Raw genomic sequence first — 45297 nt, 5'->3', positions numbered from 1 at the left:
CCCCGGAGGGACGTCTGCATGGGGACCGACACGAGCCCGATCCCATGGCCCAGGACAGGGAGATCAGCTGTCCGTCAGCAGGGAGATACGTGTCCGCCTACAGGGAGATTGGCATGTCCGCTAGCAACCGCATCGGAGCGACTCAACGCGCCTTTGAAGTACATGTGACCACTCCCTGAAGAAGGACCCTAAATGAGGCGTCCAACTTCCGGGGACCAGTCCACTTTTGCGCCAATACTTCCCGAAAGGCGCCGACCTCTCAGCGTTCACTGCCGCAGAGCTCGACGCGGTCGCCGAGGAGCTCAACGACCGTCCCCGCAAACGCCTAGAGTTCCAGAAACCGATCGAAGTGATCGGCGACCTGCTGTTGCAATGACCACCAGAATCCGCCGTTCCTCGTCCGCACCAGCCGTGTCTGAGGCATCAGTTCACCCGCGGCCCGGCGGTGCGACGCCGCAGCGCGAGCGGCAGAGTCAGCAGTGAGATCGCTCCCGTCATCAGCAGCGCGGTGCTGAACGAGGTGCCCGCGGCGACCATGCCCACCAGGACCGACCCGAGGCCGGTCCCGATGTCGAAGCCGATGTTCCACACCGCACTGGCAGTACCGTAGTGCGGTCGGCTGACGGCGTGGAAGGTCACGACCAGGGTGAGGTTCTGCAGACCGCCGTAGCTGATGCCCACCATCGCTGCTCCGATCAGCAACATCGGGGCCTCGGTGGCCTGGGGATCGCGGACCGCCCAGGCGATGGTCGTCATGCCGGCCGTGGTCAGCAGCACCAGCGGCGCGATGAACCGGCGTGGACCGTACCTGTCGGACAGTGCGCCGATCCGCCACCGGGTGAGTGCGGCGGCGAGGTTCATCAGCAGCAGCGCCAGGGCGGTCAGCGCGGCACTGCTGCTCATCTGGGCCATGAAGGTGATCAGCGCGCCGCCGGCCAGGGTGACTCCGGTCAGCAGCGCCATCGGAGGGAGGAGGCGCAGGTAGGGCGCACGCTCATCCTCCTCGTCCCCCTCCGGGACGCCGTCCAGCATCCGGGCCAGACCGATCGCGGGCACGACGGCGACAACGGGCAGGGCTGCCAGGGTGAACACGACCCAGAATCCGAGCTGTTCGGCGATCCAGGGTCCCGCCGACAGGAACAGGATCTGCGGTCCCGCGATCGCCAGGCCGTAGGCACCGATCGCCTTCCCGCGACGCTTTGGCTCCACCAGCTCGGCCACCAGGGCACTGCCGGTCACGGTCAGCACGCCGAAACCGAGCCCGCGCACCGCGGAGAGCGCCAGGGTCGGCCCCAGGGCGTCGCTGAGGCCGTGGGCCAGGGCGGGCAGTCCCAGCAGGAGCATGCCCGCCACGAGGACCGGCGCCCAGCCGAAGCGGCGCAGGGCCCTGGGGACGAACAGCTGGGTGAGTACGGTGAAGAGCATGAGCACGCCGTTGACCAGCCCCGCGCCGGCGGTGTCGGCGCCGCCGTGCACCGCCCACAGTGGCGCGACGGCCAGCAGCGCGGCATACCCCGAGAAGCCCAGGGCGGTCATCGTCAGCATCAGCGGCATCCCGGGCGCCCGCCAGACCGAGTTGTTCACCATCGATCGTGGCCCGTGACGACGGCCCCGCCCTCGTGGCGCGCCTCAGCGGGGGCTGGGCTCCCGGTGCGGCGATGCGGCTCTGCGGGTGACTGCTGGTCGCGGACAATGATGATCGACATGATGACGCCAGCCTATGTCCGGCATCCTTCGATCCCTCGACCTGGGGGATCGCGACAGGGCCGGTCGCCAGCACGGGTGCCGGGCCGGCCCGGTTCTCGCTGACCGTCTTCGAACCGGGCTTGGGCCCGGGACACCACCAGGAGGTTTCCCGTGACTGAACCGAACACGCTGGTGCGGTTGCTCGAGGAGGCCTGGGTCGAGGCCGAGGTGTTCGCGCTGCACCCGGACTACCGGGCCGTGCTGCTGGCCGTCGACGGGCTCGTGCCGGGCCCCAGTGATGCGGCCGGTGAGGCGCTGCGAGGGAGGCCGAGGCCGCCACCGCCCGCGCCCTGACCGGCTACCACGGGGCGCCGCGGCTGGTGCGCGCCACCGGCCAAGAGCCCTTCGACACGGTGGCCGGCGGTGTACCGGTGATCGAGCACCCCGAACCGGGCGAGGTGGTGTGGTGCGACGAGGCCGGGGTGACCTGCCGGCGCTGGAACTGGCGCCAGGGACGGCGCCCCCAGTTGCGTGAGGACACCACCACGGCCCTGTTCATCGTCGACGCCCTGGCGCCCATGACGGACGAGGCCCGGTACGCCGCCGCCGAGGACCTCGCCACCCGCCTGGCCGACCTCGGCCCCGATGTGCGGAGCGCTCGCCGCCTGCTCACTGCCGGCGACCGGCACACCCCAGGAGACCCGTCATGACCATTCGATTCCCTTCCCCCACGGCGGTGCCGCCGCGATCCGCCATCCGTGCCACCGAAGGAGACAGCACCATGTTCACCGGCCTGAGCGCCTTCCCCCTCACACCCCTGGCCAACGATGCGGTGGACGAGTCCGCGTTCGCGGGCCTGATCCGACGGCTGGCGGCGGCGCAGGTGGACTCCATCACCGCCCTGGGCTCCACCGGTTCCTACGCCTACCTCAGCACCGAGGAACGACGCCGTGTCGCCCACCTGGCCGTCGAGCACGCCGGGGACGTCCCGGTGTTCGTCGGCATCGGGGCCCTGCGCACCTCCCAGGTCCTCACCCATCTCGAGCACGCCCAGCAGGCCGGAGCCGCCGCGGTGCTGCTGGCCCCGATGAGCTATCAGCCGCTGACCGACGACGACGTGGTCGGGCTCTTCGACACCGTCACCGCGCACTCCTCGGTGCCGGTGATCGTCTACGACAACCCGGGCACCACCCACGTCACCTTCAGCACCGAGCTCTACGGCCGCATCGGGCAGCTGACCGGTATCGCCTCCCTCAAGATCCCCGGCGTGCCCGCCGACCCCCAGCAGGCCCGGGCGCGGGTGCGCGAGATCCGCGCGGTGGTCCCGGCCCACGTGAGCATCGGCATCTCCGGGGACGCCACGGCCGCCGCCGGACTGAGCGCCGGCTGCGACGCCTGGTACTCGGTCCTCGCCGGCACCCTGCCGGACCCGGCCCTGCGCATCGCCCGGGCCGCCCTGGCCGGACGGGCCGAGGAGGCCGTGGCCGCCTCCGACCGGCTGGCACCGCTGTGGGAGCTGTTCGGCGAGTTCGGGAGCCTGCGGGTCGTGGCCGCGGTCGCCGAGCAGCTGGACCTGGTCCCCAGGGCCTGTCTTCCGCTGCCCCTGCAGGGCCTCGACGAGGGGCAGCGCGAGCGGGTGGCCCGGGTGGTCGGCGACCTCGGACTCGACGATCAACCCTGACAACCGGCTTCTCCCAGGGCGAGATCGTCGGGATGCAGCACTGGCACGATACGTCTTCGCCGCGACCCTGGTGCGCAGCGCCGACGGGGGAGCGGTGGTCGCCATCGTGCTCCTGGCCCGGGGCGGCGGACCCCCTCATGCGCGCCCTCGCCGTCCTCGCTGCCACAGCCAGCATCGTCGATCGATCCCGCCCGCGCTGAACCAGGCCACAGCCCACGCCGCCCCCCGCTTCCCATAGGGCCCGCTACCGGTCACTGCCCACGAGAACGACGTCACCGTTGAGGTTTCGTTCCGGTATGGGCCCAGGCGTTGGCGTGGCTATGTCTTGGCCGGGGGTGCTTGATCGGCAGTAGCGGCTGGGTCGGGGCGGCCGAGGGTTTCGACCGCGGTCATGAAGGCCTCCCACTGGTCGTTCAGTTCGTGGAGCTGTTCGAGTCCTGCGGTGGTCAGTGCGTAGACCTTCCGCGCGGGGCCCGGTCCGCTCTGCTCCCACCGTGCGGTGATCGCACCATCGTCTTCGAGCCGTCCGAGGGCGGGATAGAGCTGAGCTCCCTTGATGGGTTGAAGTCCTGCCGAGACGAGCGCCTGGGAGATCCCGTACCCGTGCCGCGGTGCCACCGCGAGCACACGGAGGAGGAGCATCGGCAGGGATGCGCGCTGCCACGCGGGGAGGGTCATTGCCTCGCCCTCCAGGGTCGGTCGCCCCAAGCGGTGCCCAGCACCACGGCCGCGGACAGCACGAACGCCAGCGCGACCGGGATCGTCAGCGCCCCCCAGCTGTGGGCGGTGACGATGAGGGCGGCGATGACCAGGGGTGTGAGCGTGCCGGCGAGTGTGAGGACCCACCAGCGCCGTGTCCGAGCGATCCGATGGGTCGCGGCCAGATCGCGCGCCAGCACCAGCGGGTGCCCGAACTCGGCGTAGGCCGAGGTGCCGGACAGCTCCAGGGCCTGCTCGATCTCGGTGACGTGGTCCCGAACGGATCTGGAGGGCACCAGGCGGGTGCGCAGCCCGCTGGTGAAGCGACGCAGCCACTGCTCGTCGTTCCATTCCTGGCGAAGCACCTGTTGCGGCATCCGCTGGGAGACCGCCAGCAGGACCACCCCGGGGGTGAGCATCGCCGAGGCCAGCAGTACCACGGGGACATCGCGTGCCGCGTAGTGCCCGGATCCCAGGTTTGCCGCGAAGGCGATTCCCGCGACGACGACCGCGCCGAGGACGACAGAGACGCTGATCGTCACCCCCGCTCGGCCGGCAACGAATAGAGCTCGAAGCACCACCCACCCGAGGAAGGCCAGGAGCACACTGGCGGCGACGAGCACATGGGTGATGTCGACGTCGATGGACCACCCGTGGCGCAGGACCATGAGCAGCGCCGCGACAGCGCTGATGCCCGTCAGCCTGCCGCCGATCTCCTGCAGTACCGGCCGCAGCCCTGCGCCGAGGGAAGTTCGTACCTCTTCCTCGACTGTCGCAAGTTCAGCGGCATCTTCCGTGGCCAGTGCCGTGGGATCACCGAAGAGCTCGGCAGCAGAGACCTGGGCCACCCGGACCGCGTCGAGCAGCTCGTGCTCACGTTCCTGGAGCGAGGACTCCGGGACGTGCTTGCCCGTCATCACCGTTCGGTAGCGCGAAGCCCATCCCCGGTCCTGCGCCGACCACTGATCCGCATCCATGCTGGCCACCTTGTATCTAGGTCAAAAACGTATCTACATACAAGCACGAGGCGGCGGTGTTGGCAACGTCCTGCCGGTCGGGTGTGGCGGATGGGTCTGTGGCAGGGCGTGCGCCCGATCTCCACCGACTCCCAGTTCCGCAGCGCCCTACAGTTGATCTAGAGGCGGGGAGCCGGCCACCCAGGTCGCCCGCCATCTGGACATCTCTGGAGCGGCCTTGTACCCCCGGATACTGGGATCGGCCATCTGGATGCCGCTGCGGACGCACGGCACTCCTGCGGGACCATGCCGTCCTGAGGGCCACGCACCGATTCCATCGAATACTCCACCCTCGGTGGAGCAGAGGAGGGACAACTCTTGGTGAAGGCTCCGGTTCGCGAGAAGCGGAAGCGCATCCTGGCGACGATCGCCTGGGCGTCTTTCCCGGTCTCCACCGCGCTGACGCTGATGCTCCTCGATTGGCAGGGCACGGGAGTGGCCAAGCCGCTGTGGACGTTCGCGCTGCCCCCGGTCAGTGGACTGGTGGGTGGCATTGCCGGATTCCGCGCGCAGAAGGAGATTCTGGGGGCTGTGGCTGTCGCCTTCGGTCTGCTCTGCGTTCCGGTGGCGATCTTCGTCGTCGGACTGGTCTACGGGCCCTGACCATGAGCACGATGGCGATCCGCAGCTCGGGTTCCCGACGGGTGCTGCACGGCAGTCGCCGTTGAGGGTCCGTCCTTCGGAACATGAAGACGCGTCGGCAGGACCGGATTGCCGCGGCTCGGTACGATGCACCACATGTCCATCAAGTTCGAGAACGTCGGTATCGCCGTCCGTGACCTCGACGCGGCGATCGCCTTCTTCACCGACCTCGGACTGACCGTCCTGGGCCGGGACACGGTCAGCGGGGAGTGGGCGGACACCGCCGTCGGCCTCGACGGCAACCACGTCAACATCGCCATGCTCCAGACCCCGGACGGCAACGGTCGCCTCGAGCTCTTCGAGTACATCCACCCGGAGGCGATCGAGACACAGCCCACCCGACCCCACGAGATCGGGATGCACCGCGTCGCCTTCTCCGTCGACGACATCGACGACGCCCTCGAGATCGCCGCGAGGCACGGCTGTCACCCCCTGCGCGGGGTAGGGACCTACGGGGACGCCTACAAGCTCGCCTATGTCCGCGGCCCCAGCGGCATCATCGTGATGCTCGCCGAGGAACTGCACAGCCACTGACGACGGGTCGATTCGGACGTCGCCAGAGGTTCTCGCCCTGCAGTTCCCAGCCGGCTTCCTCGAGGGGGCCGATCGAGGGGTCCTCGATGCCGGGCACCTGCGCGAACCGTCCTGACATGCGCCTATTCTCCGGGTGCGGCCGGGCCCGGTCGCCCGGCCCGATGTGCTCGTGCGTCCGGGTCGTCCAGGGGCTGCGCACCGCCGGCCGTGCCGTGCATCCGGATCAGCCCGGTGGCGCCGTCGATGGTGACCACCTGGCCCTCGGTCAGCAGGGTGGTGGCGTCGGGCACGCAGATGACGGCCGGGATGCCGTACTCGCGGGCCACGGTCGGGCCGTGGGCGATCGTGGAGCCGGTCTCCGTGATGAGTCCGCCGAGGGTCAGGAACAGCGGGGTCCAGCCCGGGTCCGTGGTCGGGGCGACGAGGATGTCACCGGGCTGCAGCCTCGCCTCCGACGGGTGGTGGACGATCCGCACCGGCCCGGTCACGATCCCGGTGGCCGCCGGCTGGCCGATCAGCACGTCCGGCCCGTGCTCGGGCGCGGTGTCGTCGGGCAGGGCCTGGGGGTTCGTGCCGTCGGACAGCAACAGGCCCGGGACCTGCCGCCGTCGGGCCTCGCGGTGGTGCTCCCGGCGCCGACCGGCCACCACCGCGCGGAGGTCCGTGCCGTGCGAGGCGTCGAGGGCCTCGTCCAGGGTCAGGAACATGATGTCGTCCGGCTGCTCCAGCAGGCTGCGCCCCGTGAGCTCGGCCCCCGCGGCGAGCAGCTGCCGGCGCACCTCGGCCAGCGGGGTCAGCCAGAGGAACTTCGGCAGCTCGCGCAGGCCGGCCAGCTCCCGACTGCGGCGCAGCATGGACCCGGCGAGGCGGGCCCGCAGCGGCCGGGTGCGCCTGGCGCGTGCGACGAGGTCAGCCAGGGCGGCCTCGGCCTCGACGGCGGCGCGGGCGAACCGGGCCGGCGGGGCCTGGTCCGGGTCGGTCACCTGCAGGTACCCGGCCAGGGCGGCGAACACGGGAGTGGGGTCGTCGGCCCACCGGGGGGAGCCGACGTCGATCTCGGCGCTGCCGCGGATCCCGTACTCCGCCAGGAAGGCCGTCAGGCCGAACTCGGGCAACTCGCCGCGCGAGAAGCGCGCGGCGAGCTCGTCCGGGGCGGCGCCGACCAGCAGATCGCGGTGCGGGCGGGCGGCCTCGGCCACGGACCAGAGCTTCAGGTCCATCTGGGTGGTGACGTTGTGGGGCATCCCGCGCAGGGTCGCGTTCAGCTCGCCGGGCTGCAGGATGCCGCCCAGCACCCAGCCCGCCACCCCCTGGGCGATGAGCGCCGCCCACAGGGGCGGCAGGGAGCGCATCATCGGTCCGGTCATCGTCGCGTCCTGCAGACCGGCGGCGGAACGGACCCTTTCCGCCGTGTCCGCCGGTTCGGTCCGGGGCTGCCGGCGGACCTGCTCGAGTTCGTGGAATGCGCGCTCGCGGGCGGCGGCGGGCCGGGCCAGGGCCCGCAGCGCGCCGAGCAGCGAGGCGGGCACGGTGGCCAGGAGCAGCCGCGCGGTCGCACCGGCGGAGAACACGCGCTGGCCGGGACGGGCGGAACGGGGCGCGTAGCGGGGGTCGTCCAGGACGCGCCGCACGCCCCGCGCCACGGCCGGACCGTAGACCTGCACCATCTCGGGGACGCGGGAGTGCAGGCGCGGGCTGCGGACGAGGCCGGTGAGGTCCATGAACAGCCGGCCGCCGATCTCGACGAGGAACGGATCCACCACGGCGTCGTCGACGCCGATGATCTGCAGCCAGCGGCGGGTCGTCTCCCGCAGCACGGACACGCCCATGGGGGTGACCGGGCGCCGCAGGCCCTGCATGTGGCCGACCTCCATGTAGACCCGCGGGTCGCCCTGCACCGGGTCGGTCCCGGCCGGGAGCGGGAAGAGCGTGGTGATGGGCCGGGACTGCAGCAGCCAGAGCGTGCCCTCGGCGTCGTAGGCGAACTCGATGTCCTGCGGGCTGCCGAGGGCGCGCTGGACCCGCTGCCCGGTCGCCTGGAGCTCGCGGAGCTGGTCGGGGGAGAGGCAGCCGTGCTCCTGTGTCCCGGGGAGCGGACCCTGGCCGGGCAGGACGTAGTGGTCGGTGTCCATGGTGCCGTCCACGACTCCGGTGCCCAGCCCCGGGACCGCGTCGATGACGGTCTCCGTGCGGGTGCCGGTCAGCGGGTTGGCCGTGAACATCACCCCGGCGGCCGCCGGGGTGATCATGCGCTGCACGACGACGGCCATCGCGAGGTCGCCGGTCTCCAGCCCCTGACCGGCCCGGTAGGCGACGGCGCGCTCGCTGTGCACGGAGTCCCAGCAGTGCCGGACGGCCTCGAGCAGTGCGTCCCCGCCCTCGACGTCGAGGACGGTGTCCTGCTGGCCCGCGAAGCTGGCGTCCGGCAGGTCCTCGGCCGTGGCGCTGGAGCGGACGGCGACGGGACCACCGCCGAGGTGCTCGTAGGCCGTCAGCACCGCCCGCTCGGGGACGGCGCCCGAGCGGTAGGCCTCGGTGGTCAGGCAGAACCCGTCCGGCACGCGCTCGCCCGCGGACAGGAGGGCTCCGAGACCGACGGCCTTGCCCCCGACGAGCGCGGTGGTCGCCGAGGTGATGTGGGCCAAGTCGATCACGTCCATGGGATGCCTCTCTGGTGCCCCGGGGCCGGCGGGAGGTGCCGAACGGGCAGCGCCATGGGGCGTCCGGTGGCCCGTTCACAGCCGATGATCCGGTCCGCCGATCGGCAGGTCAACCTCCCCGTGCCGTGAGGCACGAGCGTGACGGCGCGGCGGTGCCGGTGGTCGACACGGACCGGTTCCGCCGGCGTGGCCGGTCTGTCCGCGGGGGGCGTTCCGGTCGGCCGCGCGGGGAGCCCGCTCAGATCCAGGAGGCGAGCACGGGGACGGTGGTCATCAGTCCCAGTGCCACGAAGACCGCCCCGGAGGTGAGCTCGATCCTGCGGGCCACGGTGGGACGGTTGAGCCAGGTGCCGGCGGTGTGGGCGGCCAGGGCCACGAGGAGCAGGTAGACCCCGATGGTGGCCGCCACCGTCCCGCCCATCACCACCACGACGAACAGCGCCCCGGCCCCGGGCGGGGTGAACTGGGGCAGCAGGGCCAGGAAGAACAGCCCGGTCTTCGGGTTGGTGAGGCAGCACACCAGCCCTGCGGCGAACGCCGATCGCGCCCTCGGCTCGGAGGGCTCCCGGCGGTCCGGGGCGGCGGTGACGGTCGACCCCGCGGTCCGTGCCCGGCCCACGGTCATCGGCACGGCGGCGGCCGGGGCGGGAGCGTGGGCGGTGATCGCCCGGTAGCCCAGGTAGAACAGGTAGGCGCCCCCGAGGATCCGCAGAGCCTGGAAGGCGGCCGGGGAGCTGTCCAGGAAGGCGGCCACGCCCACCGCGACCAGCCCCGCCCAGGCGAAGACCCCCACCGCGGACCCGGCGGCGGCCAGCATCCCGGCCCGGCGCTGCCGCAGGGCGTAGCCCAAGGTCAGGACGGTGTCGGGTCCCGGGGTGAGGGCCAGGACCACGGCCACGCCCAGCAGGGCCAGATAGCTCGAGGTGTCCACGGCAGCTCCTTGTCGGTCAGTGGTCCGCAGACCTCTACCGTGCCACCGCGTCACCCTTCAGCACCAGCAATGATTTCCGTCGTATTGGCAGGTGAAAGCGTACGATCGGGACATGCTCGATCCGCACCGGCTCACCATCCTGCGCGCGGTCATCGCCGCCGGCTCGATCCACGCCGCCGCCCGGAACCTCCACCTGGCCCCGGCCACCGTCAGCCAGCACCTCCGCGCCCTGGCCCGGCAGACCGGGCTGGTGCTGTTCGAGAAGAGCGGCCGGGGCATCGAGGCGACCCCGGCCGCCCGGCACCTGTGCGAGGCCAGCGCGGACACCCTCAGCAGCCTGGAACGCCTCGAGCGCACCGTGGAGGATCTGCGGCAGGGCCGGGCCGAGCAGATCGCCGTCGCCTGCTTCGCGTCCCTGGCCGAGGCCTGGATGCCCGGGGTGGTGCTCGCCCTGCGCGCTCGGTCCCCGGACGTGGTGGTGGAAATCAGCATCAACGAGCTGCACTCCACCGGAGGCCGCCGGGCCCCCGACGTCGACGTGCGCAACGAGTCCCTCGACGGGCCCCTCGTCCACCTGGAGGGATACCAGCGCCATGCCCTGCACGAGGAGGACTTCTGCGTGGTGCTGCCGGTCGACCACCCGCTGGCCGCACGCCCCGCGGTGACGATGGCCCAGCTGCGCGACGAGCCCTGGATCGACCACGACATCCACGACGGCCCCACCGGGCGCATCATCACCCGCGCCTGTCACGCCGCCGGCTACACCCCGCACTACGTCGCCCGTCTCGTCGACCACCATGCGGCCACCAGCCTCGCCGCGGCCGGGCTGGGCATCACGGTGCTGCCCCGGATCGCGCTCGCCGGGCTGCCGGCGGCTCTCACCTCGAGGCCGCTGGTCGACCCGGCCGTGCACCGGCGCATCGTCGCCCACACCCGCACCCACCCCACCCGGGCGCGGCTGATCCACACGGCCCTGACGGCGCTGCGCGAAGCCGCTCGACGGAGCCGCCCGGCACCACCGGACGAGCACTGACTCCGCGACCGCTCGGACGGACTCCGTGCTCGCATCGCGCCCCCGACGCCGGACGCGGACGGCAGGACGCCCGCTCAGGGCTGTGCTCCGGTGCGCGTGTGGCGCAGCACCGGGCGCCTGGCCCGGGGGAGTCCTTCGACGACGAGCTCGTAGGCGTTCAGCACCAGCTCCTCGACGAGGTCCGGGGTGATCCCCGGGCCGGCGGCGAGGGAGATCCAGTGCTGCTTGTTCATGTGGTAGCCGGGGGTGATCGTGGGGAACTCCTGGCGCAGCGCCATCGCGTGCGGGGGCTCGCACTTGAGCGTCACGATCGGCTTCCCGGGTGCTTCCGTGGTCATCAGGAAAATCTTGCCCACGACCTTGAACACCTCGTGGTCCGGGCCGAAGGGGCAGGTGTGCGTCACGGCCGGCAGTCCGGCGGCCGCCTCCATGGCGATCTGCTGAAGTCTCGTCCCGTCCACGCCGCTGCTATCCGCGGGACCGGGGGTGGCGGACCTCGTAGCCGACCTGGACCATGCCGTTGTCGAAGCGACGCTCCCGGAGGAGGCGCAGCTCCAGGGACAGTCCGTCGGGGAAGACCGGGGTGCCGCCGCCCACCGTGACCGGGCACAGCAGCAGCTCGACCACGTCGACCAGCCCCAGCCGCAGGGCACTGCCGGCCAGGGTCGGGCCCTCGATCGTGAGGTCGCCGGACGCCTCGGACCTCGCGCGCTCGAGAGCCGCGGCGGTGAACTCCCGCTCGAGCCGGGTGCGTTCGGTCCAGGTCCGGCCGAGGGAGGAGGAGAAGACGATCTTCTCGGCGCGCTTCCAGGTCTCCGCGAAGCGCGCCGACTCCGGGGACCATGTCGCCGCGGACGGGTCGGTCTCCCAGACGGCCATGGTCTCGTACATGCGCCTCCCGTAGAGGTAGGTGCTGACCGGTGCCAGGTCCGTGGTCAGGGCGGCGACGACGGCCTCGTCGGGCACGGCCCAGGAGAAGCTGCCCTGCTCGTCCGAGTTGTAGCCGTCCAGCGAGGAGGCGACGGAGTAGATCACTTTCCCCATGCCCCCACTCAACCCGCCGGAGCCGCCCGGGCACAAGAGGGGCAGCGGATCCGAGGTCCGTCGTGCGTCCAGCGGCGGGTCGTCAGCAGTGCCCGTCCCGGTCCTCGCCGCGTCGGGTCGCCTCCGCTTGCGCGGCAGCACGCACGTGCGGGTCGGTGGCGTTCTCGGCCGCGTGGCGACGGTCGGCGGCGCTCAGGTGGTCGCTGCCGAGCGCGGCAGCCGCCACGTCGACGTCGCTGTGGTGCAGGGCGATGTCGAGCAGCTCCGCCGTGTCCGTCAGCTCCTCGACCCCGTCGGTGGTCCAGGCCTGGACCCGGCGTCGGTGGTCGGCCTCCTTCTGCGCCAGCTGCCGCATCAGCTCGCCCGTGTTGATCACAGAGGTGATGGGCTGGGAGTCGTCGTGCTTCGTCACCGTGTCCTCCTGGGGGTCCGTCCGTGGTCCTTCCATTCATAGCCCACGACGCCGTCCCATGTGCTGAATCGGCCGTCACCGGAGGCGGAAAGGAGCCCCGCGGGCCCGGGGCCGCCGCGTCGCGGAGCCCCGGGCTGCGGTTCCTGCGAGACCAGCCGCTCCCGCGTGTCGTGCTCCGGCCCGGCGATCTCCCGCCGCCGCTTCACGGTCGCCCACTGATCGCCGGACCCCGAACAGGGTCCCTCCGCCCGCACCGGGTGGCGGGGCCCCCGAAGTGGAAGAACGGTGCGGGAGTCAGCGGACTTCGCGGAGGGAGCCGTCGGTGACGTCGTAGACGAAGCCCCGCACGCTGTCCCGGTGCGGGATGAAGGGGTTCTCGGTGATCCGCGCCATGGACCGGCGGACGTCGTCGTCGGGATCGGTGAAGGACTCCGGTGACCACGGCGGGCGCATCCCGGTGTCGGCCTCGATCTGTGCCGTGAAGGCGTCGTCGGTGAAGGTGAGCATGCCGCAGTCGGTGTGGTGGATGAGGATGATCTCCCGGGTGCCCAGCAGGCGCTGGCTGATGACCAGGGACCGGATCTCGTCGTCGGTGATCACCCCGCCGGCGTTGCGGATGACGTGGGCGTCGCCCTCGCTCAGGCCCAGCAGTCCGTAGGGGTTGAGCCGGGCGTCCATGCAGGCCACGACCGCCACCGGCAGGGCCGGGGGCATGGGCAGATCCCCCTTGGTGAAGGCGGCGGCGTAGGCTTCGGCGTGGTGCAGGAGGTCGTCGGTGGCGCTCATGGCGGGTCCTTTCCTCGGCGGGTGCGGCGGACCGCGTCCCGGGGGCCGGCTTCGGTCCCCGGTGTCCCCGGGCGCTGCGGTCCGACCCATCCGGAGCCGCCCGGTCCGCTCCTCACCCTAGGACCGGGCGTCGCCCGTGCACACCCCTCCCGTGGTCATCGTTCGCGACGCGGAGGCCGGTTCCGGGGCCCGGCGCTGCGACCGGCTCCTCACTCCGGACCGCCCCGCAGCACGTCCACGTGCACGTGGTCGAGGTGGCGCAGGATCTCGTTGCCGGGCTCGGGCGCGTCGTAGTCCCGCCACCGCCCCCGCGAGCTGTGCGCGCTCCAGAAGCGGTCGTCGAAGATGACGTACTGGACGTCCAGGTCCTCGGCGTGCGCGACCAGCCAGTGGGCCAGCAGCCACCCCTCGCGCCGGTTCTCCTCGGTCACGGGGCGGAAGAAGACGTCGACGGCGCGGCCGTCGTAGTGCGTCGACTCCTCGCCGTGGCCCTGGCCGACGCCGCCGGGGGCGAACCCGCCCAGACTCTGCTCTCCGAACACCTCGGTCATCGCTGCGCGCACCCGCTCGGCGCGCGGGGTCAGGCCGGTTGCGGTCAGCTGCTGCTGCGGCAGGTCGTCGGCCGCTGAGCCCCGGCAGCTCAGGCTCGCGCCGGCGTCCTCGGGTGGTCCGTCGGCCAGGCGCCGCAGCACCGCCGGGTCGAGGCCGGAGGTGTCCGGGGCCTCCACCCCGCGGGCGGCGAGCGCCACCGCGGTCGTGGCCCGCTTTGCCTCCTCGCGGTCGAGCCAGACCGCTCCGTCCGCGGTCTCGACGACGCACTCGGCACCCCAGGTCAGCCCGCCGTCTCCGGTGCGCAGGCCGCTGATCAGGCCGGGCCCGAGGAACACCAGTGCTCCCGCCAGCATCCCGAGCACGAGAAGCAGTGTGAGGAGCGAGCGCAGGGGGCGGCTCCGGTCCCGGTGCGCCGTGCCGGCGGTTCTGGCGGCGATGATGCACCTGCTTCCGCTCGGGGTGTGGGGATGCCTGCTCCAGCACAGCAGGCGGACCTGGCGAGAACCTGCACGAGACGTGCAGGAAACCGGCTCGTGATCCCTTGACAGCCCGGTGTGATCCGTATCATGCTGGACCCCATGAACCTGTCAGACAGCCGGACAGCCGGACAGCCGGTGGAGCGCTTCAGTGCGGCGGAGGCCGTCTTCAAGGACCTGCTCGCGCAGATCCGGGAGGGGCGCCTCGCCGTGGGGGAGAAGTTGCCCTCGGAGGCTGCGCTGGCCCAGGGGTACGGCGTGAGCCGGTCCGTGATCCGCGAGGCGCTGCGCTCCTGCGCGGCGCTGGGCCTGACCGTCAGCCGCACCGGCAAGGGGACGTTCGTCGTCTCCCAGCGGGTGGCCGAGGACCTGGCCCTGGGCGCGTACTCGGCCCGGGACCTGCACGAGGCCCGGCCGCACATCGAGGTCCCCGCGGCCGGTCTCGCCGCGCGCCGCCGCACCGAGGAGGACGTGCGCTTCCTGCAGGACGTCGTGGCGGCGATGGCGGCCGAGGACGACCCCCAGGCCTGGGTCGAGCTGGACACCAGCTTCCACGCCGCCGTCGCCCGGATCAGCCACAACCGGGTGTTCGAGAAGGTCATCGCCGACATCCGCGAGGCGCTCTTCCACCAGTCCGAGACCCTCAACGTGGTGGCGGCCCGCCAGAAGCGCTCGGACGAGGAGCACCTGCGCATCTTCCACGCGATCCGCGACGGCGCGGCCGACGAGGCGGAAGCGGCCATGCAGGACCACCTCGCGGCCGTGCGCGGCGCCCTCGGCGCCATCACCGGCGAGTAGCCCGCCGGCCGTCCCGGCCGCTGTTCCGGCCTCCCCGGCCTCCGCCCGGGCAGCCGCGGTCCTCGCCCTGCTCGGCCGTCCTCCTGCCCTCGACCCTGCCCTCCGTTCCGCGCGGGGCGCCCTCCGGCGCCTCCCTCCGGCGCGCGCCCTCGCCCGCACCGATCACCTCCAGCAAGGACCCAGCATGACCACCGCAGCCCTCGGGGCACCCCTGTCCACCGCCCGCCCGCAGCACGTGCCCGTCGCCGAACAGGTCCGCGACGGCGTCGTCGAGAGCGTCCACCACGGCTCGCTCGTGGCCACGGATGCCGCCGGGCGGATCCTGCTCGAGGCCGGAGACCCCCTGGCCCTCTTCTACCCCCACTCCTCCCTCAAGCCGCTGCAGGCGGTGGCCATGCTCCGCGCCGGCCTCGAGCTGCCCGGGCCCCTGCTGGCACTGGCCGCGGCCAGCCACTCCGGGGCGCCCCGGCACCGGGACGGCGCGCGCCGCATCCTCGCCGGCCACGGCGCGGACGAGACCGCCCTGGAGAACGTGCCCGACCTGCCGTACGGGCCCGCCGAACGGGCCGCCGCCCTGCGCGCCGGCGAAGGGCCCACCCGCTTGGCCCAGAACTGCTCCGGCAAGCACGCCGCCATGGTCGCCACCTGCCGGGTCAACGGCTGGCCCGTGGCCGGCTACACCGACCCCGGCCACCCGCTGCAGCTGCTGATCGGCGAGGTCGTGGCGGAGCTGACCGGCGAACCGCTGGGGCCCGGCAGCACCGACGGCTGCGGCACCCCCCTTCACGCCGTCACCCTCCGGGGTATGGCCACCGCCTTCGCCCGGCTGGCCTCCGCCGCCCCGGGCACGCCCGAGGCCTGGGTCGCGTCCGCCATGACCGGGCACCCCGAGCAGGTGGCCGGCGAGGGCCGTGACGTCACGGAGATCATGCGCAGGGTCCCCGGTCTGCTCGCCAAGGACGGCTTCGAGGGCCTTCAGCTCGTGGGCCTGCCGGACGGGCGCGGTCTGGCCGTGAAGATCGCCGACGGCGCCGACCGCGCCCGGATGCCGGCGACCGTGCAGGCCCTGCAGCGGCTCGGGGTGGACCCCGCGGCGCTCGCCGGCCTGGGCCGGGTCCCCGTGCTCGGCGGGGGCCGCACCGTGGGGTCGCTGCACGCCGTCGCCCTCGCCGCCGCCCCCTGAGCCACTGCTCGCTGTCCCTCCCGCTCCATGAGAGACCGCCCTCGTCCCGCTGACCCACCGTCCCGCTGACCCACCGTCCCGCTGACCCACCGTCCCGCTGCCGTCCACCACCTCGTGATACCCGAGAGAACCGAGAGAACCATGACCGCTCCCGCCTTCCGCACCGAGCACGACCTGCTCGGCGACCGCCAGGTCCCCGCCGACGCCTACTGGGGCGTGCAGACCCTGCGCGCCGTGGAGAACTTCCCCATCACCGGCCTGCCCCTGGGCGGCCACGCCCACCTGGTGCGGGGACTGGCGGCCGTCAAGCTCGCCGCCGCCCGCGCCAACCACGAGCTCGGGCTGCTCGACACCGCCCGGGCCGACGCCGTCGTGGGGGCCTGCCAGGAGATCCTGGACGGGCGCCTCCACGAGCAGTTCCGCGTGGACGTGATCCAGGGCGGCGCCGGCACCTCCTCCAACATGAACGCCAACGAGGTGATCGCCAACCGGGCCCTGGAGCTGCTGGGCGCCGGGAAGGGGGAGTACACCCGGCTGCACCCCAACGACCACGTCAACCTGTCGCAGTCCACCAACGACGCCTACCCCACGGCCGTGAAGATCGCCACGATCACCGGCGTGCAGGAGCTGCTGGCGGCCCTGGAGGTGCTGGAGGACGCCTTCGCGGCGAAGTCCCGCGAGTTCCGCACCGTCGTGAAGATGGGCCGCACCCAGCTGCAGGACGCCGTGCCCATGACCCTGGGCCAGGAGTTCGGCACCTACGCCGTGATGATCCGGGAGGACCGCCAGCGCCTCGCCGAGGCGAGCCTGCTGGTCCACGAGATCAACCTCGGGGCGACGGCGATCGGCACCGGGCTCAACGCCCCGGACGGCTACGCCGCCGCGGCCTGCCGCCACCTGGCCGCCGTGACCGGCCTGCCGCTGGTCACCGCCGTCGACCTCGTGGAGGCCACCCAGGACGTCGGGTCCTTCGTGCACCTGTCCGGGGTGCTCAAGCGGGTGGCCGTGAAGCTGTCCAAGATCTGCAACGACCTGCGGCTGCTCTCCTCCGGGCCCCGGGCGGGGCTGGGCGAGATCACCCTGCCCGCCGTGCAGTCCGGCTCCTCGATCATGCCGGGCAAGATCAACCCGGTGATCCCCGAGGTCGTCAGCCAGGTCGCCTACGAGGTCATCGGCAACGACGTCACGATCACCATGGCCGCCGAGAGCGGACAGCTGCAGCTCAACGCCTTCGAGCCGATCATCGTCCACAGCCTGCACAAGAGCGTCGCCCACCTCCGGGCGGCCTGCACCACGCTCACGGAGCGCTGCGTGCGCGGCATCACCGCCAACGAGGAGCACCTGCGCGCGTCGGTGGAGCACTCCATCGGCCTGGTGACCGCGCTGAACCCTCACCTGGGCTATGCCACGGCCACCGCGATCGCCCAGGAGGCCCTGGTCACGGGCGCCGGCGTCGCGGAGCTGGTGCGCGAGCGCGGTCTGCTGACCGCCGAGGAGCTGGGCCGCATCCTGCGCCCGGAGCGCCTCGCCAACCTCACCGTCTGACCCGTCCACGAGCTCTTCCGCCACCACCCAGGAGACCGAGCCATGCCCCCTGTGTCCGTCCACCACCCGGACCGGCGCCACGCCACCCCGGCCCAGCCACCGACCGCCGCCCTCGACGTGCTCCACGCGGAGGACGAGGGCTACCACAAGGGGCTCAAGCCCCGGCAGATCCAGATGATCGCGATCGGCGGCGCCATCGGCACCGGCCTGTTCATGGGCGCCGGCGGGCGGCTGGCCAGCGCCGGGCCCGCCCTTGTGCTCGTCTACGCGGTCTGCGGCTTCTTCGCGTTCCTCATCCTGCGGGCCCTGGGCGAGCTCGTCGTTCGCCGCCCGTCCTCGGGCTCCTTCGTCTCCTACGCCCGGGAGTTCTACGGCGAGAAGGCGGCGTTCTTCACCGGCTGGCTGTACTGGCTCAACTGGGCCATGACCGCGATCGTGGACATCACCGCCGTGGCGCTGTACATGAAGTTCTTCGCCCGGTACTGGGCTCCCATCGGGGACGTCCCCCAGTGGCAGTACGCCCTGGCCGCCCTGCTGCTCGTCCTTGGGCTGAACCTCGTCTCGGTCAAGGTCTTCGGCGAGCTCGAGTTCTGGTTCGCCCTCATCAAGGTGGCCGCGCTCTCCGCCTTCCTGGTTGTCGGGATCTGGCTGGTGCTCTTCGGCACCCCGGCCGACGGCCAGGAGGTGGGCCTGTCCCTCATCGGCCAGAACGGCGGGCTCCTGCCCAACGGTCTGCTGCCGGCGGTCGTCGTGATCCAGGGCGTGGTCTTCGCCTACGCGTCCATCGAGCTGATCGGCACCGCGGCCGGTGAGACGGAGCACCCCGAGAAGGTCATGCCGCGCGCCGTGAACACGGTGATCGTGCGCATCGCGGTCTTCTACGTCGGGTCGCTGACCCTGCTGTCCCTGCTCCTGCCCTACACCGCCTACAAGGCGGGGGAGAGCCCGTTCGTGACGTTCTTCGGCTCCATCGGCGTGGCCGGCATGGACACCGTGATGAACCTCGTGGTGCTCACCGCGGCCCTGTCCTCGCTCAACGCCGGGCTCTACTCCACGGGCCGGATCCTGCGCTCGATGTCCCTGGCCGGATCGGCCCCCCGCTTCGCGGGCCGGATGAACCGGGCCGGCGTCCCGTACGGCGGCATCGTGCTGACGGCGGCGGTGGCCGTGCTGGGCGTGGTGCTCAACGCCCTGGTGCCGGCCCAGGCCTTCGAGATCGTGCTGAACCTCGCCTCGGTCGGCATCATCAGCGCCTGGGCGATGATCATGCTCTGCCACCTCCGGCTCGTCTCCTGGTCCCGGCAGGGCAGGGCGGAGCGCCCCGGCTTCCGGCTCCCCGGCGCGCCCTTCACCGGCTGGCTGACCCTGGCGTTCCTCGTGAGCGTCGTCGTGCTGATGGCCTTCGACTCCCCGATCGGGACCTGGGCCGTCGCCTCCCTGCTGCTGCTCGTGCCGCTGCTGGTCCTCGGCTGGTACCGGTGCCGGGACCGGGTGCACGCGATCGCCGCGGCCCACGCCGCCGTCGCCCGGACCGCCCCGGCGGCCTCCGAGGAGACGGGGCCGCCCGTCCGGTAGGGCCCCGCCCCGGGGGCGCGGCATCCGCGCACCCGGCTCACGGACGTCCGGACCCCCGGCTCGCCTCCGCCCGGCCGGCGGCGATCTGGGCGGCCCAGCGCACCCGGAAGGGCCGCCGATCCGGGTCCGTCGTCCGCGGCGGCTCGACGGCCGGCTCCGCGGCCCCGGTGTCCGTCCCGGCGGTCTGCTGCCGGGGCCGAGGGGAGGCGTGGCGTCGGGCGGCCGCCACCGCCTCTGCCCGGCGCTGCTCGGCCTCCGCCGCGGCGCGCTGGTCCGGCGAGCGCATCGGGGTGCCGTCCTGGTGGGTCCAGGTGCGCAGGCGGGCGGCGAACCAGGCCCCGGGGTTCTCGATCCCGGTGACCGAGTCGTGGGTGTAGCGCACGCTCTGCGGGGTCCAGTCCAGGGCGTGCAGGACGTCTGCGACGGTCCACCCGGCCTCGAAGTGCGGCCCGGCCACGGCCACGACGTAGGCGGTGGTGATCCGGCGCAGCACCAGCGCGTGGTGCTGGAGCTCCAGTCCGGCCCGACGGAGCACCTGTTGCCGGTCCCGCCGGGTCGGCGCCGTCGTCGTCGGCCGCACTGCCGCGTGGGCCGGCCACAGCGGAACTGTCCGCCGGCCCAGGGCGGCCTTCACCTCCCGCCGCTGCGCGTCGGCTCCGGCAGCGGGCCGGGGCGCCGCGGGAGCCCTCGAGGCAGGCGCCGCGCGCGCGTGCGGGGGAGGGCCCGACCTCTCCGGGGGAACCGGGTCGACGTCGCGATCCACTGGCGTTGCCTCCTCTGCCGGCTCGTCGGTGGTGTTCTCCGGACCCGGGGCCGGCCCGTGGGCAGGAGCCCGGGGCCCTTCAGCCCGCACCGGACTGGACGACCAGCAGCATCGTGCCCTCGGGATCACGGACGTAGGCGACGGTCTCGCCCCACGGCATGGCCTCCGCATCGACAGGCACGGCCGCACCGGCCCGGCGGGCGGCGGCGAGGACGGCCGGAAGGTCCTCGACGTAGACGCACAGGTCCACCGCGTGGCCGGTCGCGGGCAGCGGGGTGTCGCCGTACAGCGCCGCCGTGGTGCCGACGCCCAGGCCCAGCTGACCGTCTCCCACGCGCAGGACGAGGAAGGCCGGCTCTCCCGTCCCGGGGAACCGGTACGTCTGCACGGCGTGGAACACCTCTTCGTAGAAGGCCCCGGTGCCGACCAGATCCGCACAGTTGACGATGGGGAACAGCTCGTGCCCGGTCATGGTCCGACAGTACGGGATGTGCTCTACTCGGTCGCATGAGCGGTGACTCCCTGCCCGAGGTCCCCACGGCCGACGACTTCCGCGCACTGGCGCGCAGCTCGCCGTGGCGGTTCACCACCGTGCACTTCACCCACCGGCGGCAGCGGGACGCCGGGAGCACTCCGGACGGCGAACCGGTCGAGGCCTGGCTCGACCGGCGCCTCGGCCGTGTGGTCGTCCGCTCGCCCGGGGGCGTCGAGGTCGCCGAAGGGCCGCCCTACGGTGCGGCGGTGAGCCTGATGACCTGCGACGACGACGACGCGGGCGCCGTTCCGTCACCGCCGTCGCCGGAGCCGGAGGTGGTGCTGCGCCCCGATGGTCTGGTCGCCCGGCGTCCGGAGGACTGGCACTTCGACCACGGTGATCCGATGTGGCAGGACTACCGGTGGACGGCCATGCTCGACCCGGCCGAGCTGAGCCGGGGAGTGAACGTCAGCGAGGTCGTCACCACGACGCTGCGGGGCCGCCTCACCTGGTCGGCCGCCTGCCGGCCGCTGCTCGGTGCCGGCGAGGACCGGGAGAACGGCTACACCCCGCGGTGCAGGTGCTGCCCGCTGCTGGACAGCCCCGCCGCCCGGATCCACGAGTACGGCCGCGAGGACCCGACCCTCACCAGCGGCGACCTCGCCACGGTCTACTGCGTGCACCTCGACGTGCAGACGGGCATCGTCGTGGACATCACCCCGCTGGACGGCCTCGACGGTACAAGCCTCAGCAACGAGCTCCATGCCGTCGACGCACCGCTGGACCCACCACCGCAGGGACCGGATCAGCCGGGCCGCCCTGCTTGAGGCGGCCGCCGTCGAGGACCTCGTGGACCGGGCCTGACCTGAGGACACGGCGCGGCCGAGGTCCTCGAGCCGCCGGTCACCGCCGCGAGGCGCGCCGGCCCACGAGCCAGCCGGCGCAGAAGGCCCACAGGACGAGCCCGGCCACCACACCGGCCCACCCCGCCGTGGCCTCCGGGGTCATCAGGGTCATGGCCGGGAACGCCGCGTCGCCCGGCGGGGCGTCCGCGAACCACCCGAACGACGCCTCCGCCGGGTGGAGCAGCACCAGCAGCGCCCCGCCGAGCACCAGGAGACCGCCGAGACACGCCAGGACCACCCACCAGGGCGGCATCCGGCGAGGCGGAACGGACGGAGGGACGGCGGGGCCGGCGGCGTTCATGGTCAGACCCTACGGGCAGATCCCCGCACCTCGCGCAGCACGCGGCGGCGACACCGCGTCCGCCGTCGTCGTCGCCCGTCCCCCCTGCGGCCCGGAGGGACGCGCGGACCGCCCGCCCCCGGGGCACCCGGGTGCCCGCCGCCGCGCAGACCATAGGATGGAACGCATGTCCAGACCCCACGTGCGCCTGCTCGGCCAAGGCATCCGGTACCTGACCACCCTGCGCGGCGGAGGCTCCGCCTTCCCCGGCCTCGTCATGGAACGGCTGCACCCCGGGTTCGTGGCCGAGGAACTCGCGAAGCTGCCGCACGGCGTGGTGCTCATCAGCGGCACCAACGGCAAGACGACCACCACCAAGATGGCCGTCCAGCTGCTGCGCTCGCAGGGCTACAAGGTCTTCACCAACCGCACCGGCTCCAACTTCGTGCGCGGCGTGGCCGCCGCCCTGCTCGGGGAGATGAGCCTCACCGGCCGGCTCGACGCGGACGTCGCCGTGCTCGAGCTCGACGAGGCGCACGCCGTGCACTTCGTCAAGCAGGTCAAGCCCCGCCACGCGCTGCTGCTCAACGTCATGCGCGACCAGCTCGACCGCTTCGGCGAGATCGACACCACCCGGCGGATGCTCGCCCAGATCGCGGCGGCCACCACGGGCACCGTGGTCCTCAACCGGGAGGACCCCCGGATCGTCTCCCTCGCGGAGCACGTCCCCGAGGGCACGCAGACCCGCTGGTTCGGACTGTCCGCCCCGCTGCGGCCCATGTTCCCCTCCGACGACGACATGCGCTCGGCCGGCGGACCCGACGCCGAGGCCGACCACGAGGCGGAGCTGGCGCCCCGGCCGGCCGCCGACGTGGAGCTGACGTCCTTCGAGGCGAACCGGGTCCGGCTCACGGTGGGCGGGGAGGCCGTCGAGACCACCGTGGAGCTCTACGGGGTCTACAACATGTACAACGCGGCGGCCGCGCTCGCGCTGGCGCTCGCCGTGGCCGGCCCCGACGCGGACCGCGCCGCGCTGGTGGACGAGCTCTCCCGCGTCACCCCCGCCTTCGGCCGCGGGGAGACCATCACCGTGGACGGCCGGCCGCTGCAGCTGCTGCTCGTGAAGAACCCCGCCGGGTTCCGCCTCTCGCTGGCCTCGGCGCGGCCGGGCGACTACGCCACGATGATCGCCATCAACGACGAGTACGCCGACGGCCGCGACGTCTCCTGGCTGTGGGACGTGGACTTCCACTCCCTGCGCTCCGGCGGCGTGGACACGGTGTCCGGCACCCGGGCGTGGGACATGGCCCTGCGCCTGGACTACGACGAGGTCGCGGTGCGCGAGGTGGTCCCGGGCCTCGGCGACGCCCTGCGGCGCTTCGTCGCGGGGGCCGGGGACCGGCCGATGCGCGTCTTCTGCACCTACACGTCCATGCTCGAGCTGCGCCGGGAGCTGTCCCGCGTGGCCGAGGTCGCCGAGATCTGAGCGGAGCCCCCGTGACCGACCGCACCGTCCACCTCGTCCAGCTCTACCCCCGGGACATGAACATCTACGGGGACTGGGGCAACACCCTCACCCTCAAGCGCCGGCTGGAGAAGTACGGCTACGCCGTGCGGCTGAGCGACCACAACCCCGGGGACCCGTTCCCGCCCGACGCCGACCTGCTGGTGGGCGGCGGCGGCCAGGACTCGGGGCAGTTCCGGGTCCAGGAGGACCTGCAGCGGATCGCCCCCGAGCTGCGGGCCATGGCCGCCGACGGCGTGCCGATGCTCGCGATCTGCGGTCTCTACCAGCTCTTCGGCCACGAGTTCCGCACCGGCGCCGGCGAAACCCTGCCCGGCATCGGCATCCTCGACCTGACCACGGTGGGCGGGCCCACGCGCCTGATCGGCAACATCGTGCTGGAGTCCCCGGAGTTCGGGACCGTCGTCGGCTACGAGAACCACTCCGGGGTCACCCGGCTCGGCCCGGACCAGCCGCCGCTGGGACGGGTGGTGAAGGGCGCGGGCAACAACGGCGAGGACGGCACCGAGGGCGCCCGCGTGCACCACGTGGTGGGCTCCTACCTGCACGGTTCGATGCTGCCCAAGAACCCCGCCGTGGCCGACCACCTCATCCGCGCCGCGGTGGAGCGCCGGCTCGGCGTCTTCGACGCCGCACCGCTGGACGACACCCTGGCCGAGCGGGCCCGGGAGGTCGCGCAGGCCCGGCCCCGCTAGGGCCCCGGCCGGGGCGACGCGCACCCGGTAGAATGGACCGGGACTTCTCCGGCCCGTCCCGGCCACCGCCGGGGCGGGCCGTGCCGGGACGACGCACGACGCGTCCCGGCCGACCGCGAACGACTTCCCGAGGAGGGACGCATGTCAGGACACTCCAAGTGGGCCACGACCAAGCACAAGAAGGCCGCGATCGACGCCAAGCGGGCCAAGGCCTTCGCCAAGTACATCAAGGGCATCGAGGTGGCCGCGCGCATGGGCGGGCCCGACACCGCGGGCAACCCGGCGCTGGACCTTGCCGTGTCCAAGGCCAAGAAGAACTCGGTGCCGGTCGCGAACATCGACCGCGCCGTCAAGCGCGGCGCCGGCCTGACCGGTGAGGTCGTCGACTACACCGAGATCCTCTACGAGGCCCGCGGCCCGCAGGGCACGGCGCTGTACATCGAGTGCCTCACCGACAACAAGAACCGCGCCGCCTCCGAGGTGCGCGTGGCCGTGACCCGCAACGGCGGCACCATGGCCGACTCCGGCTCCGTGGCGTTCCTCTTCGAGCGCAAGGGAGTCGTGGAGGTCACCCGCACCGACGGGCTGACCGAGGACGACGTCCTCATGGCCGTCCTGGACGCCGGCGCCGACGAGGTCGTGGAGCAGGAGGACGTCTTCGAGGTCGTCTCCGAGGCCACCGACCTGCCCGCGATCCGCGCGGCCCTCGACGAGGCCGGGCTCGAGTACAACAACGACGACCCGCAGTTCCGCCCGAGCATGCTCGTGGAGCTCGACGCCGAGGGCGCCCGGAAGTTCCTGCGCCTCGTCGACGCCGTCGAGGAGCTCGACGACGTGCAGAACGTCTACGCCAACGCGGACATCCCCGCCGAGGTCCTGGCCCAGCTCGACTCCGAGGACTGACCACGGCCACGCAGCGGATCCTCGGGGTCGACCCGGGACTGACGCGGTGCGGGTTCGGCCTGATCGACATGGCCGGCAACCGCACCGCGTCCTTCGTGGACGTCGGGGTGGCCGGCACGGACGCCGCCGACCCGCTCGACGTGCGCGTGCTGCGGATCTGGGAGGCCACCGAGCGGTGGATCGAGCGCTACCGTCCCGACGCCCTCGCCCTGGAGCGGGTGTTCGCCCAGACCAACGTGAACACCGTCATCGGCACGGCCCACGCCTCCGGCGCCGTGATCGCCTCGGCCGCCCGCCACGGCGTTCCGGTGGCCTGGCACACCCCGTCCGAGGTCAAGGCCGCGGTGACGGGGGAGGGACGGGCCGACAAGGCATCCGTGGCCCGCATGGTGGTGCGCATCCTCCGGCTCGACGAGGCGCCCCGGCCCGCCGACGCGGCCGACGCCCTGGCCATCGCCATCTGCCACGGCTGGCGCGGCGGCGGCACGGGCGTGGACGCCACGGCCCGGACCGAGACGCACCAGGGCGCCCGCCCCCTGGCCGCCGCCCGCTCCGGCATGACCCCCGCCCAGCGGGCCTGGGCCGAGGCGGAGCACCGCGCCAAGCGGGGCGGGCGCCGCTGAGCCGGCGCCCACTGCTAGAGTGGTCGTCATTCGTAGATCTGTTCGATCGACCGTGCACGGCCCCCGCCGGGCACGGGAAGGAGTTGCGCGGTGATCGCGTCCATCACGGGACAGGTCGAGCACGTCGGCCTCACCACCGCCGTCGTGGCGGTGGGCGGGTTCGGCGTCCAGGTCCAGGCGACGCCGGAGACCCTGTCCGGCCTGCGGATCGGCGGGGAGGTCCGGCTCGACACGGCGTACGTGGCGCGCAAGGACGAGTCCCCGCTGCTTTTCGGCTTCCGCAGCCCCGCCGAGCGCGAGGTCTTCGAGATCATGCTCGGCGTCAGCGGCGTGGGCCCCCGCACCGCACTCGCGGTGCTCTCCGTGCTCGGCCCGGACGCCGTCCACCGCGCCATCGCGCAGGGGGACGCCAAGGCGTTCACCACCGTCCCCGGCATCGGCCCCAAGGGCGCCCGCCGGATCGTGCTGGAGCTGGCCGACAAGCTCATCGTCCCGGACCGTCCCGCCCAGCCGGCCGCGGCCGCCCCGATGGAGCCGTGGCGGGAGCAGGTGCTCGAGGCCCTCGTGGGCCTGGGCTGGAACGAGAAGGACGCCGCCCGGGGCATCGCCGACGCCCTCTCCGGCAGGGAGGAGCTCGCCGCCTCCGGTGACGTGCCCGCGATCCTGCGCACCGTGCTCGGGTGGCTCGGCGCGGCCAAGGCCGGGCCCCGGGTCCCGGCGGAGCGAGGAGCCTGAGCGTGGCCCGCGACGACGGCGCCGCCGTGAACTCCCGGGACCGGCTGGTCTCGGGGGAGGACGAGCCCGACGAGAAGCAGCTCGAGTCGGCGCTGCGGCCCGCGAACCTCGACGAGTTCGTGGGGCAGAAGCGGGTGCGCCAGCAGCTGTCCCTGGTGCTCGAGGCCTCGCGGCTCCGGGGCCGCTCCGCCGACCACGTCCTGCTCTCCGGTCCGCCCGGTCTGGGCAAGACGACCCTGGCCATGATCATCGCCGAGGAGATGGGCGCGCCCCTGCGGATCTCCTCCGGCCCGGCCATCCAGCACGCCGGCGACCTCGCCGCGATCCTGTCCTCCCTGACCGAGGGGGAGGTGCTGTTCCTCGACGAGATCCACCGCATGTCCCGGCCCGCCGAGGAGATGCTCTACATGGCCATGGAGGACTTCCGGGTGGACATCGTGGTGGGCAAGGGCGCCGGCGCCACCTCCATCCCGCTGGACCTGCCGCCGTTCACCCTGGTCGGCGCCACCACGCGGGCCGGTCTGCTGCCCGGCCCGCTGCGCGACCGCTTCGGCTTCACCGGCCACCTCGAGTTCTACTCCGTGGAGGAGCTCGAGCTCGTGCTGCGCCGCTCCGCCGGTCTCATGGACCTCGCGATGACCGCGGAGGGCTTCTCCGAGGTCGCCTCCCGCTCCCGGGGCACCCCGCGCATCGCCAACCGGCTGCTGCGCCGGGTGCGGGACTGGGCGCTGGTGCACGGCATCCCCCGGATCGACGCCCGCACCTCCTCCGCGGCCCTCGACATGTACGAGGTGGACACCCGCGGCCTCGACCGGCTGGACCGCTCGGTGCTCGAGGCGCTCGTGACGAAGTTCGGCGGCGGGCCGGTGGGCCTGTCCACCCTGGCGATCGCCGTGGGGGAGGAGACGGAGACGGTCGAGACCGTGGCCGAGCCCTACCTGGTCCGCGAAGGCCTGCTCGGCCGGACCCCCCGGGGCCGGATCGCGATGGCCGCCGCCTGGGACCACCTGGGCCTGCGCCCGCCCGAGCACGCGGCGTTCAAGGACCCCGGGCTGCGGGCCGCCTTCGGCGGCACGGCCGCGGCCCCGGCCGCCGAGGACGTCCCGCCGCTGTTCGAGGACTGAGCGCGGCCGCAGACCCGGGGGCTGCCTCCCGGGTGCCGTCCAGGACGCTGACGGGCCGGATCACCTACCATGGTGAGGACACCCACCACCGATCGAACGGAAGTCCGTGAGCCCGCTCCTCCTCGTCCAGTCCCTCCCCGCCCAGGCCGCCCAGCCCACGGGAGGCAGCACCGCCTGGCTGCTGCCCCTGATGCTCGTGGCCATGGTGCTCCTGCTCTGGCTGCCCATGCGCCGACAGAAGAAGGCCGTGGCCCAGGTCAAGGAGAAGCAGGCGGCCATGGGTCCCGGCACCGAGGTCATGACGAACTACGGCCTCTACGGCACCGTGCGCTCGATCGACCGGGACACCAACAAGGTGGTCCTCGAGATCGCCCCGGGCACCGCCGTGAACGTGCACCTGCAGACCGTCACCACGGTCGTCGAGGACGAGGCGGCCCCCGCCGCCGAGACCGAGGCGGCGCCGTCGGTGGTCGAGCCCGACGCCCCCGGCGCGGGATCGACCCCGGTCGAACCCCTCGACGACGACGCCCGGCGCGAGCCCGGGCAGCGCAACGACTGACCCCCCACGCGGGACGACGGGCCGACCACTGGTCGGCCCGTTCCCATGCACAGGCCCGGCCCCACCGGGCCGTCGTTCGTAAGGAAGACCATGGCACTGACCACACGCAAGACCCCCGGTGACCCGGGGCCCGCCGCCCCGGACGGCCCGTCCGGGCGGGGCGGCTCGACCGCGCCGGCGCGCTCGGGGGTGCGGGCCGCCCTCTCGACCGCCCGGCGGTCCCTCATCGGGCTGGCCGTGCTGCTCGCCCTGCTGGCCGGGCTCCTGGCCTGGGGCGCGGGCACCGACCGCACCGGCTGGGGCCCCAAGCTCGCCCTGGACCTGGAGGGCGGGACGCAGATGATCCTCTCCCCGTCCCTGCAGGGGGAGGACGCCGGCCAGGAGATCACCGCCGAGCAGCTGGACCAGGCCGTCGAGATCATCCGCCAGCGCGTCGACGGCTCGGGCGTGGCGGAGGCGGAGATCGCCACCCAGTCCGGCAACAACATCGTGGTCTCCATGCCCGGCGTGCCCTCCGCCCAGACCCGCGAGCTCATCCAGACCTCGGCGCAGATGAACTTCCGGCCCGTGCTCACCACCGCCGCGGCGGAGCCGGTGCCCGAGGACCAGCGCGTCGCCGAGGACGAGGTGCCCGAGCCCACGGCCGAGCCCACCGACGCCTCCGACCCGAACTGGATCACCCCGGACCTGTTCCGGGAGTTCGAGGAGGCCGACTGCACCGTGCCGCAGTCCCCCGAGGAGCGGGAGGCCCAGGACGCCGACGCCCCGACCATCGCCTGCGAGCCCGAGACCGGCACCAAGTACCTCCTGGGCCCGGTCGAGATCCAGGGCACCGGGATCGAGGACGCGTCCTACGGGACGGCGCAGAACTCCACCGGGGTCTCCCTGAACCAGTTCGCCGTGAACCTGCAGTTCGGCCCCGAGGCCACGGACACCTTCCGGGAGCTCTCCGAGCGGCTCTACGGCATCGGCAGCGCCACGCCCGGCGACCCCCGCAGCCAGTTCGCGATCCTGCTCGACGGCCAGGTGGTCTCCGCCCCGTCGATGAACGCCGTGATCTCCGACGGCCAGGCCCAGATCACGGGTCAGTTCACCGAGGAGCAGGCGCAGTTCCTGGCCGAGCAGCTCAAGTACGGCGCGCTGCCCATGAGCTTCGACATCCAGTCCGAGCAGCAGATCTCCGCGACCCTGGGCGCCGACCAGCTGCGGATGGGCATCATCGCCGGGATCATCGGCCTGGTGCTCGTGTGCGTGTACTCGCTCTTCCAGTACCGGCTGCTGGGCCTGGTGACCATCAGCTCGCTCGTGGTCGCGGGCGTGCTCACCTGGCTGGCGATCACGCTGCTGGGCTGGTCCGCGAACTACCGGCTGTCCCTGGCCGGCGTGGCGGGCCTGATCGTGGCGATCGGCCAGACCGCCGACTCGTTCATCGTCTACTTCGAGCGCATCCGCGACGAGATCCGCAGCGGCCGCTCCATCCCCGCGGCGGTCGACCACGGCTGGCAGCGCGCCCGCCAGACCGTGCTCGCGTCCAAGGCCGTGAACCTGCTGGCCGCGGCGGTGCTGTACTTCGTGGCCGTGGGCAACGTGCGCGGCTTCGCCTTCACCCTCGGGCTGACCGCGATCGCCGACCTCCTCGTCGTCTTCCTCTTCACGCACCCGGTGATGGTCATGCTCGCCCGCACCCGCTACTTCGGCGGCGGCGGGAAGCACTCGGGGCTCAGCCCCGAGGCCCTCGACGCGGTGCCCCTGTACCGGGGCGCCGGACGGCTGCGCGAGCCCTCGGCGGAGCACGACGGGCTGACCATCGCCGAGCGGCGCCGGCGCGCGGGACGGACCGCGCCGCAGGACCCCCCGTCCGCGGTAGCACCGGACGGCGCGCCGGTCGGCGCGCCGTCGTCCGCCGCCCGCACCCCCGAGGAGAACGCCTGATGTCCCGGTTCGCAGATTTCGGCAACGCCCTGCACAGCGGGCGGACCTCCTACCCCTTCGTGGACCGGGCCAAGCGGTGGCTCGCGATCGTGGGCGTCCTCGTGCTGCTCTCCCTGCTCGTGCCCGTCGCCAAGGGCGGCTTCAACCTCGGCATCGACTTCACCGGCGGGTCCGAGTTCACCGTGTCCGCCGTGGCCGATCCGGACATCGAGACCGGCCAGCGCGCCGTCGCCGATTCCTCGGACGCCGCGGAGGTCGAGGTCACCAACATCGCCCCGGAGACCGTCCGGGTGCGCACCGAGCAGCTCGACGACGACCAGACGCTCGCCGTCAAGGACGCCCTGGTCGAGGCCTACGGCGTGAGCGAGCAGGAGGTCACCTCCAACTTCGTGGGGCCCACCTGGGGCGCCGGCGTCACCAGCCAGGCCCTGCAGGGCCTGGTGGTCTTCGTGGTCCTGGCCACCGCCCTGATGGCCCTGTACTTCCGCACCTGGAAGATGTCCGTCTCGGCGGTCGCCGGCATGCTCGCCTCGGTGGCGATCACCGCCGGGATCTACTCGCTCGTGGGCTTCGAGGTCACCCCCTCGGCGGTGATCGGCTTCCTCACGGTGCTCAGCTACTCGCTCTACGACTCCGTGGTGGTCTTCGACAAGGTCCGGGAGAACACCGAGGGCCTGCTCGACGGCACGGCCCCGCCGGAGCTGGCCGGACGGAAGTACTCCGACCAGGTGAACCTCGCCGTCAACCAGACGCTCGTGCGCTCGATCAACACCTCCGTGGTCGGCATCCTGCCGGTGGGCTCGATCCTGTTCATCGGCTGGCTCGTCCTGGGCGCGGGCACCCTCAAGGACCTGTCCCTGTCCCTGTTCGTCGGGATCATCGTGGGCACCGCCGCCACCCTGTTCGTGGCCGCGCCCCTCTACGCGCTGCTGCGCCGCGGGGAGCCCGCCGTCCAGGAGCAGGAGGCCCGTGCGGGGGCGTCCGCCGAGCGTGCCGCCGAGGAGTCGCTCGCGCACTAGACTGTAGCCACCGTAGGGCGGGCCGTGCAGGTGCGGACCGCCACAGCAGCACACGTCGGACCCGGACCGGGGACGAGGACAGGGGCGGCGGCCGCACGGCCGCCGCCCCGCGTGCATCGATTGGGAAGGAAGTCCCGGCCATGAGCTCGTCCGACGACGGGGCCGTCCCCACGGGCCAGAGCGCCGCACCGACCCCGCCGCGCCGCTCGGACATGGCCGGCACCCACTACGTGGTGCCCGCGTCCCGGCCGATGCTGGGGCGGGCCGTGTTCCCGGGCCGCAGCGACCGCACCCGGTCGAGCCTGTCCTACCTCTCCGGCCGGCCCATGGACCACTCGCCGATCCTCGAGCCGCTGCTGCACACCGTGCGCGCCACCCACCCCGAGGAGGACCTCGAGGTCCTCCAGCGCGCCTTCAAGGTCGCCGAGAAGTGCCACGAGGGCCAGAAGCGCAAGAGCGGCGACCCCTACATCACCCACCCCGTGGCCGTGACCACGATCCTCGCGGAGCTCGGCATGACGGGCGCCACCCTGGTGGCCGCCCTGCTCCACGACACGGTCGAGGACACGGACTACACCCTGGAGCAGCTGCGCGCCGAGTTCGGCGACGAGGTCGCCGCCCTCGTGGACGGCGTGACGAAGCTGGACAAGGTCCAGTACGGGGACGCCGCGCAGGCCGAGACCGTGCGCAAGATGATCGTGGCGATGGCCAAGGACATCCGCGTGCTCGTCATCAAGCTCGCCGACCGCCTGCACAACGCCCGCACCTGGCGCTTCGTCTCCCAGACCTCCTCCTCGAAGAAGGCCCGCGAGACCCTCGAGATCTTCGCCCCGCTGGCCCACCGGCTCGGGATGAACACCATCAAGTGGGAGCTCGAGGACCTCGCCTTCGCGGCGCTCTACCCCAAGGTCTACGAGGAGATCGTGCGGATGGTGGGGGAGCGCCAGCCCCAGCGCGAGCGGTCGCTGGCCAAGATCCGCGAGCGGATCGCCCTGGACCTCTCCGAGGCCGGCATCGAGGCGACCATCACCGGCCGCCCCAAGCACTACTACTCGATCTACCAGAAGATGATCGTGCGCGGGAAGGACTTCGACGAGATCCAGGACCTGCAGGCGGTCCGGGTCCTGGTGAGCACGGTGCGCGAGTGCTACGCGGCGCTGGGCGCCCTGCACGCGCGGTGGCGGCCGCTGCCGGGGCGGTTCAAGGACTACATCGCCATGCCGAAGTTCAACATGTACCAGTCCCTGCACACCACGGTGATCGGCCCGGACGGGCGCCCCGTGGAGATCCAGATCCGCACCCACGAGATGCACCGCCGCGCCGAGTACGGCGTGGCCGCGCACTGGAAGTACAAGGACCAGGCCAACCAGGCGAACTCCGCGACCCCGAAGGCCATGGAGGGGGACCTCGCCTGGCTGAGCTCGCTCGTGTCCTGGCAGGAGGAGACCCAGGACTCCTCCGAGTTCCTCGACTCCCTGCGCTACCAGATCAACACGTCCGAGGTGTACGTCTTCACCCCCAAGGGCGAGGTCATGGCCCTGCCCGCCGGCTCCACGCCCGTGGACTTCGCCTACGCCGTGCACACCGAGGTGGGGCACAAGACCATCGGGGCCCGGGTCAACGGCAAGCTCGTGCCGCTGTCCTCGGAGCTCCAGCACGGGGACTGGGTGGAGGTGCTGACCTCCAAGTCCGAGCACGCCGGACCGTCCCAGGACTGGCTGAAGTTCGTGCAGTCCCCGCGGGCGCGCAACAAGATCCGCCAGTGGTTCTCCAAGGAGCGCCGCGAGGAGGCCATCGAGAAGGGCAAGGACGCGCTCACCCGCGCCCTGCGCAAGCACCACCTGCCCCTGCAGCGCACGCTCACCCAGGAGTCCCTGCTCGCGGTGGCGCAGGACTTCCACCGCACCGACATCAGCTCCCTCTACGAGGCGATCGGCTCCGACGTGGTCAGCGCCCAGGACGTGGTCGCGAAGATCGTGGGCGACCTCGGCGGGGCCGACGGCGCGGAGGAGGACTTCGCGGAGACCACCATCGCCACCCAGCCGGTGCGCCCGCGCGTGTCCGACTCGGGGGTGACGGTCCAGGGCGCCTCGGACGTCTACGTCAAGCTGGCCCGCTGCTGCACCCCGGTGCCGCCGGACGAGATCATGGGCTTCGTCACCCGCGGCGCCGGGATCTCCGTGCACCGCAAGGACTGCGCCAACATGCTCGCCCTCACCTCCACCGAGCGGGTGGTCGAGGTCGAGTGGGCGCCCACCCAGTCCAGCGTGTTCCTGGTCGAGATCCAGGTGGAGGCCCTGGACCGCAAGTCCCTGCTCTCGGACGTGACCCGGGTGCTCTCCGAGAACCACGTCAACATCCTCTCCGCGTCCGTGCACACCTCGAAGTCGCGGCTGGCGATCTCCCGCTTCGCCTTCGAGATGGGCGACCCCCGCTACCTGGACCACGTGCTCAACCAGGTCCGCCGGATCGACGGGGTCTACGACGTCTACCGCACCTCGGGCAACCGCCCCATCTCGGAGCCCTCCGGCCGGTGAGCCGCCCGGCCGCCCCGTCAGCGCAGGGGGCGGCCGATGGCCCGGGCGGCGCGGCGGACCCGCAGCAGCGCCGCCTGCCGGCCGGGCATCCGCTCGAAGCTCTCGAGCGCGGCCTGCACCAGCGGGGGCGGGCAGTGCAGGTGCGGGGCGTGCATGAGCTTCTCCAGGGCCGCGGTCCCCTCTTTTCCCGGCACGTGCAGGGCCAGGTCCACCGCGGTGCGCAGCGGCGTGGTGACGTGCACCGGCCCGGCGTCGTGGACGTCGTAGCCGCCCAGCGTGACCTGGTGCAGCGCCAGGCCCTCCGGCACGGGGGACATCGTGGTGCGGCGCAGCTTGTCCAGCAGCACCGGCAGGATGCTGGGGCGCCCGGCGCAGTCGTAGAACCACGCGGCGGAGAGCCGCCCGAGCACCCCGCGCCGCAGCAGGTGCGGCGGCAGCTGCGCCTCGAGCGCCGCGACCTTCACCGCCCGGGTCACCGGGCGCCCGCGCAGCACGTGCGCCTCCAGCACCACGGGCACGAGCACTCCGTCCGTGACGAGGGCCGAGAGCTCGGCGCGCGAGAACGGCCGTGCGGGCAGGAACAGGGTGTCGGGGTGCCAGGGCGGGGCGTCCATGGGCCCACTCTCGTCCACGGCCGCGGCACGGGAAAGGCCCCGCGGCGCGCTGTGGACAGCGCGGTCGCGGGGCCTTCCGGGGCGTCCCCGGTCAGCGCAGGTCGGCCGCCGAACGGCGCAGCGTCTCGAGCCACTGGCGGCTGGTGGCGAGCTCGCCCTCCAGCTTGGCCGCGCGCTTGGTGTCCCCGGTGGCCTGCGCCCGGGCCAGCGCGTCCTCCTGGTCCTCGATCTTCGACTCGAGCTGGGTGAGCATCGAGTTGGACCGTGCCTTCGTCTCCGGGTTGGAGCGCTGCCACTTCTCGTCCTCGACCTGGCGCACGGCGTCCTCCACGGTGCGCAGCTCGGCCTCGACCCGGCGCATGTGGGCGCGCGGGACCTTCCCCGCCTGCTCCCACCGGTCCAGGATGTCGCCCAGGGCCCGCTTGGCGGCCTTGAGGTCCGTGACCGGCAGCAGCGCCTTCGCCTCGGCGAGCAGCTGCTCCTTCACGGCGAGGTTGCCCTCGAACTCCTCGTCGATCCGGTCGTTGTCGGCCTTGCGCGCCGCGAAGAAGGTGTCCTGGGCGGCGCGGAACCGCGCCCACAGGGCGTCGTCGTCCTTCTTGGAGGCACGCTTGGACTCCTTCCACCGGTCCATCAGACGGCGGTACTCCGCGGCCGTGGCGCCCCAGTCGGTGGAGCCGGACAGGGCCTCCGCCTCGGCGATGAGGGCCTCCTTGGCCTTCTTCGCCTCGGAGTTGTCGGCGTCCAGCTGCGAGAAGAACGCCCGGCGGTGCCGGTCGAACGTGGTGCGCGCCGTGCGGAACCGCTTCCACAGGGCGTCCTCCGCGGCCCGGCCCAGACGGATGCCGGACTTCTGGTGGGTCTTCCACTGGTCGAAGAGCTCCGCCATCCGGGCCGAGGACTGCTTCCACTGCGTGCGCTGCGGGTCCTGGGCGGCGATCTGCTCCGCCTCCGCCACGATCGCCTCCCGGGCCGCGACGTTCTGGGCGCGCTGCGCCTCGTGGGCGGCCCGCTCGGCGGCCTCGAGCTCCCGGATCGCCGGGCGCAGGGCCTCCAGCCGGGACTCGAGGGCCTTGACGTCCCCGAGCATCTTGCGCTGGCCGACCTGCTCGGCGAGGTGGTCCACGGTGCTCTGCATGTCGGCCGAGGGCGCGCCCGCGGCCACGCGCTGCTCGAGCAGCGCCACCTGCGCCTCGACGTCGTCGAACTTCCGGGCGAAGTAGCCCAGCGCCTCGTCCTCGGTCGCGTCCGGGAACTGGCCGCAGAGGACCTCCTCGCCGTCGACGACCACGTAGACGTGCCCGTCTTCCGTGACCCGCCCGAAGGCCCGGGCGCGGGCCACGGACTCCGGGGAGGCGAGGGCCGGCGCCGCCGCCGACGGGGCCGCGCCCGGGGTCACCGACGGGGTCGCCGCCGGGGCCGCGGACGGCGGGACCGCCGCGGGGGTGGGGGCCGGGCCGGGGGAGGCCTGCGCCGGCGCCGCGGGGGCGCCCGGCCGGGGGACCCCCGGCTTCGGCACGGGTCCCGGGGCGGGGACGGGGCGGGGCGTGGGCTGGTCGTCGGATTCGAGACGTTCTGTCACCGCTGGAACTCTTTCGCTCTCGCCGGGTGCCGACCCCGGGAGCGTGCCCCGCGTCGTCGCCCGGCTTCGGACAATCGTCCTGCCCATACTACCGAGGCCGCCTGCTCCGGCCGCCGGGCGCTCCCCGGTGCCCCTGCGCCGCGCCCGGCGGGGCTCCGGACGGGGGCAGAGCGCGGGGCCGGGTCCAGGGCCGGTCCGGGCGGGGCTTTGGGCCGGGCGCGCGGGGATCCCTAGGATGAGTGCGGAACCGTCGGGCCCGTCCGGGCCGGCCGTCCACCCGTCCCGCCGCCGATCCACCCGAGGAGCACGTCCCCATGGCCCGCAAGACCTCCCTGTCCGGTTTCCCCGAATGGCTTCCGGAGGAGCGTCTGGTCGAGCTGCACGTCCTCGACGTCCTGCGGGAGAGCTTCGAGCTGCACGGCTTCTCCTCGATCGAGACCCGCGCCGTCGAGACGGTCGGCCAGCTGCTGCGCAAGGGCGAGATCGACAAGGAGGTCTACGTCGTCTCCCGGCTGCAGGAGGACGAGGACGCCGCCCCCGCCGAACGCGGTGACGACCAGCTGGCGCTGCACTTCGACCTCACCGTGCCCTTCGCCCGGTACGTGGTGGAGAACGGCGGGCACCTCGCCTTCCCGTTCCGCCGCTACCAGATCCAGAAGGTGTGGCGCGGCGAGCGCCCCCAGGAGGGCCGGGCCCGCGAGTTCACCCAGGCGGACATCGACGTGGTGGGCGACGGCGCGCTGCCGTTCCGCTACGACGTGGAGCTCGCGCTCGTGATGATCGACGCCCTGTCCAAGCTTCCCATCCCGCCGTTCGTGCTGCGCGTCAACAACCGCAAGCTCGCCGAGGGGTTCTACCAGGGCATCGGGCTGCAGGACACCGCCGGGGTGCTGCGCAACATCGACAAGCTCGAGAAGATCGGCCCCGAGCGGGTCGCCCAGGCCCTGTGCGACGAGGTCGGCGCCACCCCCGAGCAGGCGCAGGCCGCACTGCAGCTGGCGGCGATCCGCACCGAGGACACCTCCTTCGTGGAGCAGGTCCGCGCGCTGGGGGTGAACACCCAGCTGCTCGAGGAGGGGCTGCGCGAGCTCGCCGAGGTCGTGGGGGAGGCCTCCCGGCGCGCCCCCGGCACGGTGGTCGCCGACCTCTCGATCGCCCGCGGCCTCGACTACTACACCGGCACCGTCTACGAGACCGTGCTGGTGGGACACGAGCAGCTGGGCTCCGTGTGCTCCGGCGGCCGCTACGAGTCCCTCGCGTCCACCGGCAAGAAGACCTACCCCGGCGTGGGCCTGTCCGTGGGCGTCACCCGGCTGGTCACCCGCATGCTGTCCCAGGGGATGGCCGCGCCCTCCCGCAAGGTCCCCACCGCGGTGCTGATCTCCCTGGTGGACGAGGAGTCCTGGTCCTCGGCCCAGGACGTGGCCCAGCAGTTGCGCGAGCGCGGCATCGCGTGCGAGGTCTCGGCGAGCGCGGCCAAGTTCGGCAAGCAGATCAAGTACGCCGAGCGCCGCGGCATCCCCTACGTGTGGTTCACGGTCCGCGGCGAGGACGGCTCGCTCGCCCACGAGGTCAAGGACATCCGCTCCGGCGAGCAGGTCTCCGCCGACCCGGCCTCCTGGTCCCCGCCGGCCGAGGACCTGCGCCCGGTCGTGCGCGCGGCGGGCTCCTGACCGGTTCCCGACCGACCCCGCCGCCCCGCCCCGCCCCCTCCCGCCCCACCGAGCCCCCACATCCCTGCCGCCCGCTCCGCCGAGCCCCCACTCCTGCCGCGATTCCCCAGAAAAAATGTGGGGAAAGGGCAAGGGAATGGGGGCTCGGCGCCGTGGGTGACGGGAGAGTTGGGGGCTCGGCGCGGGGGAGGTCAGGGCCGCCGGGACAGGGCCAGGGCGCGCCCGGCCAGGCCCACGGCGAAGACCCCGAGCATCGTGACCACGGACTGCCACGGCAGGGTGAACGCCAGCACCAGGCAGCCGGCCAGGCCGAGCGCGTTGACCGCCCGGGGCGCCCACCCCGGGCGCTGCCGGAGGGTGAGCGCGGAGAGGTTCGCCAGCGCGTAGTAGACGAGCACGCCGAAGCTCGAGAAGCCGATGACCGTGCGGACGTCGCCGACCAGCACGAGCACCACCACGAGGCCGGCCACGGCCAGCTCAGCCGCCCACGGCACCCGGTGCCGCTGCGACACCGCGCCCAGCGGCCCCGGGAGGTCCCGCTCGCGGGCCATGGCCAGGGCCGTGCGCGAGATCCCGGCGACCAGCGCCAGCAGCGCCCCCAGCGTGGCCAGGGCGGCGGCCGCGGTGACGACGACGGCGCCCGCGGTCGCCGGCCCGGCCGCCCAGCCGGCCTCGCGCACCACCGTCAGGAGCGGGGCGGCCGACGCCGCGAGCCGGTCGACGCCGAGGAAGCGCAGCAGCCCGAGGCCGAGCAGCCCGTAGAGGAGCAGCGTGAACGCCAGCGCCCCCAGGACGGCCCGGGGGATGGTGCGGGCCGGGTCCCGGACCTCCTCGCCCATGGTGGCGACCCGGGCGTAGCCGGCGAAGGCGAAGAACAGGGTGCCCGCCGCCGGCAGCACGCCCCAGCCGGTCCCGTCCCACCCGGGGCCGTCCCCCGCAGGGGCCCCGCCCGCAGTGGGGCCGGTGCCCGAGAACAGCAGCACGACCACGGCCAGCAGGACCACCAGCACCGGGGCGACCAGCAGCTTCGTCAGCCGGGCGGTGCGGGTGACCCCGCCCAGGTTCACCGCCGTGAGACCGAGGACGGCGGCCACGGCGAGCAGCCGCGCCCCGGCGTCGTCGGCCCCTGTGAGCTCCGCGGCGTAGAGGCCGAAGGTCAGCGCCATCGCCGCCGCGGACGCGGTCTTGCCGGTCACGAAGCCCCAGCCGGCCACGAAGCCCGGCCACGGGCCCAGCTGCCGGTTCGCGTACACGTACGTGCCGCCGGAGGCGGGGTGGACGGCGGCCAGCTGGGCGGTGGACGTCGCGTTGCACCAGGCGACCACCGCGGCCAGCAGCAGCGCCAGCGGCAGCCACCGGCCGGCGAACCCCGCGGCCGGGGCGAAGGCCACGAACACCCCGGCGCCGACCATCGAGCCCACCCCGATCACCGTCGCGTCGAGGCTGCCCAGGCGGCGGGCGAGGGCCGGGTGGCCGGGGGAGGTGCTCATGGTCGTCCTGTCGTCGTCCTGGCGGCGGAGGCCCGGGCTGTAAACTCGTGCACGGAACGAGAGTAGGGGTCCCCGGTGAATCCTGGGGAAACGCGCCGCGGGCGCGGCCCCGTCCGCACCTCCCGAACAACGAAGGGTTTTTCAGTGCTGCGCACCCACAACCTCGGCGCCCTGCGCGCCGAGCACATCGGAGAGACCGTCACGCTGGCCGGCTGGGTCGGCCGGCGCCGCGACCACGGAGGGGTGGCCTTCCTGGACCTGCGCGACGCCTCCGGGGTCGCCCAGATCGTGGTGCGCGACGAGGCGGACTTCCACCACCTGCGCAACGAGTTCGTCCTGCAGATCACCGGCACCGTGGAGCGCCGCCCCGAGGGCAACGAGAACCCGGCGCTGGCCACCGGCGAGGTCGAGGTCATGGCCGAGACCGTGACCGTGCTCAACACCGCCGCCGCGCTGCCCTTCCAGATCGACGAGCACGTGGAGGTCGGCGAGGACGCCCGCCTGCGGCACCGCTACCTGGACCTGCGCCGTCCGGAGCCGGCCCGCATCATGCGCCTGCGCTCCGACGCCAACCGGGTGGCCCGCGAGATGCTGCACCAGGACGGGTTCACCGAGGTGGAGACGCCCACCCTGACCCGCTCCACCCCCGAGGGCGCCCGCGACTTCGTGGTCCCGGCCCGTCTGGCCCCGGGCTCCTGGTACGCCCTGCCGCAGTCCCCGCAGCTGTTCAAGCAGCTGCTGCAGGTCGGCGGGATCGAGAAGTACTACCAGATTGCCCGCTGCTACCGGGACGAGGACTTCCGCGCCGACCGCCAGCCCGAGTTCACCCAGCTCGACATCGAGGCCTCCTTCGTGGAGCAGGACGACGTCATCGCCCTCGGCGAGCGGATCGTGGCCGCGCTGTGGAAGCTCATCGACGTGGAGATTCCCACGCCCATCCGCCGGATGACCTACGCCGAGGCGATGGCGAAGTACGGCTCCGACAAGCCGGACCTGCGCTTCGGCCTCGAGCTCACCGAGCTGACCGAGTACTTCCAGGACACCACTTTCCGCGTGTTCAAGGCCCCCTACGTGGGCGCCGTGGTCATGCCCGGCGGGGCGTCCCAGCCGCGCCGCACCTTGGACGCCTGGCAGGAGTGGGCCAAGCAGCGCGGGGCCAAGGGTCTGGCCTACGTCCTCGTCGGCGAGGACGGCACCCTGACGGGGCCGGTGGCCAAGAACATCACCGAGGCCGAGCGCGAGGGCCTCGCCGCCGCGACCGGCGCGCAGCCCGGGGACTGCATCTTCTTCGCCGCCGGCGAGAAGAAGTCCTCCCGCGCGCTACTCGGCGCGGCCCGCGTGGAGATCGGCCACCGCACCGGGCTGATCGACGAGGACGCCTGGGCGTTCGTGTGGATCGTGGACGCGCCCCTGTTCGAGTCCGCGGCCGAGGCCGTCGAGTCCGGCGACGTCGCCGTGGGCGCCGGCCAGTGGACCGCCGTGCACCACGCGTTCACCTCGCCCAAGCCCGAGTTCCTGGACACCTTCGACCAGGACCCCGAGCACGCCCTGGCCTACGCCTACGACATCGTGTGCAACGGCAACGAGATCGGCGGCGGCTCGATCCGCATCCACCAGCAGGACGTGCAGCGGCGGGTCTTCGAGGTCATGGGCATCGGCCGGGAGGAGGCCGACGAGAAGTTCGGGTTCCTGCTCGAGGGCTTCAAGTACGGCGCGCCCCCGCACGGCGGCATCGCCTTCGGCTGGGACCGCGTGGTCGCCCTGCTGGCCGGGACCGACTCCATCCGCGAGGTCATCGCGTTTCCGAAGACCGGCAACGGCTTCGACCCGCTGACCGCCGCCCCGGCGCCGATCACCCCGCAGCAGCGCAAGGAGGCCGGGGTGGACGCCAAGCCGGGGGCGAAGCAGGACGAGGACCTGAAGGCCGAGAAGGCGGCCGCGCACTAGGCCAGGCCCCCATCGGGCCGAGTCCGCCCGCTCCGGGCGGACCCGGTCCGATGTGCTCCCGGTGCGCCGGTGCTCGGTCCGGCAGCAGCACGGCGGTGCCGAGCCCCCGCCGCAGGCCGATCCAGCTTGCGCCCCCCGCGACCGGCGTCGGGACGGATCCTCGGGCCTCAGCGCGGACACGGACGGCGGAGCTCACCCCGCAGCGGACCGGTCAGATCCCCTCTCGCGTCCTCGTCCACGGCGACGGTGTCCGCGCCCAGCCACGTCGCGGTCGTCGCCAGCTCGGCCGCCAGCTCCCCGACGACGACGGAGCGCGTCGGCCACCTCGTTGCCGCGGCGGCGTCGGGACCCGGCTCCTCGGCGAAGGCGGAGCGGACCAGGAGGACGCCGCGGTCCCGGTCGTACTTGAGGTCGACCCGGGCGACGAGGGACTCGCCGAGCAGGAACGGCAGCACGTAGTAGCCGTGGGTGCGCCGGGAGGCCGGGGTGTAGATCCCGATGCGGTAGTGCATCCCGAACAGCTCCAGGAGCCGACGACGCTCGAAGACGAGCGGGTCGAAGGGGGCCAGCAGGGCACGGGCGCCCGTGCGGCGCGGCACGCCGGCGTCGACGTGCAGCCACGCCGGGCGGTCCCAGCCGGCGACCGTGACGGGCAGCAGCTCGCCGCCGTCGACGAGCTCGTCGACAGCGCGGCGGGTGACGCGCTGCCCGAGGCGGAAGTAGTCGGCGAAGCACCGGACGGTCCCGATGCCGTGGGCGCGGGCGGCGATGCGGACGAGCTCGCGGACGGCGTCATCCGGGTCCGGCGGCGGCTGACCACGGACGTGCGGGGGCAGGACGCGCTCGGCGAGGTCGTAGACCCGCTCGAACTGTGCGTTGCGGCGCGCGGCGCCGAGCTGCCCGGCGTCGAAGAGGATCTCCAGGGCTGTCCTGGCGGCGCTCCACCGCCAGCCCCACCCTTCCTCGGCGCGCTGGGCGTGGCGGGCGTCGACGAACGCCTCGACCTCCCGGGCCGTGAGCGGGCCGCGCTCGGCGACGACGTCACGGACGAGCTCGAGCACGCCCGGGTGGCGGGCCTCCAGCGCGTCGGGGTCCATGCCGGCCCAGCGCCGGCGGGTCCAGGCGACGAGCGGGAAGGTGGCGACGGGCAGGTAGCAGGCCTCGTGCGCCCAGGCCTCGACGAGGCGGCGCGGCGCCCGGCCCGCTGCCCGATCGAGCAGGGCGGTGTCGTACGGCCCGAGCCGGGCGAGCAGCGGCAGCAGGTGCGCCCGGACGAGGACGTTGACCGAGTCGATCTGCAGCAGCCCGATGCGCTCAACGGTGCTCGTGACGTGCCGCATCGTCACCACCGGGGGCCGGGTGCGATCCAGGCCCTGGGCGGCGATCGCGACGCGGCGCGCCTGGGCCGGGCTGATCGTGCGGGTCACCCGGACGACGATACCGAGACCGGCGTGCGGAGTCGACGGCATTCGCGGCCGCGCGCACGACTGCGGCCGGAGCATGGTGGTCCGGGCACCAGCGGTCCGGCAGGGCAACAGCCGGCGAGGGGGTCAGTCGAGCAGGCTCTCCAGGTGCGGGGTGCGCTCGTGGGCGCCCGGCAGCGGCTCACGGCCCCGGCCCAGGAGGAACCACAGCGGGACCACGAGCAGCGCGAGCACCAGGCCCACCCACACCCACGAGGCGGTCAGCGCGTACTCCGCACCCGTCAGCACGAGGGCGACGGCCATGAGCGCGGCGCCCAGCACGCCGAGCGCCCGCGCCGCGGCCGTGCGCCCGAGCTTCGCCACCGCCGCGCAGGCCAGGCCGTAGTAGAGAGCCACGAGCACCGAGATGATGCCGATCGAGTCGTCGAAGAGCGGCCCGGAGAACGCCATCCAGGCGGCGGCGACGGCGGCGGTGGTCCACGTGGCGAAGGACAGGGACCGGAAGCGGCGCGGCAGGTGCCCGCCGCGCGCCATGGACATCAGGCCGCGGGAGGTGGGGATCATCGTGGTGCCGATGGACGCCCCCGCCGAGACCGCCACGAGCGCGGCCAGCAACGGGGAGGCCACCGAGGACTCCGGGGCATAGGCCCAGCCGATGGCGGCGTAGGCGGCCGCCACCACGCCCAGCGCGACCCACGCCGAGACCCGCGGGGCCCGCTGCGTGGTGGACTCCTCGGTGAGCGAGAACGTGGAGTCCCACCCCCAGTACAGGAACAGGGCCAGCAGCACGGCGGCCGCCACGTCCCCGATCGAGACCCCGGTGCCGGTGGCGAGCTCCGCGGCGCCGTAGAAGCCGGTCCACTCCCCGTCCTCGACGCCCGTGCCGGGCGGCAGGGCCGGCGCGGTGCGCACGGCCCACACCAGCACGCCCACCCCGATCAGCTGCAGGACGGCCAGGACCCACTGCACGGCGGCCGAGACCCTGATCCCCGTGGCGGACACCGCCGCGAAGGCCGCCATGAGCAGGGCGGCCACGGCGGTGGTGGTCCAGGGCCCGGCGCCGATCCCGAGGGCGAACAGGGCGGAGTCGGCCGTGACCCAGGCGAGGGAGGCGAGCACGAGGGTCGCCGAGAGCCACAGCCCCCACCCGCCCAGGAACCCGGCGAACGCGCCGTAGGCCTCCCGGGCCCATCGGTAGACGGTGCCCTGGTCCTCGTAGAGGGCGTCCAGGCGGGCGAAGCAGACCGAGACGACCACCATGGGGAGCACGGCGCCGACCAGCACCACGGGGGTCCAGGTGCCGACCAGGGCGTGGATCAGGCCCACCGTGACCACGGCCGAGTACAGCGGGGCGATCGAGGTGGACCCGATGACCGCGGAGGTCGTGGTGGAGATCGACCGGGGGAGCAGGTGGGCGGTCACAGCAGACCCTTCTTGTCGATGACGTTGGGCACGAACCGGCAGTAGTAGTCGGTCAGCGGGCCGTCCGACTCGCGGATGCCGATGCCGGCCGCGCCCGCCTCGCCCACCACCCACGAGCCGATGACCGGGTGGTTGGGGGCGCCGTCGGAGCCCGGGAAGTTCCGGATGGGCGTGTAGGCCTGCCACACGTCCAGCGGGGACGGGTGGGGGTGCTCGGAGCGGATCCGCACGTTGCGGGCGTGCATCTCGATGCCGTCCCCCTCGCGGCCGAACACGGGCTTGCGCACCCACTCCCGCAGCTCGCCGGGCCCGTCCGGGTGGGCGGCCAGCAGGTTCTCGTGCCCGGGGAAGCACCGCCACAGGGCCACGAGCAGGAGCTTGTTGGACTGGAACATCTTCCACGCCGGCTCGTACCAGTGGTGCATCCGGGTGGGGTCGTCGAGCACGAACGCCCCGGGGCCGTCGTCGACCATGTGCTCCCACGGGTGCAGGGCGAAGATCTCCTCGATCGGGCCGACCACCACGGGGTCGTCCACGTCCCCGGTCGCGTGCACCCAGCCGCCGGACCCGGTGTCGTAGCGGACGTCCTCGACGGGCAGCAGGACGGCCCGGTAGCCGGCCTCGACCGCGGTGTTCGCGATGACGGCGGCGTTGGCCGCGTCCTCCCCGGACTCCTCCTCCCGGGTGTAGGCCACGTGCAGGGTCTTCGTGGCCGAGTACGGCAGCCGCTGCCGCCACCGGTCCACGAGCATGGGCCACAGCCCGTTGAGCTGGTCGAACTCCGGGTGGTCCTCGCCCAGGCCCGGGAACAGCGCCTCCATGCGGCTCCACTGGCAGATCGCCCCCTCGACCAGCCCGGTGGGGGTGTCGCCGTTGAGCTCGAGCATCTTCGGCGGGCCCGTCCCGTCCCAGGCCAGGTCGAAGCGGCCGTAGACCGAGGGCTCCCGCAGCCGGAGGGAGTGCTGGGCCAGCTCGAAGGCCGCCTCCGACAGGCCCAGCGTGCCCAGCGCGCCGGTGGCCAGGTACCGGGCGGCCTCGGCGCACATCCGGTGCAGCTCGTCCGTGACGGACTCCAGCTCGTCCACCTCGTCGGGGGAGAAGACGTAGGCGGCCGTCTCGTTCCAGTACGAGAAGGACCGGCCGTCGGGCCGCTCGGTGCGGGCGTAGGTGAGCCCCTCGGCGCGGACGGTGCGCTCCCAGCCGGGGCGCGGCGCCAGGCCGTCGATGCGCCGCATCAGGAGCCCCAGCCGCTCTTGGACCCGCCGAAGCCGCGCGAGACGCCGCTCTTGCCCACGGCGGCCCCGTCGCGGGGCAGACCGCGGGCCACGGTGGCCGAGCCCGGCGGCCGGCCGGTGCTCCAGCCCGCCGCGGACGACACCGGCGAGCCCACGGCGGGGACGGCCGTGGCCCGGGCGGAGCTCATGAGCACCCACATCGGGAAGAAGCCGCCCACCCGCGGCCCGCGGTCGTCGTCGCACTCGTCGTCGTCGACCCGCACGGGCTCGGCGCCGCCCTCCCCGTCCGGGTCCTCGACGCAGATCTGGGCGTAGTCCGAGTCCACCTCCTGCACGTCCTGGGCCTCCTGCCCGCAGCCGGTCAGGGCGATCGTCAGGGCGCCGATCGAGGCGGCGGCCATGGTCCGTGAGGAGGGGCGGGGCGGCATGCGGGGCCTTCCGGGACGAGGACGGGACGGGGCGGTCGAGGACTGCGGTGGCGCCGGTCGGGGCGCGGGGCCGGCCGGCACGGTCCGCACGGCGGCGCCGGTGCACCCGGCCCGCCCGTGCGGGGTCCTCCGAGCGTACGACGTCCCGGCCCCG

Annotated in this window: 43 protein-coding genes and 1 pseudogene; 24 read left to right on the top strand and 20 right to left on the bottom strand. The window is 73.2% G+C overall.

The annotated features are described in order from the left end of the window. Positions 1–214: 214 nt before the first annotated feature. Positions 215–376 (top strand): annotated as a pseudogene (locus CRM73_RS06240) (IS30 family transposase); the annotation flags it as partial. 47 nt (positions 377–423) lie between these two features. Here CRM73_RS06240 and CRM73_RS06235 read toward each other — a convergent pair. Continuing rightward, a complete protein-coding gene (locus CRM73_RS06235; RefSeq protein ID WP_229587173.1) occupies positions 424–1545 on the bottom strand; it encodes an MFS transporter in 1122 nt (373 codons plus the stop codon). 312 nt (positions 1546–1857) lie between these two features. Between CRM73_RS06235 and CRM73_RS06230 the strand changes: the two genes are divergently transcribed. The 3 genes from CRM73_RS06230 (at position 1858) to CRM73_RS06220 (ending at position 3367) form a co-directional block, all read left to right on the top strand. Next, positions 1858–2040, top strand: coding sequence for a hypothetical protein (locus CRM73_RS06230; RefSeq protein WP_035928620.1), 183 nt, complete (start codon positions 1858–1860; stop codon positions 2038–2040). 26 nt (positions 2041–2066) lie between these two features. After that, positions 2067–2396, top strand: a complete 330-nt coding sequence (locus CRM73_RS06225; RefSeq protein ID WP_229587172.1) for a phenylalanine--tRNA ligase beta subunit-related protein — start codon at positions 2067–2069, stop codon at positions 2394–2396. A 71-nt stretch (positions 2397–2467) separates the two neighbouring features. Further along, positions 2468–3367, top strand: a complete 900-nt coding sequence (locus CRM73_RS06220) for a dihydrodipicolinate synthase family protein (protein WP_229587171.1) — start codon at positions 2468–2470, stop codon at positions 3365–3367. A 318-nt stretch (positions 3368–3685) separates the two neighbouring features. Here CRM73_RS06220 and CRM73_RS06215 read toward each other — a convergent pair whose 3' ends face one another. Both CRM73_RS06215 and CRM73_RS06210 read right to left on the bottom strand, forming a co-directional pair. Beyond that, positions 3686–4009, bottom strand: coding sequence for a PadR family transcriptional regulator (locus CRM73_RS06215; RefSeq protein WP_052133047.1), 324 nt, complete (start codon positions 4007–4009; stop codon positions 3686–3688). A 32-nt stretch (positions 4010–4041) separates the two neighbouring features. Then, entirely contained in the window at positions 4042–5043 is a 1002-nt protein-coding gene (locus CRM73_RS06210; RefSeq protein ID WP_109269127.1) for a hypothetical protein, read from the bottom strand. Between the two features lie 360 nt (positions 5044–5403). Between CRM73_RS06210 and CRM73_RS06205 the strand changes: the two genes are divergently transcribed. Then, positions 5404–5685 carry a hypothetical protein gene (locus CRM73_RS06205; RefSeq protein WP_035928606.1) on the top strand — a complete coding sequence of 94 codons (282 nt, stop codon included), beginning with the start codon at positions 5404–5406 and terminating at the stop codon, positions 5683–5685. A 135-nt stretch (positions 5686–5820) separates the two neighbouring features. Then, entirely contained in the window at positions 5821–6258 is a 438-nt protein-coding gene (locus tag CRM73_RS06200; protein WP_095650928.1) for a VOC family protein, read from the top strand. Positions 6259–6380: 122 nt separating this feature from the next. Here CRM73_RS06200 and CRM73_RS06195 read toward each other — a convergent pair whose 3' ends face one another. Beyond that, complete coding sequence (locus CRM73_RS06195) at positions 6381–8918, bottom strand: PEP/pyruvate-binding domain-containing protein (RefSeq protein WP_229587170.1); 2538 nt, start codon at positions 8916–8918, stop codon at positions 6381–6383. Positions 8919–9156: 238 nt separating this feature from the next. Beyond that, a complete protein-coding gene (locus CRM73_RS06190; RefSeq protein ID WP_229587169.1) occupies positions 9157–9849 on the bottom strand; it encodes a LysE family translocator in 693 nt (230 codons plus the stop codon). Between the two features lie 112 nt (positions 9850–9961). Between CRM73_RS06190 and CRM73_RS06185 the strand changes: the two genes are divergently transcribed. Beyond that, entirely contained in the window at positions 9962–10882 is a 921-nt protein-coding gene (locus CRM73_RS06185; protein WP_229587168.1) for a LysR family transcriptional regulator, read from the top strand. A gap of 74 nt (positions 10883–10956) precedes the next feature. Here CRM73_RS06185 and CRM73_RS06180 read toward each other — a convergent pair whose 3' ends face one another. The 5 genes from CRM73_RS06180 to CRM73_RS06160 all read right to left on the bottom strand — a co-directional run bounded on the left by CRM73_RS06180 (position 10957) and on the right by CRM73_RS06160 (position 14029). Next, on the bottom strand, positions 10957–11343 hold the full coding sequence (locus tag CRM73_RS06180) for an MmcQ/YjbR family DNA-binding protein (protein ID WP_165440233.1): 387 nt from the start codon (positions 11341–11343) through the stop codon (positions 10957–10959). A 7-nt stretch (positions 11344–11350) separates the two neighbouring features. Beyond that, complete coding sequence (locus CRM73_RS06175; protein ID WP_109269132.1) at positions 11351–11926, bottom strand: dihydrofolate reductase family protein; 576 nt, start codon at positions 11924–11926, stop codon at positions 11351–11353. An 82-nt stretch (positions 11927–12008) separates the two neighbouring features. Continuing rightward, complete coding sequence (locus CRM73_RS06170) at positions 12009–12338, bottom strand: hypothetical protein (protein ID WP_229587167.1); 330 nt, start codon at positions 12336–12338, stop codon at positions 12009–12011. Between the two features lie 294 nt (positions 12339–12632). After that, positions 12633–13124, bottom strand: coding sequence for a carbonic anhydrase (locus CRM73_RS06165; protein WP_017832247.1), 492 nt, complete (start codon positions 13122–13124; stop codon positions 12633–12635). 209 nt (positions 13125–13333) lie between these two features. Beyond that, positions 13334–14029 carry a hypothetical protein gene (locus CRM73_RS06160; RefSeq protein ID WP_051063713.1) on the bottom strand — a complete coding sequence of 232 codons (696 nt, stop codon included), beginning with the start codon at positions 14027–14029 and terminating at the stop codon, positions 13334–13336. A gap of 225 nt (positions 14030–14254) precedes the next feature. Here CRM73_RS06160 and CRM73_RS06155 point away from each other — a divergent pair, with 225 nt between their 5' ends. The 4 genes from CRM73_RS06155 (at position 14255) to CRM73_RS06140 (ending at position 19253) form a co-directional block, all read left to right on the top strand. Continuing rightward, positions 14255–14950 carry a FadR/GntR family transcriptional regulator gene (locus CRM73_RS06155; protein WP_126350182.1) on the top strand — a complete coding sequence of 232 codons (696 nt, stop codon included), beginning with the start codon at positions 14255–14257 and terminating at the stop codon, positions 14948–14950. A gap of 184 nt (positions 14951–15134) precedes the next feature. Further along, positions 15135–16133, top strand: a complete 999-nt coding sequence (locus CRM73_RS06150; protein ID WP_229587166.1) for an asparaginase — start codon at positions 15135–15137, stop codon at positions 16131–16133. Between the two features lie 141 nt (positions 16134–16274). After that, complete coding sequence (locus CRM73_RS06145; RefSeq protein ID WP_095650936.1) at positions 16275–17678, top strand: aspartate ammonia-lyase; 1404 nt, start codon at positions 16275–16277, stop codon at positions 17676–17678. A gap of 42 nt (positions 17679–17720) precedes the next feature. Next, the gene (locus CRM73_RS06140; RefSeq protein WP_229587165.1) at positions 17721–19253 is read left to right on the top strand and encodes an amino acid permease; all 1533 of its coding nucleotides are present in this window, start codon (positions 17721–17723) and stop codon (positions 19251–19253) included. 37 nt (positions 19254–19290) lie between these two features. Here CRM73_RS06140 and CRM73_RS06135 read toward each other — a convergent pair whose 3' ends face one another. Together CRM73_RS06135 and CRM73_RS06130 are read right to left on the bottom strand one after the other, a co-directional pair. Further along, entirely contained in the window at positions 19291–19788 is a 498-nt protein-coding gene (locus CRM73_RS06135; RefSeq protein ID WP_229587164.1) for a hypothetical protein, read from the bottom strand. A 307-nt stretch (positions 19789–20095) separates the two neighbouring features. Beyond that, a complete protein-coding gene (locus tag CRM73_RS06130; protein ID WP_229587163.1) occupies positions 20096–20488 on the bottom strand; it encodes a VOC family protein in 393 nt (130 codons plus the stop codon). A 35-nt stretch (positions 20489–20523) separates the two neighbouring features. Between CRM73_RS06130 and CRM73_RS06125 the strand changes: the two genes are divergently transcribed. Then, positions 20524–21318: a hypothetical protein gene (locus CRM73_RS06125; RefSeq protein WP_229587162.1), complete on the top strand. Its 795-nt coding sequence runs from the start codon at positions 20524–20526 to the stop codon at positions 21316–21318. A gap of 76 nt (positions 21319–21394) precedes the next feature. Here CRM73_RS06125 and CRM73_RS06120 read toward each other — a convergent pair whose 3' ends face one another. After that, positions 21395–21697, bottom strand: a complete 303-nt coding sequence (locus CRM73_RS06120) for a hypothetical protein (RefSeq protein WP_229587161.1) — start codon at positions 21695–21697, stop codon at positions 21395–21397. 157 nt (positions 21698–21854) lie between these two features. Here CRM73_RS06120 and CRM73_RS06115 point away from each other — a divergent pair, with 157 nt between their 5' ends. The 10 genes from CRM73_RS06115 (at position 21855) to CRM73_RS06070 (ending at position 33328) form a co-directional block, all read left to right on the top strand. Further along, complete coding sequence (locus CRM73_RS06115; protein ID WP_229587160.1) at positions 21855–23162, top strand: Mur ligase family protein; 1308 nt, start codon at positions 21855–21857, stop codon at positions 23160–23162. An 11-nt stretch (positions 23163–23173) separates the two neighbouring features. Beyond that, positions 23174–23896 (top strand): type 1 glutamine amidotransferase, encoded by a 723-nt coding sequence (locus CRM73_RS06110; protein WP_370658528.1) that lies wholly within the window; start codon positions 23174–23176, stop codon positions 23894–23896. 141 nt (positions 23897–24037) lie between these two features. Then, positions 24038–24799: a YebC/PmpR family DNA-binding transcriptional regulator gene (locus CRM73_RS06105; protein ID WP_035928571.1), complete on the top strand. Its 762-nt coding sequence runs from the start codon at positions 24038–24040 to the stop codon at positions 24797–24799. Further along, positions 24796–25422: a crossover junction endodeoxyribonuclease RuvC gene (gene ruvC / locus CRM73_RS06100; protein ID WP_109244419.1), complete on the top strand. Its 627-nt coding sequence runs from the start codon at positions 24796–24798 to the stop codon at positions 25420–25422. The genes CRM73_RS06105 and ruvC overlap by 4 nt, the downstream gene beginning before the upstream one ends. 90 nt (positions 25423–25512) lie before the next feature. Continuing rightward, positions 25513–26157 carry a Holliday junction branch migration protein RuvA gene (ruvA, locus tag CRM73_RS06095; protein ID WP_017832261.1) on the top strand — a complete coding sequence of 215 codons (645 nt, stop codon included), beginning with the start codon at positions 25513–25515 and terminating at the stop codon, positions 26155–26157. A gap of 26 nt (positions 26158–26183) precedes the next feature. Next, positions 26184–27281, top strand: a complete 1098-nt coding sequence (ruvB, locus tag CRM73_RS06090; RefSeq protein WP_043738545.1) for a Holliday junction branch migration DNA helicase RuvB — start codon at positions 26184–26186, stop codon at positions 27279–27281. A 106-nt stretch (positions 27282–27387) separates the two neighbouring features. Then, positions 27388–27840 carry a preprotein translocase subunit YajC gene (gene yajC / locus CRM73_RS06085; RefSeq protein ID WP_229587158.1) on the top strand — a complete coding sequence of 151 codons (453 nt, stop codon included), beginning with the start codon at positions 27388–27390 and terminating at the stop codon, positions 27838–27840. Positions 27841–27930: 90 nt separating this feature from the next. Continuing rightward, a complete protein-coding gene (gene secD / locus CRM73_RS06080) occupies positions 27931–29772 on the top strand; it encodes a protein translocase subunit SecD (protein ID WP_017832264.1) in 1842 nt (613 codons plus the stop codon). Further along, positions 29772–30791 carry a protein translocase subunit SecF gene (gene secF / locus CRM73_RS06075; RefSeq protein WP_035928565.1) on the top strand — a complete coding sequence of 340 codons (1020 nt, stop codon included), beginning with the start codon at positions 29772–29774 and terminating at the stop codon, positions 30789–30791. Before secD ends, secF begins: the two co-directional genes overlap by 1 nt. A gap of 140 nt (positions 30792–30931) precedes the next feature. After that, positions 30932–33328 carry a bifunctional (p)ppGpp synthetase/guanosine-3',5'-bis(diphosphate) 3'-pyrophosphohydrolase gene (locus CRM73_RS06070; RefSeq protein WP_035928562.1) on the top strand — a complete coding sequence of 799 codons (2397 nt, stop codon included), beginning with the start codon at positions 30932–30934 and terminating at the stop codon, positions 33326–33328. 17 nt (positions 33329–33345) lie between these two features. On the opposite strand, the gene CRM73_RS06065 is transcribed toward CRM73_RS06070, so the two are convergent. Further along, a complete protein-coding gene (locus CRM73_RS06065) occupies positions 33346–33942 on the bottom strand; it encodes a type IV toxin-antitoxin system AbiEi family antitoxin (RefSeq protein WP_017832267.1) in 597 nt (198 codons plus the stop codon). 91 nt (positions 33943–34033) lie between these two features. After that, positions 34034–35611, bottom strand: a complete 1578-nt coding sequence (locus tag CRM73_RS06060) for a DUF349 domain-containing protein (RefSeq protein ID WP_370658527.1) — start codon at positions 35609–35611, stop codon at positions 34034–34036. Between the two features lie 227 nt (positions 35612–35838). Here CRM73_RS06060 and hisS point away from each other — a divergent pair, with 227 nt between their 5' ends. Further along, a complete protein-coding gene (gene hisS, locus CRM73_RS06055; protein WP_017832269.1) occupies positions 35839–37197 on the top strand; it encodes a histidine--tRNA ligase in 1359 nt (452 codons plus the stop codon). 191 nt (positions 37198–37388) lie between these two features. Here hisS and CRM73_RS06050 read toward each other — a convergent pair whose 3' ends face one another. Then, entirely contained in the window at positions 37389–38687 is a 1299-nt protein-coding gene (locus tag CRM73_RS06050) for an APC family permease (RefSeq protein ID WP_229587157.1), read from the bottom strand. A gap of 144 nt (positions 38688–38831) precedes the next feature. On the opposite strand from CRM73_RS06050, the gene aspS reads away from it, so the two are divergent. Next, entirely contained in the window at positions 38832–40634 is a 1803-nt protein-coding gene (gene aspS, locus CRM73_RS06045) for an aspartate--tRNA ligase (RefSeq protein WP_229587156.1), read from the top strand. 167 nt (positions 40635–40801) lie between these two features. On the opposite strand, the gene CRM73_RS06040 is transcribed toward aspS, so the two are convergent. The 4 genes from CRM73_RS06040 to CRM73_RS06025 form a co-directional block, all read right to left on the bottom strand. Further along, a complete protein-coding gene (locus CRM73_RS06040) occupies positions 40802–42103 on the bottom strand; it encodes a DNA glycosylase AlkZ-like family protein (RefSeq protein ID WP_255662520.1) in 1302 nt (433 codons plus the stop codon). 81 nt (positions 42104–42184) lie between these two features. Then, a complete protein-coding gene (locus tag CRM73_RS06035; RefSeq protein WP_229587154.1) occupies positions 42185–43480 on the bottom strand; it encodes an amino acid permease in 1296 nt (431 codons plus the stop codon). Next, on the bottom strand, positions 43477–44715 hold the full coding sequence (locus tag CRM73_RS06030) for a glutathionylspermidine synthase family protein (protein WP_095650952.1): 1239 nt from the start codon (positions 44713–44715) through the stop codon (positions 43477–43479). The genes CRM73_RS06035 and CRM73_RS06030 overlap by 4 nt, the downstream gene beginning before the upstream one ends. Next, positions 44715–45143, bottom strand: a complete 429-nt coding sequence (locus CRM73_RS06025) for a hypothetical protein (protein ID WP_126346302.1) — start codon at positions 45141–45143, stop codon at positions 44715–44717. The genes CRM73_RS06030 and CRM73_RS06025 overlap by 1 nt, the downstream gene beginning before the upstream one ends. Positions 45144–45297: the final 154 nt, after the last annotated feature.

This window comes from Kocuria sp. CCUG 69068 (genome assembly GCF_020833785.1).
Taxonomy (GTDB): Bacteria; Actinomycetota; Actinomycetes; order Actinomycetales; family Micrococcaceae; genus Kocuria; species Kocuria rosea.
Note: the sequence above shows the minus strand (reverse complement) of the source record. Positions and strands in the feature narration are given on the sequence as shown.

What these genes read in the sequence shown, in the direction of transcription:
- CRM73_RS06235 (WP_229587173.1), bottom strand. Translation starts at nt 1,545, where the DNA reads ATGCTGACGATGACCGCCCTGGGCTTCTCGGGGTATGCCGCGCTGCTG.
- CRM73_RS06220 (WP_229587171.1), top strand. Translation starts at nt 2,468, where the DNA reads ATGTTCACCGGCCTGAGCGCCTTCCCCCTCACACCCCTGGCCAACGAT.
- CRM73_RS06215 (WP_052133047.1), bottom strand. Translation starts at nt 4,009, where the DNA reads ATGCTCCTCCTCCGTGTGCTCGCGGTGGCACCGCGGCACGGGTACGGG.
- CRM73_RS06210 (WP_109269127.1), bottom strand. Translation starts at nt 5,043, where the DNA reads ATGGATGCGGATCAGTGGTCGGCGCAGGACCGGGGATGGGCTTCGCGC.
- CRM73_RS06200 (WP_095650928.1), top strand. Translation starts at nt 5,821, where the DNA reads ATGTCCATCAAGTTCGAGAACGTCGGTATCGCCGTCCGTGACCTCGAC.
- CRM73_RS06195 (WP_229587170.1), bottom strand. Translation starts at nt 8,918, where the DNA reads ATGGACGTGATCGACTTGGCCCACATCACCTCGGCGACCACCGCGCTC.
- CRM73_RS06185 (WP_229587168.1), top strand. Translation starts at nt 9,962, where the DNA reads ATGCTCGATCCGCACCGGCTCACCATCCTGCGCGCGGTCATCGCCGCC.
- CRM73_RS06175 (WP_109269132.1), bottom strand. Translation starts at nt 11,926, where the DNA reads ATGGGGAAAGTGATCTACTCCGTCGCCTCCTCGCTGGACGGCTACAAC.
- CRM73_RS06165 (WP_017832247.1), bottom strand. Translation starts at nt 13,124, where the DNA reads ATGAGCGCCACCGACGACCTCCTGCACCACGCCGAAGCCTACGCCGCC.
- CRM73_RS06160 (WP_051063713.1), bottom strand. Translation starts at nt 14,029, where the DNA reads ATGCTGGCGGGAGCACTGGTGTTCCTCGGGCCCGGCCTGATCAGCGGC.
- CRM73_RS06155 (WP_126350182.1), top strand. Translation starts at nt 14,255, where the DNA reads ATGAACCTGTCAGACAGCCGGACAGCCGGACAGCCGGTGGAGCGCTTC.
- CRM73_RS06150 (WP_229587166.1), top strand. Translation starts at nt 15,135, where the DNA reads ATGACCACCGCAGCCCTCGGGGCACCCCTGTCCACCGCCCGCCCGCAG.
- CRM73_RS06145 (WP_095650936.1), top strand. Translation starts at nt 16,275, where the DNA reads ATGACCGCTCCCGCCTTCCGCACCGAGCACGACCTGCTCGGCGACCGC.
- CRM73_RS06140 (WP_229587165.1), top strand. Translation starts at nt 17,721, where the DNA reads ATGCCCCCTGTGTCCGTCCACCACCCGGACCGGCGCCACGCCACCCCG.
- CRM73_RS06130 (WP_229587163.1), bottom strand. Translation starts at nt 20,488, where the DNA reads ATGACCGGGCACGAGCTGTTCCCCATCGTCAACTGTGCGGATCTGGTC.
- CRM73_RS06125 (WP_229587162.1), top strand. Translation starts at nt 20,524, where the DNA reads ATGAGCGGTGACTCCCTGCCCGAGGTCCCCACGGCCGACGACTTCCGC.
- CRM73_RS06120 (WP_229587161.1), bottom strand. Translation starts at nt 21,697, where the DNA reads ATGAACGCCGCCGGCCCCGCCGTCCCTCCGTCCGTTCCGCCTCGCCGG.
- CRM73_RS06115 (WP_229587160.1), top strand. Translation starts at nt 21,855, where the DNA reads ATGGAACGCATGTCCAGACCCCACGTGCGCCTGCTCGGCCAAGGCATC.
- CRM73_RS06105 (WP_035928571.1), top strand. Translation starts at nt 24,038, where the DNA reads ATGTCAGGACACTCCAAGTGGGCCACGACCAAGCACAAGAAGGCCGCG.
- secD (WP_017832264.1), top strand. Translation starts at nt 27,931, where the DNA reads ATGGCACTGACCACACGCAAGACCCCCGGTGACCCGGGGCCCGCCGCC.
- secF (WP_035928565.1), top strand. Translation starts at nt 29,772, where the DNA reads ATGTCCCGGTTCGCAGATTTCGGCAACGCCCTGCACAGCGGGCGGACC.
- CRM73_RS06070 (WP_035928562.1), top strand. Translation starts at nt 30,932, where the DNA reads ATGAGCTCGTCCGACGACGGGGCCGTCCCCACGGGCCAGAGCGCCGCA.
- CRM73_RS06065 (WP_017832267.1), bottom strand. Translation starts at nt 33,942, where the DNA reads ATGGACGCCCCGCCCTGGCACCCCGACACCCTGTTCCTGCCCGCACGG.
- CRM73_RS06060 (WP_370658527.1), bottom strand. Translation starts at nt 35,611, where the DNA reads ATGGGCAGGACGATTGTCCGAAGCCGGGCGACGACGCGGGGCACGCTC.
- hisS (WP_017832269.1), top strand. Translation starts at nt 35,839, where the DNA reads ATGGCCCGCAAGACCTCCCTGTCCGGTTTCCCCGAATGGCTTCCGGAG.
- CRM73_RS06050 (WP_229587157.1), bottom strand. Translation starts at nt 38,687, where the DNA reads ATGAGCACCTCCCCCGGCCACCCGGCCCTCGCCCGCCGCCTGGGCAGC.
- CRM73_RS06040 (WP_255662520.1), bottom strand. Translation starts at nt 42,103, where the DNA reads ATGCCGTCGACTCCGCACGCCGGTCTCGGTATCGTCGTCCGGGTGACC.
- CRM73_RS06030 (WP_095650952.1), bottom strand. Translation starts at nt 44,715, where the DNA reads ATGCGGCGCATCGACGGCCTGGCGCCGCGCCCCGGCTGGGAGCGCACC.
- CRM73_RS06025 (WP_126346302.1), bottom strand. Translation starts at nt 45,143, where the DNA reads ATGCCGCCCCGCCCCTCCTCACGGACCATGGCCGCCGCCTCGATCGGC.